Genomic DNA, 52,482 nt, shown 5'->3' on the forward strand with positions numbered 1-52,482 from the left:
CGTGACCGTACTTGCCGCTCGGCTTGGCGAAGCGCTGCTGGAGTGTGGTGCTCAGGTCACCACTGCCGAGTCCTGTACGGGCGGCGGTATTGCCGAAGCCATCACCCGTATCGCAGGCAGCTCGGCCTGGTTCGAAGCCGGCTTCGTCACTTACTCCAACACCCAGAAGACCCGCCAGCTGGGCGTGCCCGAAGCGCTTTTCAACAGCGTGGGCGCGGTCAGCCGTGAAGTGGTCGAGGCCATGGTGCGTGGCGCTCAGGCACATAGCGGTGCGCGTTATGCCACGGCTGTCAGCGGTGTGGCGGGGCCCGGTGGTGGCAGTGCGGAGAAACCGGTCGGCACGGTGTGGGTTGCCTGGGCCGATGGTGAGCGGGTGTTCGCCAGGCGTTTCCAGTTCCCCGGTTCCCGTGACGCCGTGCGCGCGCAAACCGTGGAAGCGGCCTTGCTGGGACTAATGCGACTACTGGCACAAGAAAATCCATCAGCGGGGTAGGCGAGTGACGAACCCTGTGGAATAATACTGGCTACTTATACAGTTATTGGCCGTCAGGCCCTTCTGATCACGTGAGGAATGTAATGGACGAGAACAAGAAGCGCGCTTTGTCGGCTGCACTGGGCCAGATCGAGAAGCAGTTTGGCAAGGGCGCAGTGATGCGTATGGGCGATCATGATCGTCAGGCGATTCCAGCCATTTCCACCGGCTCCCTGGGCCTTGACATCGCGCTGGGTATTGGCGGTTTGCCGAAAGGTCGAATCGTCGAAATTTACGGCCCTGAATCCTCGGGTAAAACCACGCTGACTCTTTCGGTGATTGCCGAAGCGCAACGCATGGGTGCTACCTGTGCGTTCGTCGATGCTGAGCATGCGCTGGATCCGGATTACGCTGGCAAGCTGGGCGTCAATGTCGATGACTTGCTTGTTTCGCAGCCAGACACCGGCGAGCAGGCGCTGGAAATCACCGACATGCTGGTGCGCTCCAACGCTGTTGACGTGATCATCGTCGACTCCGTGGCCGCACTGGTACCCAAGGCTGAAATCGAAGGTGAGATGGGCGACATGCACGTCGGCCTGCAGGCTCGTCTTATGTCTCAGGCGCTGCGCAAGATCACCGGCAACATCAAGAACGCCAACTGCTTGGTGATTTTCATCAACCAGATCCGCATGAAGATCGGCGTGATGTTCGGCAGCCCGGAAACCACTACCGGTGGTAACGCGCTGAAGTTCTATGCCTCGGTGCGCCTCGACATCCGCCGTACCGGCGCGGTGAAGGAAGGTGACGAGGTAGTCGGCAGCGAAACTCGCGTCAAAGTGGTGAAGAACAAAGTAGCACCGCCATTCCGTCAGGCCGAGTTCCAGATTCTCTACGGCAAGGGCATCTATCGCAATGGCGAGGTCATCGACCTGGGTGTGCAGCACGGTTTCGTCGAGAAAGCCGGTGCCTGGTACAGCTACCAGGGCAATAAGATCGGTCAGGGCAAAGCGAATGCCGCGAAGTACCTGGAAGATAATCCGGAAATAGGCCGTGCCATCGAAGGCCTGATCCGCGAGAAGCTGCTTGTCGTCAGCCCCTCGGTAAAAGCCAATTCGGGTGCTGAAGTCGTCGGCGCCGAAGTCGACCTCTGATTCCAGTTCGTGGCCGTGATTCTGGATAACGTGCAAGCGGTGCGCCATACCGCCATGGATCTACTGGCGCGCCGCGAACATGGGCGGATCGAGCTGTCGCGTAAACTGCGACAGCGCGGCGCCAGCGATGAGCATATCGAGGCTGCCCTCGATCGCTTGAGCGAAGAAGGGCTGCTCTGCGAAGCGCGTTATCTGGAAAGCTTCATCAGTTATCGAGCGCGCTCGGGCTTTGGCCCGCAGCGTATTCGTGACGACCTCTCCCAGCGCGGCCTTGCCCGTGCCGATATCGAACAGGCGTTGCGCGACAGTGGTATTGATTGGCGCGATGGCCTGCAGCAAACCTGGCAACGCAAGTTTGCCGGGCAGTTACCAGCAGATGCCCGTGAGCGGGCTAAACAGATGCGCTTTCTGGTTTACCGCGGCTACCCAATGGATCTGGTAGGGCAGCTGATGCGCGGTTCCCTCCAGGACGACTGACAACGCTCTCCATTGGCAGGCAGCGGTGCTCGGATTTCGCGTGGGAACCATCCAATTGCTCTTTTGAATACTCTAATTGGTGGGCTGAAGCCCACCCTACCTGTGCGCACCCGCTGCTGGGTGGGCCGGGCGGCGATCCGCTTCAGCCCACCAATTCATGCTCGCTGCCGCCACTCTCTGGCGATTGCAGCGGAAAATTCGTCGGAAAGATGACGAACAGAAGGCTCTGAGCCTCCTTGCGCTCAGGCCAGCCAATTCCGGGGCAGGTTGATCACATCGAGCAATTCACGCAGCCGCCCGGCGCTACGACCGCTGAACGCGAAGGTCAGTCTTGGCATATCGCGCAGTTTCGGCCCATCCATTTCCACGTTGCCACTGAGCTGCTGCTGGATATCGCCGTTTTTGCATAGATCGCTGAAGTGCAGGTTGAGGTGTTCGAGGGCTTGATCGGTCAGCGGGTGCTGCATGCGGATCACGAACTGATGTTTCAGCCAGCGACTGGAGTGGAAGTTGGCATAGAAACGGTCGATTGCCTCGGCTGCCTCATCGACGTCGTGAACCAGGTGCATCAGGTTCATGTCGCTAGCGAGGATGTAGCCGTTGCTGTCGAGGTTCTGCTGGATGTAGTCGAGCAATCCCTGCCAGAACGTGCCACCGGGCTCGTCGAGCAGAATCACCGGTACCAGGGGGCTTTTGCCTGTCTGGATCAGGGTGATGACTTCCAGTGCCTCGTCGAGGGTGCCGAAGCCGCCTGGGCAGAGCACCAGAGCGTCGGCTTCCTTGACAAAGAACAATTTGCGTAGAAAGAAGAAGTGAAACGACAGCAAGTTGTCGCTGCCTTGCATGGTCGCGTTTGCCGATTGTTCGAAGGGCAGGGTGATATTGAAGCCCAGGCTGTTGTCACGGCCGGCACCCTCGTGCGCCGCGGCCATGATGCCGCCGCCTGCGCCGGTGATGATCATCAGGTCGTGGCGGGCCAGGGTCGCGCCCAGGTCTCTCGCCAGCGCGTAAACCGGGTGGCCGGGCTGGGTGCGGGCAGAGCCGAACACGGTGACCTTGCGGCGATGCCGGAAGCGCTCCAGCACACTAAAGGCACGCTCCATCTCGCGCAGGGTCTGCGACATGATCTTGGCGTCCCAGCGGTTGCGGTCGGCTTGGGCCATGCGTGCCACAGTGGCGAGCATCTCCCGGTACAGCGCGAGGTTGGGGCTATCCGCTGGCGTTATTTGGGCGGCCAGCTCATCGAGGCTGTCCGCCAACGCGGTGCCGGTGGTTTGCAGGTGAAGGGAAAGATGGGCGTTCGCGTGATCATCCATTGCGCTTCTCCTTTTGCCTCAGCACCCTCTGGTCAACTGCGCCGGAGGGTTTCAAGCCGTCTCGTTGTGCGCTTGGCTTACAGCCGGCAATCGGCCTTGCCGAACCGTTCAGTTGTGACGGGGCGATTGCTCTGGATCTCACTGAACTCGTAGCGCAGTACCGCACCGCTGGCCAGCAGCTTGCGGAAGCCCGGGTTGCTACACACGCTATTGGCTAACTGCGCACGCACGGTATCGGGGTTGCCACGCATCTGCGAGGCATGTCCGGGGCGCACGCTCAGGTGATTGATCAACTCGTTGCCTTCGACCGTGTAGCCCCTGTCGAGAATGTCCTCGTTGATGGCGCGTGGTGTGCCGACGCTGCTTTCACGGGCCACTTTTTCCAGCGTTTGCGTCAGCTCATAGCCTTTTAGCGAAGCAGCATGCGCCGTCGGAACGAGAAGGCTGACGAGTAGGGCGGAAAGGGCGAAACGCTGCATGACTGACTCCTGAAGACGGTAAGCGGTAATAGACCCGGCTCGTCTCTTTATGTTCGCTTTAAGAAAGCGTATCGACGGGCAAGGGATGGATGTTACCAAGCCCGGCTGTTGCTTGGAGATTAGCAGGGGCAATGGGGCATTTTTAACAACGCAATTGATAGACTACGCGCCCTTCGTTACGCGACTCCAGACGGCCATGTCCTTTTCTGTCTTCGATCCGATTTTCTTTGCCCGTCCGGGTGCACGCTCATGAGCCACGCTGTTGCCGTACTGCGCGCCGCACGCCTGGCGCGTAGCGTCAAACCGTTCCTGGCTAGAGGGTCGCGAGCCGAGCGCTGCCCGGACTGCCGGCTGGCACGTACTCATTGCCTGTGTGCCTGGCGCCCGCAGGTATCGGCGAATGCCGGGGTGTGTCTGTTGATGCATGACGTCGAGGCGTTGAAGCCAAGCAACACCGGTTGGCTGATCGCCGATGTGGTCGCGGATACCTCGGCCTTCGGCTGGTCGCGTACCGAGGTCGATCCGCTGCTGCCTGCGCTGCTTGCGGAGTCCCAGTGGCAGCCTTACCTGGTATTTCCCGGTGAGTATGCCGAGGCTGAGCGTGTGGTAACTTCCGTGAAGGTAAGTGCGGGCAAGCGGCCGCTGTTCGTGTTGCTTGATGCGACCTGGACGCAGGCCCGTAAGATGTTCCGCAAGAGCCCGTATCTGGATCAGTTGCCCGTGCTTGGTTTGCAGCCTGAGGCACTGTCACGTTATCGGCTGCGACGTTCCACGCGCGATGATCACCTGTGCACCGCCGAAGTCGCAGCGCTGTGCCTGGAGCTGGCCGGCGATCATCGCGCCGCCGGTGCATTAAATGCTTACTTCGACGTGTTCAGTGAGCATTACCTGGCTTCCAATGCGCCTCGTGCCGTGAACCTGGAAAGTGAGCTGCACCAGCGCCTCAAGGCCTATCTATAACAACCGCGGGTTTTCGCCACAGCTGCGCGAGTAGCATGCCGCCGAACATCAGTGCGCAGCCGAAATAGCCGCGTGCTGACAAGGATTCACCCAGCAACAGGGCGCCGGCGATGGCTGCGAATACCGCTTCCAGGGAGAGGATGATCGCAGCGTGGGAGGCAATGGCGTGTTTTTGAGCGACCACCTGCAAGGTAAATCCCACCGCTACGCCGAATATGCCGCCATAGAGAATCGCTGGCAGTGCCTGGGCGATGTTCGCACTCGGCAGGTTCTCGAAGACCAAGGCCAGCGCCAGGCTGATGAGTGCACAGGTAACGAATTGCACCAAGGCCAGTAGCAGCGCATCGTGACGTGCAGCGAAGACCCCCACGAGCAGCACATGTACACCCCAGACGAAGGCGCCAGCCAGCTGCAGCCAGTCACCGGAGGCGACCTGGAAGCCTTCACCAACGCTCAATAGGAACATGCCGACTACCGCCAGTGAGGCGCCCAGCCAGATGCCCATTCCGGTCTTGTGGCCTAGTAGCAGGCCAAGCAATGGCACCACGATCACATACAAGCCGGTAATGAAGCCCGAGTTGGTGACGCTGGTGAACAGCAGGCCGACCTGTTGCAGGTTGATGCCCAGCGCCAGCACAGCACCCATCAGGCAGCCGCCGAGCAGTAGCGGGCGGCTCAACGGCGAGGCAGGTTTTGTGTTGCGTCGGCGTAGCAGCATGATGAGCGGCAACAGCACGATGATGGCCAGGGCAAAGCGTAGTCCGCTGTAGAGAAATGGACCTATGGCATCCATCCCCAGGCGCTGGGCGACAAATGACGAGCCCCAGATCATGGCAGTCAGCAACATTAGCAGGTCGGCGCGTAGCGCTTGGTTGGCCATCACCGGGCTCCTGGCAAGAAGGGCGCAGACTTTGCCGTAAAGCGCCGCGCTTGACCACCTTGTCCGCGCTGGGCATTCTGGCGGATGTCGTACGCCGCCGTTGGGCATGGAGTCCGCCGTACGTTCTGCCGATAAAAAGAACAGGATCTGCCATGGTCGCTTACGAAATCCTGATAGCTGATGATCACCCACTGTTTCGCAGCGCGCTGCAGCAGGCCCTGACAATGGGCCTCGGGGCTGGCGTGCGACTGGTTGAAGTGGCCAGTATCGCCGAGCTGGAAACTCGACTAACCGAGAAAACCGATTGGGATCTTGTGCTGCTCGATCTCAATATGCCCGGAGCCTATGGATTTTCCGGTCTGGTGCTGCTGCGTGGGCAATACCCGCAGATTCCCGTGGTGATGATTTCTGCCCAGGAAGAGGCCGCCGTCGTAGTGCGCGCTCGTGAGTTCGGTGCCAGTGGTTTTATCCCCAAGTCCAGCCCGCTGGAAGTGATCCAGCAGGCTGTGCGCCAGGTGCTCGACGGTGAGGTTTGGTGGCCGCAGCAGAGCGAGGAAGCCATTAGTCTGTCTGCCGAGGTAAAGGCCGCCAGTGCCGGCCTGGCCAGCCTGACACCGCAGCAGTTCCGCGTGTTGACCATGGTCTGCGAGGGCCTGCTGAACAAGCAGATCGCGTATGAACTGAGCGTTTCCGAGGCTACTGTGAAAGCCCACGTCACCGCTATTTTCCGTAAGCTCGGCGTGCGCACGCGCACCCAGGCGGCACTGCTGCTGCAGCAGCTGGAGTCTGTGCCGGCCGCCTGATGGTGGCCTTTGGCATCCGAATGTGCGGGATTTTTTTCGGCTCCTGGCGTACCCTGCCGGCCTTTCCTGTCGCGGTTCGCTGTCTATGTCGCCATTCAAAGGACAAACCGGGTTCAAGCGCGTCCTCAATGCTGCTGGTTATTCGCTGGATGGCCTGCGGGCCGCATTCGTCGGCGAAGCGGCGTTCCGCCAGTTGGTCTTGCTCAACGTTGTGCTGATCCCTATGGCGCTGCTGCTCGACGTCAGTCGTGGCGAGCGCGCCTTGATGGTTGCCGTCTGCCTGTTGGCGCTGATCGTCGAATTGCTCAACTCTGCTGTTGAGGCAGCCATCGACCGTATTTCCCTCGACCTGCACCCCTTGTCCAAAACTGCCAAGGACATGGGCAGCGCCGCCCAAATGGTCTCGCTGACGCTGATCGCTAGCGTGTGGGGCATTATCCTGCTCGGCTAACGCACTTCTGGCAGCACGATTTCGTCGCTGCGGCGGATACCTGCCGTCAGCGCCCGGCACATGTCGAGAAACTCGCGCATGGCAGCTGTCTGGTACTTCTGCCGATGCCAGATGAAATAGAACTGCCGGCGCAGATCCAGATCCGGTGTTTCCACGGCTACCAGGCTGCCGCGGCGGAATGCATCACGCAGCGCCAGGCGCGAAATACAGCTGATGCCCAGGCCTGATTCCACGGCGCGCTTGATCGCTTCGGTGTGTTCCAACTCCAGGCGAATGTTTAGGGCGTCGGAGTGGTGACGCATGGCTTGGTCAAATGTCAGGCGAGTGCCGGAACCCTGTTCGCGAAGAATCCAGGCCTCGCTGCTCAGTTCTCTGATACTGGCTTGACCTCGCTGCGCGAGAGGATGCTGAGGAGCACAGAAGACCACCAGCTCATCTTCCACCCAGCTCTGCACCTCAATGTCCGGGTGATTGCAGTCGCCTTCGATTAGACCCAGGTCAATTTCGTAATGCGCCACCTGCTGTACGATATTGGCCGTGTTCTGTACGTGGAGTTTCACCTGGCTTTCGGGGTGCACCTTCATGAAACCACCGATCAGCAGAGTGGCCAGGTAATTGCCGATGGTCAGGGTTGCGCCCACGGCCAGGGAGCCAAAGCCTGATTTGCCGTTGAGCAGATCCTCGATCTCTTTGGATTGATCCAGTAATGCGACTGCCTGTGGTAGGAGCTGGCGCCCAAGGGCGTTTAGGCTCAGGCGCTTGCCGGCACGGTCGAATAACTGGCAGCTTGATTGCCGCTCCAGCTCGGTGATCGATGTACTGGCGGCCGATTGGGATAGGGCGAGGAGGGTAGCGGCTCTGGATACGCTCTCCTGCTGGGCGACGGCGACAAACACTTGAAGTTGACGAAGAGTAAATCGCATATCTATATAACCGATAACCTATATCTTGATAATTCATTTAACAGATATTGTGGGCGGGATTAGAATGCCGCGCAATTGCGCTTAAGAATCAGCGCGTCTGAAGTTTTTAGGAGCCCGTACATGAGCAACATGAACCACGAACGCGTTCTCAGTGTTCACCACTGGAATGACACGCTGTTCAGCTTCAAGTGTACCCGCGATCCGGGCCTGCGCTTCGAGAATGGCCAGTTCGTGATGATTGGTCTGCAGCAAGAAAGCGGCCGCCCGCTCATGCGCGCCTACTCCATTGCCAGCCCGAACTGGGAAGAGCATCTGGAGTTCTTCAGCATCAAGGTGCCAGACGGCCCGCTGACCTCGCAATTGCAGCACCTCAAGGAAGGTGACGAAGTCATCATCAGCAAAAAGCCCACCGGCACCCTGGTTCTTGATGACCTCAACCCGGGCAAGCATCTGTATCTGCTCAGCACCGGTACCGGCCTGGCGCCCTTCATGAGCGTGATTCAGGATCCGGAAACCTACGAGCGTTTCGAGAAAGTGATTCTGGTTCACGGTGTGCGCTACGTTAACGAAGTGGCTTACCGTGAGTTCATCACCGATCACCTGCCGCAGAACGAATTCTTCGGTGATGCGCTGAAGGAAAAACTGATCTATTACCCGACGGTGACCCGCGAGGCGTTCGAGAATCAGGGTCGTCTGACTGACTTGATGCGCAGCGGCAAACTGTTCGCGGACATCGGCCTGCCGCCGATCAACCCGCAGGACGACCGCGCGATGATCTGTGGCAGCCCGAGCATGCTTGACGAGACCAGCGAAGTACTCGACAGCTTCGGTCTGAAGATCTCCGCGCGTATGCGTGAGCCAGGTGATTATCTGATCGAGCGCGCCTTCGTCGAGAAGTAAGCATCAGTGATGAAAAAACGGGAGCCTAGGCTCCCGTTTTTTATTCTCGCAACTAAATCCGCAAAAGGCGCGGCGGATTGGGAGCTTGCGAGCTAGAGCCATGCAAGGCGAAAACAAGCGAGAAAGCGGAGTGTACTTATGTACATGAGCATTTCGAGCTTGTTTTCAACGCAGCAGGGCCGACGCGCAGCTGCTCCCAGTTACTCTTCCATCTGCGACTGCAGGTAGTTCTGCAGACCAACGGCCTTGATAAGGCTGAGTTGGGTTTCGAGCCAGTCGATATGCTCTTCCTCGGATTCGAGGATGTCTTCGAGCAGTTCACGGCTGGCGTAGTCGCCAACACTTTCGCAGTAGGCGATGGCTGCTTTCAGATCGATGTGCGCCTTGTGCTCGATCTTCAGGTCGCATTCGAGCATTTCCTGGGTGTTCTCGCCAATCAGGATCTTGCCCAGGTCTTGCAGATTTGGCAGACCTTCCAGGAACAGGATGCGTTTGATGAGCTTGTCCGCGTGTTTCATCTCGTCGATGGACTCGTGGTACTCGTGCTTGCCCAGCTTGGTCAGGCCCCAGTCTTCATACATGCGGGCGTGCAGAAAGTACTGGTTGATCGCGACCAACTCGTTGCCGAGGATCTTGTTCAAATGCTGGATAACTGTCTTGTCGCCTTTCATGGGAGAGCCCGTCCTGCCTGGAAATAGATAACCGATGGCGAATTCTGGGCTTGCTAAATACTGCTGTCAAACGTAAGTTATTGAAATATAAGTGAAAATAAATATAAATGAGAGTGTTTAAGTTGTGCGTCTTGGCGCTAACTCATTGAATTTTGGGCATAAAAAAACCGGATGCTAGATCCGGTTCTTGGAAAGCGCTTAATTCAGGCGGCAATAAAATTTCCTGGGTAAGCCATGGCTACCTGGCTTTGTTGTACTTCGCCCAATGTTTCGCGCACAACCTGCTTGGCGAGGCAGGCACATTTGCCGCACTGACTGGCAACGCCCAACGTTTCACGGACTTCACGGTAGCTGCAGCAACCTTCGTAGATTGCTTCGCGGATCTGACCGTCGGTGACACCTTCGCAGAGGCAGACGTACATAGGCTTGGCCCGTCGTTTGGCTGAGACTGATGGCGAAGGATACTAATGTTAATGAGAATGCGTGTCAAAGATAAACCGACTATTGATTGGCACAGTCGTGTAACTTTCGATGAGTGGTTGCTCGCTATTCGCTTTCCTGGCCCCTGGCCCGCTAAACAACGATCAAAAAAACCGGCTTATAAGCCGGTTTTTTCTGGTTAGGGCAGGGCTCAATCGATCTGCGTGCACAATCCTTCTTCAAGGCCCAGCATGATGTTGAGGTTCTGCACCGCGGCACCTGATGCGCCTTTACCCAGGTTATCGAGCTTGGCTACCAGCAGGGCCTGTTTGCCGCTGCTCGCACCGTACACCTGCAGCTCGGCGCGATTGCTGCCGTTCAGGCCGTGGGGGGTGATGAACGGCGCCGAGTCGGCAGGGATCTCGTTGTAGGGCAGAACCTGCACGAACTGCTCACCCTGGTAGTAATCGCTCAGGGCTTTTTGCAGCTCGACGCCGTTGTTGCCTTGCAGCGGGATCATCACCAGCATGCCCTGGTCGTAGCTGCCGACCGCTGGCTGGAAGATCGGGCGTGCGTTCAGGCCGCTCCAGTGCTGGATCTCCGGAATGTGCTTGTGATCGAAGCCCAGGCCGTAGGCCGCGTAGACCGGCGCACCTTCCTGCTCATAGCGTTCGACCATCTTGGTGCCGCCACCGGTGTAGCCGGATACGGCGTTGATGCACAGCTCGCGATCCGAGCCCAGCAGGCCCGCCTCGATGAGCGGGCGCAGCAGCAGGATGGCGCCTGTGGCGTAGCAGCCCGGGTTGCTTACGGCGGCGGCCTTGGCGATGGCTTCGCGTTGGCCCTTGGCCAATTCGGCCATGCCGAAAACCCAGTCATTGGCGGTGCGGTGTGCAGAGCTGGCGTCGAGCACCCGGCAGCCGACTTCACGAGCTTGAGCCGCAGTTTCTTTAGCCGCATCGTCGGGCAGGCACAGCACGGTCACATCGACCGAACGCATCAACTCGAGCTTGGCCTCTACGTCACGACGTTTGTCGTGGTCGATGGTGACCACGTCGATCTGCGGGTGGTTGGCCAGCCGCTGGCGAATCTGCAGGCCCGTGGTGCCGGCCTGCCCATCAATGAAGATCTGATATTTTTTCATGGCACTCACTCGTCGAAGTCTTCCCAGCCGCCCATTTCTTTCCAGCGATTGACGATGCCGCAGAACAGCTCGGCGGTCTTCTCGGTGTCATAGCGGGCGGAGTGGGCTTCACGGCCGTCGAACTCGATGCCGGCGGCCTGGCACGCCTTGGCCAGCACGGTCTGCCCGTAGGCGAGGCCGGCGAGGCTGGCGGTGTCGAAGCTGGAGAAGGGGTGGAAGGGATTGCGCTTGAGGTCACAGCGAGCGACCGCGGCATTGAGGAAGCCCAGGTCGAAGCTGCTGTTGTGGCCGACCAGAATGGCGCGCTTGCAGCCATTGGCCTTCAGGGATTTGCGCAGACCGCGGAAGATCTCGGTCAGCGCATGCTCTTCGCTTACCGCCATGCGCAGCGGGTGGTCTAGCTTGATGCCGGTGAAATCCAGCGCCGCCTGCTCGATATTGGCGCCCTCGAACGGCTCGACCCGGAAGAAATGCGTGTGATCGGGATACAGGAAGCCGCCTTCATCCATGCCAATGGTGGTCGCAGCGATTTCCAGCAGGGCGTCGGTAGCACTATTGAAACCACCGGTTTCAACATCCACCACTACCGGCAGGTAACCACGAAAACGCGCAGCCATGGGGTGACGCGGGCCGCTGCTGCTCGGTTGCTCCTGATCGTCTTCGTACAATTCTTCGCTCATTGACCAGCCTCCAGCAGACGCCAGCGCAGCGATTCGCCCGCGCGCAAGGGGATTACCGTCTGCTCGCCGAACGGCAGGCTGGCCGGTGCGTTCCACGACTCACGCACCAGGGTGATGGTGTCGGTGTTGCGCGGTAGAGCGTAGAAGTCCGGGCCAAAATGGCTGGCGAATGCTTCCAGTTTGTCCAGTGCGCCACGCTGCTCGAAGGCCTCGGCATACAGCTCGATGGCCGCATAAGCGGTGTAGCAGCCGGCACAGCCGCAGGCGTTTTCCTTGGCGTGCTTCGCGTGGGGCGCGGAGTCGGTGCCCAGGAAGAACTTCGGACTGCCGCTGGTGGCTGCATCGAGCAGCGCTTCCTGGTGCGTGTTGCGCTTGAGGATCGGCAGGCAATAGAAGTGCGGACGAATGCCGCCGACCAGCATGTGGTTACGGTTGTACAGCAGATGCTGCGGGGTGATGGTGGCACCGACGTTGGCCGGCGCCTCCTTGACGAACTGGGCCGCATCACCGGTGGTGATGTGTTCGAACACCACTTTCAGCGTCGGGAAGCGCTCGACCAGACGGCGCATATGCTCGTCGATAAAAGCCTTCTCGCGGTCGAAAACATCGACCTCGGCGCGGGTGACTTCACCGTGCACCAGCAGCGGCATGCCGGTTTCCGCCAGGGCTTCCAGGGCGTCGGTGATGTTGTCCAGGCTGGTAACGCCCGAGTCGGAGTTGGTGGTCGCCCCGGCCGGGTACATCTTCGCCGCGTAGACGATGCCGCTGGCCTTGGCTGCACGGATGTCGTCACCCGTGGTGCGATCAGTGAGATACAGCACCATCAACGGCTGGAACTGGCTGCCGGCCGGCCGCGCATCGAGAATGCGCTGACGATAGCCGGCAGCCTCGGCGGCGTTGCGCACCGGCGGCACCAGGTTGGGCATGATGATCGCGCGGGCGAAGGTACGGGCGACATCGGCGACGGTGTGCGGCAGTACCGCTCCGTCGCGCAGATGAATGTGCCAGTCGTCGGGACGCAGCAGGGTGATGCGGTCGGTCATTGAGGCTTCCAGGCGGGGGCGAAACATGCCCGGAATCCTACCGGAAAAGCCCGGCGGGGGCACGCCGCAGATAGGCCATCGCACGGCTCAAGTTTTCTCCGCCGCCACCGATACCCACAGGGAACGTTATGTTTTCTTGTGGAGCTCGCTGTGCGCCAGCCTCTTTTCCTCATCGTCGGATTGCTCGCCGGCGCAGGCTTGAGTCTGCCTGTGGCCGCGATCAGCTTCCAGACTCGTCTGGAAAAGGTCGAATGGCAGGTGGCCGGCGACCAGTTCGAATGCCGGCTGACGCAACCGATCACTGATTTCGGTTCGGGCCAGTTCGTGCGCCGCGCGGGCGAACAGGCGACCTTCCGTCTGCAGCCCCGGGAGCGCTGGCTGGGCAGCGGCTCGGCAACGCTACTCGCAGCAGCGGCGCCATGGCAGCCGGGGCGTGGCGACATCAACCTCGGTGTGGTTAGCGTCGGCAGCGGCGAAGTGCCGTTCAACAGCAGCCAGGAGCAGGCTGGGCGTTTGCTGACTGGCTTGCTGGAAGGGCGCAGCCCGCTGGTGCGCCATCGCAGCCAGGTGGGTGGTGATCTCGAGGTGCGGATGCTGCCGGTACGCTTTCGCAAGGCCTACGACGATTACCTGAACTGCACGGCCAAGCTGTTACCGGTCAACTTCGATCAGGTGCGCAAGTCCACCGTCGGCTTCCCGGGCGGCGGGGCAGAGCTCGACCCTATGGCCAAGGCCAAGCTGGAAATCATCCTCGATTTCATGAAGGCCGACCCGACGGTCAATCGCATTGAGCTGGACGGTCACTCCGACAACAGCGGCAACCGCCTGACCAACCGCGACCTGTCGCGCCGCCGTGCGCTGGCGGTGATGGAGTACTTCAAGGCTCAGGGCATCCCCGAAGAGCGCATCGTCATGCGCTTTCACGGCGAGCGTTACCCGCTGGCGCCCAACACTACGGCCGCCAACCGGGAAAGGAACCGCAGGGTGTCCATAAGCCTTGATAAGGTGCCTGAAGCCCCCGCGCAGCCTGCCGAACAGGCCGCCCCACCGGTGCCTTCGACGCCAGCCGCCACCTCCTGATCCTGTCGCTTCAATGCCATGGCCTGTCGCACCCCTGTAAATCGCGGGCCATGGGCAGTAGAATCACGGGCTTTCCGAACAACCCGTGGAGTGGATGGCATGGCGGACGTCAAAAAGGTAGTTCTGGCCTATTCCGGTGGCCTGGACACCTCGGTGATCCTCAAGTGGCTGCAAGATACCTATAACTGTGAAGTGGTGACCTTCACCGCTGATCTCGGTCAGGGCGAAGAGGTCGAGCCGGCCCGCGCCAAGGCCAAGGCAATGGGCGTCAAGGAAATCTACATCGATGACCTGCGCGAAGAGTTCGTTCGCGACTTCGTCTTCCCGATGTTCCGCGCCAACACCGTTTACGAAGGCGAGTACCTGCTGGGTACTTCCATCGCGCGCCCGCTGATCGCCAAGCGTTTGATCGAGATCGCCAACGAGACCGGCGCTGACGCCATCTCCCATGGTGCTACCGGCAAGGGTAACGACCAGGTTCGCTTCGAACTGGGCGCCTACGCGCTCAAGCCCGGTGTGAAAGTGATCGCTCCTTGGCGCGAGTGGGATCTGCTTTCCCGCGAGAAGCTGATGGATTATGCCGAGAAGCATGCGATCCCGATCGAGCGTCACGGCAAGAAGAAGTCGCCGTACTCCATGGATGCCAACCTGCTGCACATCTCCTACGAAGGCGGCGTGCTGGAAGACACCTGGACCGAGCACGAAGAAGATATGTGGCGCTGGACCAAGTCGCCTGAAGCGGCTCCGGACAGCCCGACCTATATCGAGCTGACCTACAAGGCCGGCGACATCGTTGCCATCGACGGCAAAGAACTGAGCCCTGCCACCGTGCTGGCCGAGCTGAACCGCATCGGCGGCGAGAACGGCATCGGTCGTCTGGACATCGTCGAGAACCGCTACGTCGGCATGAAGTCCCGTGGCTGCTACGAGACCCCGGGCGGCACCATCATGCTGCGTGCCCACCGCGCCATCGAGTCGATCACCCTGGATCGCGAAGTCGCTCACCTGAAAGACGAGCTGATGCCGAAGTACGCCAGCCTGATCTACAACGGTTTCTGGTGGAGCCCGGAGCGTCTGATGCTGCAACAGATGATCGACGCTTCCCAGGCCAACGTGAATGGTGTGGTTCGCCTGAAACTGTACAAGGGCAACGTCATCGTCACCGGCCGTCAGTCCGACGACTCGCTGTTCGATGCCAACATTGCCACCTTCGAAGAAGACGGCGGCGCCTACAACCAGGCCGACGCGGCGGGTTTCATCAAGCTCAATGCCCTGCGCCTGCGCATCGCTGCTGGCAAGGATCGCAAGCTGCTGTAACGGCTAGCGTCTTCAGTCCACGCCGGGCCCTGCATTCGCCAGGGTTCCGGTGTGCGATTTCTCCGTAAGCATCACCCACGACGCATCAACCGGCTCCCTTGGCGATCTCGCTGCAGGGCGGTTTTAGTGTGGGCGTGATGATTGTCAGGAGTGCCGCCGACCGGCTAGGCAGGGCGGCGGAGCTGGCCGGGCGAGCGCCCAGCCGTGGGTGCGAGAGGGCTCAGGCTTTGCGGGTCAGCGACTGCTGTTCGAAACTGATGCCTGCCAGGCCGCTGTTCATAAGGGCGCGAATATTGGCGTGGTCACTGCCTTCGGGAGTGGCCAGCACGCTGCGGTAGTGTTCGCCGAAGCACTGCAGGGCTTCCTGATCGGTGAGGCCTTCGAGCTGGGCCAGGCTCAGGGTCTTGCATGAGCCTTCGTTCTGCCCGGTGGCATTGCTGACCTCACCGTTGCGGAAGGCGCTGGGCTGATAGTCATAGTGCTCAGCGATGAAGGCCAGGGTCTCGGCAAAGGCGAAGTGCTCGCCGCTCAGGCGGGCGCGGAAGTCGTTCAGGTGGCTCATGCTGTTCCTTTTGGGGGCTTGGCGTTGAAGGCAGCCTGCTGCTCGGCGCTGGCTTCGGTCTGGTACTTGGCCTTCCACTCGGCGTAGGGCATGCCATACACCTCTTCGCGGGCCTGATCCGGGGTGATCGCGATATCGAGATCGTCAGCCGCGGCCTTGTACCACTTGGACAGGCAGTTGCGGCAGAAGCCGGCTAGGTTCATCAGGTCGATGTTCTGTACGTCCGGCCGTTCGCGCAGGTGCTGCACCAGCCGGCGATAGGCGGCGGCTTCCAGTTCGAGGCGTTGTTGATCATTCATGGCGAGGCACTCACAAGGAGGGAATGGCGGCGATGATAAAAGCCGGCGGGCAGGTCGGCAACCGAACTGCCTGCGGATTCCAGTGGATCAGCGATGACCTGCGAGGGTAATCGACACCGACTCGGCGAAACGCAGGGCATGGGGCTTGTCGACTTCCACTTCAGCGTAGCGCACCGCCTCGTGGGCCATCACCAAGTCGAGGATTTCCTGGGTCAGGCGCTCCAGCAGGGCGAAGCTGTTGCCTTCGACGTGACGAATAATCGCCTTGGTGATGGTGCGGTAATTGAGGGCGTGATCGATGTCGTTGTCACGAACCGCATCGACGGCCGGGTAGAGAATAGTCAGGTTGATTAGCACGTCCTGCTTGTTGTTGATCTCTTCTTCCTTGATGCCGATGAAGGTGCGCAGGCGCAGATCTTTGACGCGGATGCGCGCCATGCCGGGTTCCAGTCTGGGCATGCTTACTTGCTCCGTCCGATCAGTTGCAGGAATTCATGGCGCGTATTGTAGGACTCGCGGAAGGCGCCAAGCATTACCGAGGTGCTCATTACCGAGTTCTGTTTCTCCACGCCGCGCATCATCATGCACATGTGCTGGGCCTCGATGACCACGGCCACGCCGGCGGCCTGAGTGACTTCTTCGATGGCGCTGGCGATCTGCCGGGTGAGGTTTTCCTGGATCTGCAGGCGGCGCGCGTACATGTCGACGATACGGGCGATCTTCGACAGCCCCAATACCTTGCCAGTCGGAATGTAGGCGACGTGGGCCTTGCCGATGAACGGCAGTAGGTGGTGTTCGCACAGCGAGTAGAGCTCGATGTCCTTGACGATCACCATCTCGTCGCTGTCAGAGCTGAACAGCGCGCCGTTGACGACTTCTTCCAGGCTCTTCTCATAGCCGTTGCAGAGGTACTGCATGGCCTTTGCGGCGCGTTTTGGGGTGTCCAGCAAACCTTCGCGCTCGGGGTTCTCGCCGATGCCAAGGAGAATTTCGCGGTAATGATTGGGCAGTAATGGGTTCATCTTCATTGTCCTCGCGGCGCCTCACTTGAGGTGGCGGCCGCCGTTCACGGTCAGGGTGGTGCCGGTGATGTAGGGGGTGTCCAACAGATAGCGCAGGCTCTGGTAGATCACATTGGGGCCAGGCTCGAAGCCTAGCGCCGATTTGTTCAGGGCCTTGGTTCGGTATTCGGCGTCGTCTTGCGGGTTGAACATCAGCAGCGCCGGGGCGATGCCATTGACCTTGATGTCAGGCGCGAAGCGCGCGGCGAAGGACAGCGTCAGGCTGTCCAGGCCCGCCTTGCTGGCGCAGTACGCTGGCCGGTTGCCGCTACCCTTACGCACCACGTCATCGCTGATGTGGATGATGTCCGCCTGTTCGCTGCGCTGGAGCAGCGCGGCGCAGTGCAGGTTGATCAGGTAGGGTGCCAGCATATGCACAGTGAACAGTTGCTGAAAGGCCGCGGCTTCTTCGCCGGGCGCTTCCGCGAACCAGGCCGAGGCGTTGTGCACGATCGCGCGCAACGCCTCGGTATGGCTCTGCAGGCGTTCGATGAAGGCGAGAATGCTCGCCTCGCTGGTGAAGTCGGCGTGCAGGGTCAGCACGCCGTGTTCACGCAGTTTTTCCAGTTCAGGCCTGTCACTGCGGTAGGTGACGATCAATGAATGGCCGTCATCGAGCAGGCGTTCGGCGCAATAGAGGCCGACACGCTTGCTGGCGCCGGTGATCAGGATCGGGGCGTTGCTGACGCTCATGGGAATTTGCCGGCAATGAACGGGAAAGGCGCCGCCATGAAAGTCGGTAGCCTTGGCCATGCAACGTTATAGTAGCCACAGAAGCTGTACAACCCTTCGTACAGTGTGGGAAAGCGAAGCGCCATGGCCTGCTGGGCCATGGCGCTCCCGGCTCAGCGGCCGGTGGGAGCGCTCACGCGGCGCAGCAGGCCGGCAGGGCGGCTACCTTGCAGCCAGGGGGCGAGCAGGCGGGTGACCAGAGGGATGAACAGGTAGGTCATCAGCGGCGTCAGCGCCAGGGTGCTGAGCAGCACGCGGGTCACTAGTGGAACGTCCGCCAGCAGGCTGCCGAACAACAGGTTGAAGCCAAGGGAAACCGGGAAGAAGGCCAGCCAGATGGCGATGGTCTGTTTCCAGCGTGGAGGTTGTCGCAGGCCGCTGCCGAACCAGGCGTCTATACCCAGGGCGCGCTGTTCATGGGGCTGGGCGAAGAGCCCTTTGCCTCGGCTCAGCCAGGCACGACGCGAGGCGGAATGCTCCCAGGCTGCCATGGTCTGCTCGTCGGTAAAGCGAAATACCATCTGGAATTCGTCGTCACCTGGCGGTGGAGCCAGGACGCCAGAGCCCAGATAGCCGGGGAAGTCGGTAGCCAGTTGCTCGCCTTCGCGTAGCCAGGCGATGAAATCCTGATAGCGCCCGTTGGCAACACGGCGCGCCACCATGAGGGTGACCGGTTCGGTAGACATCGTGTATCTCCTGCAGAGCACCTGGCCAGGGTAGGGTCAGGCGGATGGCGCGGCTCGGGGTGGTGAGTCGCGTCTTGAACGCAGCAAGGATTATTCCTGTTTTATGCAAATTATCCAGCAATGTTATTCACAACTGCCAAAAGGCGGCTTAGCGCCCCAATTTACAAGGGTTTCGAGGCTTTAGCGCAGAATCTGGGTGCTTGAGGAAAATGGCTGTCGATCCAACGATGCCCCGTTTCGGGCAGCCTGAATGGTCGATTAAGTGCCAGAACGGTGCCCGTTTTCTCTGTACAGGCTTTGTATAACTAAAATGAAAGGCACTCAGAGCTGGAGTAGACTGCTGAAATTCTGACCCTATGGCGGTTTTTTCTATGTCCGACCTGGTTGGCTCTTTGCCTTTCAACTCCAGCGCCCTCAAGGAAGAGGAACTGTTCCCAATCCGCGAAGTGGCGCGGCTGACGGGGGTGAATCCTGTGACGCTTCGTGCCTGGGAACGGCGCTATGGGCTGATCCAGCCAGTGCGTACCGACAGTGGTCACCGCTTGTACTCGCCCGTGGATGTCGAGATGGTGCGCAGCGTTTTGGCCTGGATCGAGCGCGGTGTACCGGTCAGCAAGGTCGCTCGGATTCTCGCTCGCCATGGTGGTAATGAAGCCAGCAGTGCACCCACCTACGAGTCGGCCACATCGGGTGAGTGGGCTCAGTGGCAAGGGCGCTTGCTGGAGGCCGTGCACGCCTACGACGAAACCGAGCTGGATCGTGTGTATGGGCAAGTGTTTTCCAGCTACCCACTCTCGGTAGCCTTCCAGGACATCATCATGCCGCTCTGGCAGCAGCTATTGGTGCGTTATGGGCGGCCTGGGTACGGTAGCGAATGGCTATTCTTCGACACATTCCTGCGCGGTCGCGTTTTGCAGCGGCTGCATAACCTGCGCAACCAGCCTGGCCGACGTCTATTGCTGGTCGCGCTGCCTGGCCGTTGCCGCGAGTTGGAGCTGTTGGTGACCGGCCTACTATTGAGTCCGGCCGATGCAGCCGTGCACGTGCTCGGCATTGGCCAGTCGCTCGAAGAGCTGCCGCAGGTGTGCAGCAGGATGCAGCCGTTGACGGTGGTGGTGTTTTCCAATCAGGCGCCTGCGGCCGATACCCCGCAAGTCTTGGAACGCCTGGCGCTCACCCTCGAATGCCCGGTCGCATTGGTGGGCGAGAGTGCTGATCTGCTCGAGGAAAGTTTCCATGGCTCGCCCATCGCTTGCCTGGGCAGCGAAGGCCGCATGATGCGCTTGCGGTTACGGCAATTTCTGGCCGGTCGCCTCGATACCTGAGGCGATAGTTCAGAGCGTATTGGTCTGGGGATACAGATTGCGATACTGCTGGTACAGGTAGTTTTGCAGACGCTCACCGTTGTCTTCGTCCAGCGTTAATTCATACCCCAGCAGGCCATCGCCAGTCACTCGCACCAAGCTACCTTGCAGCGTAATCGGTGCCTGTTCGTCAACGTCCAGGCCGAGACTGAAGCGATCCGGCGGTGAGGATCTTGCCGTTTGTTCGACCAGCAGCCCGCTCAGTGAAAGCTCATGAATCAGCAAGCTGCCCGCTAGCCCATTGCGCGCCAGCAAGGGACGGGGCGGATCGAGCGGCAAGCGCCATGCGCGGTCGAAGGAGCCCTCCTCGAAGATCTGCGGCACCCCCAGCTCCAGGTGGGCTGTGTTCTGTTCATCGGTGACCAGATGAGGTGTGAACGACAGGCGTTGATTGTCGATGTGGGCCTCGATAGTCAGTTGCTCCTTGGCGGCGCAACTGGCGAGCAGCTCGGCGGTTTGCCGCATAGCATCGACCTGCAGGCCCGGATCTGACTCGACCAGAGCAGGGCTGTTTTCCGTGAGTTGCTGTATGAATTCCATTTCGAGAGGGGTTAAGAGTGATGACTCTTGCATGACGGCATTCTGCGCAAGCTGGAAACATCCACTTGTGACAACTGACCGGCTGTTTCGTTACCGTTAGGTGCGTGGTTTCAATTCAGCTAACTCGGCTTGCAAGGCTTGTACCTGTGCTTCCAGCTTCTTCACCCGCTCTTGGTTGTGTACGTGTTCACTGACGTTCTTCTGGATGCCGATGAAGTAGGTCAGTTGATCGCCCTCGTTGAATACAGGGGTGATGGACAGCTCGTTCCAGAAAACACTGCCGTCCTTGCGATAATTACGAATCACCTGGCGACAAGGTTGCTGGGTTCGCACGGCCTCGCGTATCAGGCCCAGAGCTGGCTGGTCACGGTCACCGGCTTGGAGGAAGCGGCAGTCCTGGTAGAGGATGTCCTCGTTGCTGTAGCCGGTAAGTGCTTGGAATGCCGGGTTGGCGTAGATGAGGATGTTGTCCTCTCCCTCCTGCTCCGCGACCACGATGCCGTCATTCGAGGCCTCGACTACCAGTTGCAGCAGTTTGGCGTTGATCATTTCATGCGTCCCCCATCCATTTTCGCCAGTCTATCAGAGGCCCGTTCGGTTGCTGCTTCTGCACCTGGGGCCGTTGGAAACGCCCGGCTGCGCAATGCGGCATAATGCCGGGCGCAGCCCTCAACCTATGGAGTTTTCATGAAAGTCGCGATTCTGTCCGGTTCGGTTTACGGCACCGCCGAAGAGGTAGCCCGGCACGCCGAGGGCCTGTTGAAGCAGGCTGGTTTCGACGCCTGGCATAACCCGCGGGCGAGCCTGGAGGATGTCTTGGCGTTCGGCCCTGAGAGTTTTCTGGTGGTGACCTCGACCACCGGCATGGGCGAGTTGCCGGATAACCTGCAGCCGCTGTACTTCGCGATCCGCGACAGGTTGCCGGCGTGGAGTGGGCTGCCTGGTGGCGTGATCGCGCTGGGCGATTCGAGTTACGGCGACACCTACTGCGGCGGTGGCGAGCAGGTACGCGAACTGTATGGCGAGCTGGGTATCCGCGAGGTGTTACCCATGCTGCGTGTGGATGCCAGCGAAAGCGTCACCCCGGAACAGGATGCCGAGCCATGGCTCGCGGAGTTCACCGAGACGTTGCGCGGGTAAGCGACCGTTTATCCTGCTAGGCGAACATTATTGAACCGCAGCCGGTCGGGTGTAGGGAGCGTTCGCTTTCATTGATGAAAGTGGCGAGATCCCCACCAACCTGGATGAAAGGTGACAATAATGAACAAGACCAAAATGACTGCTTTCTTATTCAGTGGCCTGCTGGCCACTGCAATGCTTCCTGCCGTAGCGGATTCGACCGCTCCACCAACGGGGCCTGCCACCCCGTCGGCTCCTGCCGTGCCAGCAGATGACCCAGGCTTGGGCACCGATGACGGCACCACTCTGCCAGGGGGCACCACGACTCCAGGCACCACTGCACCAGGTACTGGAACCGGTACTGGGAATGGAACCGGAGCGGGTACTGACCCGATGCCCGGTGGTACCGGCACCAATGGTGGTGGAACAGGCGGCGCGGGTAGCGGCACCGGTGATGGTACCGGCGGCGGTGCTAGCAGCGGAGCAGGCGGTGCTGCTGGTGGTAGCAGCGGTCAGTAAGCCATGAGTCTGGCGCAGGTGTTCCCCGAGCATTGATCGTGGACGCCTGCCCGATCCGCACCTGGCGTGCTCTATCGATTGCTCTTGATGCCGTATTTGCGCAGCCGCGTGGCGATGGCGCTGTGCGAGGTATTCAGGCGTGCAGCCAGTTGTCGGGTCGAGGGATGACTGGCATAGAGTTTTTCCAGCAACTCTTTCTCGAACCCTGCAACTGCGGCCTCCAGGCTGCCAACTTCTCCCCCAGCTTGCTGAGCGACGGCGGTGCCGGCGATATCCAGATCGCCGACCTGCACCAGGTTACTGTCGCAGATAGCTGCAGCGCGGAAGATAACGTTCTGTAACTGCCGCACGTTGCCCGGCCAGCGATTGCCGAGTAGGGCAGGGTAGGTATCGGGCGTCAGGCGGCACTGGGTACGCTGAATCTGTGCACAAGCATGCTGCATGAAGTGCCGGGCCAGCAGCAGAATATCCTGACCGCGCTCGCGCAGTGGTGGCACCTGCAGGTTGAGCACGTTCAGGCGGTAGAACAGATCCTCGCGAAACTCCCCTTCGCTGACCATCCGCTCCAGGTTGCGGTGCGTGGCGCTGATGATGCGCACATCGACGCGCTCCTCACGATCTCCGCCTACCCGGCGAAAAGTACCGTCACTGAGGAAACGCAGCAGCTTGGCCTGCAGGTAGGGTGACATTTCGCCAATCTCATCGAGAAATACCGTGCCATGGTTGGCCAGCTCCAGCAGGCCCGGCTTGCCACCGCGTTGCGCGCCCGTGAAAGCGCCAGGGGCGTAGCCGAATAGCTCGCTCTCGGCGAGGCTTTCCGGCAACGCGGCGCAGTTCAGGGCTAGAAAAGAGGCGCTGTGGCGCGTGCTGAGGGCGTGGCAGGCGCGCGCCACCAATTCTTTGCCGGTGCCGGTTTCACCATGGATCAGCAAGGGCGCATCCAGCGTCGCGACACGTTGCGCACGGGCTTTGAGCGTGCGGATCGGTACCGAGTCGCCGAGCAACGAATCGAAGCCCTCGGCATGGTCATGATGCAGCGCTGCCAGGCGCGCGCCGATACGGCTGGGTTCGTAAAGGGTCAGCAGAGCGCCGGCCAGTTGTCCGGTCTCGGCGGTTTCGCTGATGGGCGTGGCATCGAGCAGCAGCGCCTGGCCGTTCAGTGTCACCTCGCGCAGAGGCAGGCGGAAATGCTGATCGAGCAGTGCCTGCTGCAGGTCTGTTTCGGTGAACAGCTCGCCGAGTGCCGCGCCTTCAGGCTCGCGGCCGCACAGGGCGATCAACGCCGGGTTGGCCAGCAGCACGCGGCCGTCAGCATCCACCGCCAGCACCGGATCCGTCATTGCCGCCAGCAGCGCATCGAGCTGCAAACGGCGGCGTTGTCCGGGCAGAATGTCCACCACCGTTACCGCCTGCACGCCACGCACCTTGAACAGTGCCTCGCGCAACTCGTCGAGCACCGCTGCACTGAGGGTCGGTGCGTCGATGTAGACGTTGGGCGGCACCATCTCCACGGCGTCGAGATTGAGGTTACGGCCACCCAGCAGGGCGAGCACTTCCTGAGTGATGCCGACGCGGTCGATGAAGGTGACGTGAATGCGCATGGTAGGCCGGGCAACGGGAGAACGGTGGCGCAGTATGCCCGGTCTGCTCTTCGGCGTTAACCGATGTGCATCGTTAACCTGATCGTAACGATACGACGCCGTGCTTGATTGATGGCTGCTCCCAGCACTCCTACTGTGATCCCACGACAGCGGAACTCGTGGAGTCTTTAATGACAACAACAATATCCCCACCGCCGCAGTGGTCGCGTCGTCGCGCTGAAAAGGCCCGACGTCTCGATCAGGTGCGCGCACTCGCCGATGGCGTGGTTTTGCCAAGCGACAAGATCGTCGCTGCGCTCGAGGCCTTGATCGCCCCCGGTGATCGTGTAGTGCTCGAAGGCAACAACCAGAAGCAGGCGGACTTTCTTTCCCGCTCGTTGGCCAAGGTTGACCCTGGCCGTTTGCATGATCTGCACATGATCATGCCGAGCGTCAGTCGCGCCGAGCACCTCGATCTGTTCGAGCGCGGCATCGCCCGCAAACTCGACTTCTCCTTCGCTGGCCCGCAAAGCCTGCGGATCAGCCAATTGCTCGAAGATGGCCTGCTCGAAGTGGGCGCCATCCATACCTACATCGAGCTTTACTCGCGGCTACTGGTCGATCTGATTCCCAACGTTGCTCTGCTGGCCGGCTTCCAGGCTGATCGGCACGGCAATATCTACACCGGGCCGAGCACCGAGGATACGCCGGCGCTGGTCGAGCCCACCGCCTTCAGCGATGGCATCGTCATATTCCAGGTCAACGAGATCGTCGACGAACTGCCACGGGTGGATATTCCTGCGTCGTGGGTCGACTTCGTGGTGGTGGCGGATAAACCCTTCTACATCGAACCGCTGTTCACCCGTGACCCCCGGCACATCAAGCCCGTGCACGTGCTGATGGCGATGATGGCGATCCGTGGCATCTACGAAAAACACAACGTGCAGTCGCTCAACCACGGCATCGGTTTCAACACCGCCGCCATTGAGCTGATTCTGCCGACCTACGGCGAGTCTCTGGGCCTGAAAGGCAAGATCTGCCGCAACTGGACCCTCAACCCGCACCCAACGCTGATCCCGGCGATCGAGACCGGCTGGGTCGAAAGCGTGCATTGTTTTGGCACCGAGCTGGGCATGGAGGGCTACATCGCCCAGCGCCCGGACGTGTTCTTTACCGGTCGCGATGGCTCGATGCGCTCCAACCGGATGATGTGCCAACTGGCCGGGCAGTACGCGGTCGACCTGTTTATCGGCGCGACCCTGCAGGTGGATGGTGATGGCCATTCCTCGACCGTTACCCGCGGTCGCCTGGCCGGTTTTGGCGGCGCACCGAACATGGGCCACGACCCGCGCGGTCGTCGCCACAGCACGCCCGCCTGGCTGGACATGCGCCCTGAACAGAGCGAGGCGCCGCTGCTCGAGCGCGGCAAGAAGCTGGTGGTGCAGATGGTCGAGACCTTTCAGGAGGGCGGCAAACCGACCTTCGTCGATCAGCTCGATGCGGTCGAGGTGGCAAAGAAGGCCGGCATGCCGCTCGCGCCGATCATGATTTACGGCGATGACGTCACCCACTTGCTCACCGAGGAAGGTATTGCCTACCTCTATAAGGCGCGCTCCCTGGAAGAGCGTCAGGCGATGATCGCTGCCGTGGCGGGTGTCACTGCCATTGGCTTGCGTCACAACCCGAAAGACACCGCACGGATGCGCCGCGAAGGGCTTATCGCGCTGCCGGAAGATCTCGGTATCCGCCGTGCTGACGCCAGCCGCGAACTGCTGGCGGCCAAGAGCATCGCCGAACTGGTCGATTGGTCCGGCGGGCTCTATAGCCCGCCCGCCAAATTCAGGAGTTGGTGATGAGCGCGATTCATTCAAAACAACCGCAACTGTCACTCAGTGAGTGTTTGGCGGATCTGGCCGTCGATGCGTTGATCGACGAGGCTGATTTGTCGCCCAAGCCGGGCCTTGTCGACAAGCGCGGCAGTGGTGCGCACATCGATCTGCATTTGGGTTTGATGCATGCCTCGGCGTTGTCGTTGTGGCCGTGCTTCAAGGCGATGGCCGATGCAGCGCTTGAGTACGGTACGGTAAGCCTGACGTTGCGCGAAGCCATCGGCCAGATTGGTCGTGACGGTGAAGTGGAGATGCTGCGCGTTACGGCGGGGGTGAACACCCATCGCGGCGCAATCTGGGCGCTAGGCCTGCTGACTGCCTCTGCTGCACTGGATAGCAGTGCCTCAGGCGCTGGTGATGTGACCACACGGGCCGCGCGTTTGGCCATGCTCAACGACCGCCACGCTCCAGCCAATGGCGACAGCCATGGTGCCAGGGTCTGTCGCTTGTATGGTGTGCCCGGCGCCCGTGAGGAAGCACAGCAGGGCTTCCCGGCGGTGATCCAGCAGGCGTTGCCGCAGTTGCGGCGCAGCCGTGAGAACGGAGCCGGTGAGCAGAATGCTCGGCTGGATGCCTTGCTGGCGATCATGACCACCCTGACTGATACCTGCGTGCTCTACCGTGCAGGCCTGGCCGGCCTAAGCAGCATGCAATGCGGCGCACGAGCGGTGCTCAAGGCCGGCGGCTGCGCCAGCCTGGAAGGTCGCCGGCGTCTGCGTGAACTTGATAACGATATGTTGAGGCTGCGTGCCTCGCCCGGCGGTGCAGCCGATTTGCTCGCCGCGTCTTTATTCCTCGACCGCCTGCAGCCCGTGCTGCACGCGCAGATTGGGAGTCTCTGACCATGGAAACCCTGTCCTTTGCCTTCCCCGCCGGCTCGCCAGCCCGCAACCGCGCGTTGGTCGGCTGTGTCGGTTCTGGTGATCTGGAAGTGCTGCTGGAGCCTGGTACAGCCGGCACCCTGGCTATTCAGGTCGTGACTTCGGTGAATGGCAGCGCAGCGCGCTGGCAACACCTGTTCGAACGCATGTTTAGCGAGCAGCAACTGCCAGCCCTGAATATCGAGATTCACGATTTCGGCGCTACGCCAGGCGTTGTACGTCTGCGTCTGGAGCAAGGGCTGGAGGAGCTTTCCCATGACTGATGCCACTATTCAACGGCTGCTGGAGCAGCACAGTTTTACCGAGCTTGGCGCCCGCCAGCGCGCCCGTGCGCTGTTCGACGAGGGCAGTTTCCGCGAGTTGGTAGACCCGTTCGCCCGAGTGATTTCGCCGTGGCTGCCCAAGCAAGGCATCGTGCCCCAGGCCGATGACGGCGTGGTCGTCGCCAAGGGGCTTATCGATGCTCAACCTGCGCTTATCGTTGCGATTGAAGGTGCCTTCCAGGGCGGCAGCCTTGGCGAGGTGGGCGGTGCGAAAATTGCCGGTGCCCTCGAGCTTGCGGCCGAAGACAACCGTAATGGCACGCCAACCCGCGCGGTGCTGTTGCTGGAAACCGGTGGCGTACGTTTGCAGGAGGCCAACCTCGGGTTAGCCGCCATCGCCGAAATCCAGGCCGCGATTGTCGACCTTCGCCAGTATCAGCCGGTGATTGGCGTGGTCGCCGGGCCGGTCGGCTGCTTCGGCGGCATGTCGATTGCCGCCGGACTGTGCAGCTATCTGCTGGTGACCCGCGAAGCGCGGCTTGGCCTCAACGGTCCGCAAGTCATCGAGCAGGAAGCCGGTATCGATGAGTACGACTCCCGTGATCGTCCCTTCATCTGGAGCCTGACCGGCGGTGAGCAGCGCCACGCCAGTGGCTTGGTCGACGGTTATGTCGGTGACGATGTCGAGGCGATTCGCGACCAGATCCGCGCGCTGTTCGTGCAGGGTAAGCCCGTGCAGGAACGCAGTCGCCGGCATGCCTGGTTCCTCGAGCGCCTACAGAGTGTCGACACCAGCGTTCAGGCTGACGCAGCTGCCGTGCGCAGTCTTTATCAGGGAGCACAACAATGAGCCAGTCTACTGAATCGCGTGGGCTGAACTGGTTTCAGGCCCTCGCTGGCGATGCGCCGTTAGTGAGTGGATTGCCCGCTTCATTGCGCGTAGCCGATGGCGAACTCGCCGGCCAGGCTGTGCGCTATCTGGCGGTGGTCAGCGATGAACAAAACCGCTTCCCTCGTGCCAGCGGTGGTGAAGTGGGCCTGCTCGAAGGCTGGGGCCTTGCCCAGGCGGTAGATGCCGTGATTGAGCAAGATCGAGACAGCCCTCATAGGCGCGCGTTGATCGCCATCGTCGACGTACCCAGTCAGGCCTATGGCCGGCGCGAGGAAGCGTTCGGCATTCATCAGGCTCTGGCCGGTGCGGTTGACGCCTACGCCCGCGCGCGGTTGGCCGGCCACGCTGTCGTCGGCCTGCTGGTTGGCAAGGCCATGTCCGGTGCCTTTCTCGCCCACGGATATCAGGCCAATCGGTTGATCGCCTTGCGTGATCCAGGGGTGATGGTGCACGCCATGGGTAAGGCGGCGGCTGCTCGTATCACCCAGCGCAGCGTCGAGGAACTGGAGAGCCTGGCAGCCAGCGTGCCGCCAATGGCTTACGACCTGGATAACTACGCATCCCTGGGCCTGCTCTGGGAAACCCTGGAGGTGCAGCAGGTGGTACAGCCTACCGAAAGCGATATCACGGTGGTGCGTGCAAGCCTTGGCCAAGCGCTGCAAGACATTGCACAGAACCCACGGGATCTGCGCTCGCGCCTAGGTGCCGATAACCGTGCAGCCTCCAGCCGAGTCCGTGAACTGTTGCGGGCGCAGTGGTAGGAGAGGGGGCGATGAAGCAGCCACTGCCACATGACCTGCTCTGGGGCCTGCGTCCTGAGCACCTGCCGCAGGACGCTCCCGAGTGGGCTCGCACAGCACTGCGGGGCCGTGTGCCGGTGGTCGTGCGACGTGCGCCGGCCGATCCCGGCTGGATCGCGGTTGGCGTGCGGGGTGCTCAGCGTGAGGAGCGCTTCGCTACTTGGATGCGCTTGGCAGATATCGCGCGTCAGGTGAGCCCCGAAGCGGTTGCGCGTACGGGGCGCTGGCGAGTCCATCGCCGTCCGCAGTGGCCTGCTGTGCAGGCACTGGCGAAGTTGGCGCCGTTATTGACCGAACAGGGCATGGCGTGGGGCGTGACCGGCAGCTTAGGGTTCGAGTTGGCCAGCGGCGTACCCGCCGCTCATCCGGACAGCGATCTCGATCTGTTGTTACGCGTGCCCTATGCCCTATCACGGGCGCGGGCTCAAACGTTGTGCAGCCACCTTGATAGCGTTTTCACGCGGGTCGATATGCAGCTGGAAACGCCCAGTGGCGCGGTGGCGCTACGTGAGTGGGCGGTTGCTAGCGGGCGAGTGTTGGTGAAAACCCGCGATGCCCCGGTGCTGTTGGACGATCCATGGTCTTTGCATGGAGCGCCGGCATGAGCACGCTTTGGGCCTTCCCTGGGCAGGGTGCACAGCGACCTGGCATGTTGCATGCGTTGCCGGATGCGCCAGTGGTGCGCGAATGTCTGGAGCAAGCCAATGACGCGCTGGGTTCTGTCGCCATCGAGCTGGATTCGGCGGAGCAACTGCAAGGGACGCGCGCAGTGCAACTGTGCTTGCTGATCACGGGTGTTGCTTGCGCGCGGCTGCTGGTTGCGCGGGGGCACCTGGCTGATTATGTCGCCGGGCTGTCCATCGGCGCCTATGCCGCCGCCGTCGCCGCCGATGCGCTGGATTTCAGCGACGCCGTGCGCCTGGTGGCGCTGCGCGGTGAGTTGATGCAACGTGCCTACCCGCAGGGTTTCGGCATGACCGCCATTCTCGGTCTGGATCAAGGCAGCCTGGAGCGCCTGCTCGAGGAGGCCGACGGGCCGGTTTATCTGGCCAATATCAATGCGGACAATCAGTTGGTCATCGCCGGCAGCGATGCTGCCATGGCGGCGGTCGCCCGGCAGGCGCGAAGCCTGGGCGCGAGTGCCGCCAAGCGCCTGGCGATGAGTGTGCCGTCGCACTGCGAGTTGCTTGCCGCGCCTGCCGCACAACTGCGTACCGCCTTCGCCGATGTTGCACTGCGGCCTCCGCGTATTACCTATCTCAGTAGCAGCTCCGCGCGCGTGATTGGCGACAGTGAGCGGCTGCGCGACGACCTGGCTGGCAATATGAGCCGTATCGTCAACTGGCAGGCGACCTTGCAGACCGCCTACGAGCGGGGCGTGCGCCTGCATCTGGAGTTGCCGCCTGGCAACGTGTTGAGTGGCTTGGCGCGGCGTGTGTTCGAGCCGGGGCAGGTGATCGCGTTCGAGGGTGCCCGTCTGGATACTCTGGACGCCCTGTTGCGTGAGGAGGTGAGCCGCAGCCGATAGCAACGCGGGTCGTTTACCGAAGGACAACAACAATAACTTCGACAAGTAAAACGAGGACAACAACAATGATTATCTACGGTGTCGCCTTCCTGGCGTTCTGTACCCTGGCGGGTATCTTTATCGGCGAGTTGCTTGGCAAGCTCATCGGCGTACCGGCTAACGTCGGTGGTGTCGGCATTGCCATGCTGCTACTTATCTTTCTCGGTAGCTACTTGAGTAAACGTGGACTGTTCGCTGGTAAATCGGAACAGGGTGTCGAATTCTGGAGTGCTATCTACATCCCCATCGTCGTGGCCATGGCGGCCCAGCAGAACGTCTATGGCGCCCTCAGTGGCGGCCCCATGGCGATTCTTGCCGGCACTGCGGCCGTGGTCATCGCCTTCCTGATGGTGCCGGTGCTCAGCCGGATTGGTCAGCCCGCCGCGGATGAACCGCCGGCGCCCAGTACTCCCCTGACCAAAACCCCACGGTGATTGCCATGTACGAATCCTTGATGAAAGTGATCACCAGCTACAGCCTGATCAGCGGTTTCGCCATCATCGGCATCACCATGTGGGTGTCTTACTGGTTCTCCGACAAAGTAACCAACGGGCGCCTGCATGGCTCAGCCATCGCCATCCTGTTGGGCCTGGTGTTGTCTTATTTCGGTGGCTTGTACACCGGTGGGCAGAAGGGGCTGGTGGATATCCCGCTGTTTACTGGTATCGGTCTGCTTGGCGGCGCCATGTTGCGTGACTTCGCCATCGTTGCCACGGCGTTCGGGGTCAATGTCGAAGAGTTGAAACGTGCTGGTTTCTCTGGCGTGCTGGCGTTGTTCGTCGGTATCGGCACGTCGTTCATTGCCGGCGTTGCCGTGGCCATGGCCTTTGGGTACACCGATGTGGTGAGCCTGACGACCATCGGTGCCGGCGCGGTGACCTATATCGTTGGCCCGGTGACTGGTGCGGCGATTGGCGCCAGCTCCGACGTGATGGCGCTGTCCATTGCCGCCGGCCTGATCAAGGCGATTCTGGTGATGGTTGCCACACCATTCGTGGCGCCTTATATCGGCCTGAACAATCCGCGCAGTGCGGTGATTTTCGGCGGCTTGATGGGGACGTCCAGTGGTGTGGCTGGTGGCCTGGCCGCCACCGACCCGAAGTTGGTGCCGTATGGTTGCTTGACGGCTGCGTTCTACACCGCTCTTGGCTGCCTGCTTGGGCCGTCGCTGCTGTACTTCATCATGCGTGGTCTGTTCGCCTAATATCGTCAGGGTGCTGGCCGAGGCTGTACATACGGCACTCGGCGAGGAGCGCGAGCAAGTTGGGGTCGCGCTCCTTGGCCTTGAGGAACACCACACCGATATGCTGCTGCAGGTGATACTTCGCCTGTAATGGGATCAGCCGCACGCGATTCTCATAGACCGCCGCCACGCGGCCCGGGAGCAGCGCATAGCCGACACCGGAGCTGACCATGCTCAGCAGGGTGAAAATATCTTTCACCTGCATCGCCACATTGGGCTCGAAACCGGCTTGGCGAAACACCTGCTCGCCATCACGAAACGTCGCATAGCCCTGGCTCAGGGTGATGAAGGTGGCGTCGCGTAACTCTGCCAGGTCGACATCGGACTGGTTGGCGAAGGGCGAGTCGTTTGGCACGGCAAGGAAGATATCGTCGGCGAACAATGCCAGTTGATCGCAGTCCTGATCGCTGACACTTTCGTCGAGGGCGACCAGAATGGCATCCAGCTCCATGTTCTTGAGCTTGTACATTAGATCGGCATTGGAGCCGAGGATAAGGTCGATGTTCAGCTCGCTACGGCGAATTTTCAGGCCCATGATCAACTGCGGCACGGTTTTCACCGTCAGCGAATACAGCGAGCCGAGCTTGAATCGCTCGGCCGAGAAGCCTGCGGCTTCCCGGGTCAGGCGCACGGTATCGACAACGTCCTGCACCAGCTTGCGCGCCTTTTCCTCCAGCACGTAGGCGCTTTCCAGGGGAATCAGGTTGCGCCCTTCATGCTTGAACAATGGGCAACGCAGGGCGCTTTCCAGCGAGTGAATGGCACGGTGCACGCTTACATTGCTGGTATCCAGCTCGCTGGCCGCTTTCGAAAGGTTGCCGCTGCGCATGAAAGCCAGAAAGATTTCCAGCTTCTTGAGCGTCAGTTCTTCATCTATCTGCATGGGCCAGATCCGATCCGTGGCGGTGGAGTGGCCCGATTGTGCCGCAGATTAGTCGCGGTTGTACGTATTCAACCGCAGGCGATGCGCTCGATCACTTCTGCTTCAGTGATGTCGATGTTCAGGCGCTGGGAGTCGTAGTCCAGGGTGACCATGTCGCCGGGCGAGAGTACCCGTGCAGTGCGGGCGCCAGACTGTTCGCGGGCCTGTTCGACGATTTCCGCGGTGGCGACCTGGCCGAGCAGGTTCTGAGCGGCTTCGGCAGTACATTTGCCGTTGTTGTTGGCGGGTTTCGAGGCCTGGGTGGGCGCTGTGTCGGTCGAACTGCAGCCGGCGAGCATGGCGAGCAGAGCGGCGCCGCCAATCAGGTGTTTGAAAGCCATTGCATGATCCTTGTATCTGAAGGGTTCGCTGTGAAGTACCAGAGTGTGCCGTTTATCCGACTGCTTTGTCGTGCCCGTGTTCCGAATTCAACGTATCCAGGCACTGTTGAGGTGCACCTCGTGGCGATGCAGCCCCGGTGATTGCTCTTGTGGCGCTGAGCGGGGCAGCAGGGCTTGTAGCATTTCTTTACAATGGCCGACTGTTTTCAGGATCAAGGCGATGCCGTGCAACCGGTCATTTCTATTCAGCAGTTGAACAAAACCTACGCGTCGGGGCACCCGGCGTTGAAATCCATCGATCTGGACATCCACAAGGGCGAGATCTTCGCGCTGCTGGGCCCCAACGGCGCAGGCAAAACCACGCTGATCAGCATCATCTGCGGCATCGTCAATCCCGGCAGCGGTTCGGTGACGGTGGGCGGTCACGACATCCTGCGCGACTATCGGGCGGCCCGCTCGAAGATCGGTCTGGTGCCCCAGGAGCTGTTCAACGAAGGTTTCGAGAGCGTCTGGGCGGCGGTGCGTTTCAGCCGTGGCCTGTTCGGCAAGGCGCCAGACAACGCGTATCTGGAGCAACTGCTGCGAGACCTGTCGCTGTGGGACAAGAAGGATGCGCGCATCTTCGAACTGTCCGGTGGCATGAAGCGCCGGGTGATGATCGCCAAGGCGCTGTCCCATGAGCCGGAGATTCTGTTTCTCGACGAGCCGACCGCCGGGGTCGATGTCGAGCTGCGCCGCAACATGTGGGAAATGGTGCGCAAGCTGCGCGAGCGCGGCGTGACCATCATTCTGACCACCCACTACATTGAAGAGGCCGAGGAAATGGCCGACCGCATCGGCGTGATCCGCAAGGGCGAGATCATTCTGGTGCAGGACAAGGACACCCTGATGCGCCAGCTCGGCAAGAAACAGCTGACCCTGCACCTGCAGCAGCCGCTGAGCGAACTGCCGCCCGCGCTGCAGCGTGATGACCTGCAATTGCGCGACGACGGCTACGAGCTGGTCTACAGCTTCGACGGCCAGCAGGAGGATACCGGCATCGCCGCATTGCTTCAGGCGCTCGCTCAGCACGGCATCGCCTTCAAGGATCTGCAGTCGAGCGAGAGTTCGCTGGAGGACATCTTCGTCAGTCTGGTGAGGGATCGGACATGAATTTCTACGCGATCCGCGCCATCTACCTATTCGAGCTGGCCCGTACCTGGCGCACCCTGTTGCAGAGCATCGCCACGCCGGTGATCACCACCTCGCTGTATTTCGTGGTGTTCGGCTCGGCCATCGGTTCGAGCATGACTCAGGTGCATGGCGTCAGTTACGGCGCCTTCATCATCCCCGGCCTGATCATGCTGGCGCTGCTGACCGAGAGCATCTCCAATGCCTCGTTTGGCATCTATATGCCCAAGTATTCGGGCACCATCTACGAAGTGCTGTCGGCGCCGATTTCCTACCTGGAAATTCTCCTCGGCTACGTCGGCGCAGCGGCCACCAAGTCCATCGTGCTCGGCCTGATCATCCTCGCCACGGCGCGGTTGTTCGTCGATTTCGAGATTCTTCATCCGTTCTGGATGCTGGCCTTCCTGGTGCTCACGGCGCTGACCTTCAGCCTGTTCGGCTTCATCATCGGCGTGTGGGCCGATGGCTGGGAGAAGCTGCAGATCGTCCCGGCGCTGATCGTCACGCCGCTGACTTTTCTCGGTGGCAGCTTCTACTCGATCAGCATGCTGCCACCGGTGTGGCAGACGGTGACTCTGTTCAACCCAGTGGTCTACCTGATCAGTGCGTTCCGCTGGAGCTTCTACGGCGTATCCGACGTCAACGTGCTGGTCAGTCTGGGGATGATTCTCGGCTTCCTGCTGGCGTGCATCCTTACGGTCGGGTGGATATTCAAAACCGGCTATCGCCTCAAGAGTTGATGTAGCGGGCTGGCTCACGTTCAGGCGGCGCGGGGTTGGGCAGCGCCGCGCTTTCATGCCATTATCCGGCGCAGAAGAATTCCGAGAATGGTCATGCTGGACGAGTTACTCCAACGCGTTCGAGGCTACAGCCCGCACTTCATGGAAGCCCAGGAGGGTTTTCCCGAGGCTGCGGTGCTGGTGCCCATCACCCGCAGCGAAGAGCCCGAAGTGGTGCTCACCCTGCGCGCCAGTGGTCTGTCCACTCACGGTGGCGAAGTCGCCTTTCCCGGTGGTCGTCGCGACCCGGAAGACCGCGACCTGATCGACACCGCCCTGCGTGAGGCCGAAGAAGAAATCGGCCTGCCGCCCGGCCTGGTGGAGATCGTCGGGCCGCTCAGTACGCTGGTTTCCAGGCATGGCATTCAGGTCACGCCCTATGTCGGCGTGGTGCCGGACTTCGTCGACTATCAGGCCAACGATGGCGAGATCGCCGCGGTGTTTTCCGTACCCCTGGCGTTCTTCCGTGATGACCCCCGTGAAGTCACCCACCGCATCGATTACCTCGGCCATAGCTGGTACGTGCCGAGTTACCGCTATGGCGAGTACAAGATCTGGGGGCTGACGGCGATCATGCTGGTGGAACTGGTCAACGTGGTCTTTGATGCCGGCATCGACATGCAGCGCCCACCCGAGTACTACATTCACCTCAAGTGAGCCTGGCTCCGAGACTTTCGCCATGAAATACCGCCTGGGCAATGCCCGTGTCGAACAGCACCCGCAAAGCTGGGTCGCACCCAGTGCCACCCTGATCGGCAAGGTACGCCTTGAGGCGGGTGCCAGCGTGTGGTTCGGTGCGGTGTTGCGTGGCGACAACGAATTCATCCATATCGGCGAGGACAGCAACGTGCAGGACGGCGCAGTGCTGCACACCGATATGGGCTCGCCGCTGACCTTGGGCAAGGGCGTCACCGTTGGCCATAACGCCATGCTGCATGGCTGTACGGTCGGTGATTACAGTCTGGTCGGCATCAATGCCGTGGTGCTCAATGGCGCGCGTATCGGCAAGCACTGCATCATCGGCGCCAACGCGCTGATCGCCGAGGGCAAGGATATTCCCGATGGCTCTCTGGTGGTGGGCTCGCCGGGCAAGGTGGTGCGTGAGCTCACCGAGCAGCAGAAGAAACTACTCGAAGCCAGTGCCGCTCACTATGTACAGAACGCCAAGCGTTATGCCACCGATCTCGCCGAGCAGGAAGACTGATGCAAACCGTCGAACGTCCCGTCGCCTCGCCCTGCGTGCATGTCTGTGCACTGGACGAGGAGGACATCTGCATCGGTTGCCAGCGCAACGTCGACGAGATCACCCGCTGGAGCCGCATGGACAACGCCGAGCGCCGTCAGGTGCTGCAGTTCTGCCATGAGCGTGCCAGAGACAAAGGCATCCTGCTTTAGCGGGATGCGCCGCCCGATTGCGACACATCCCGTGCCAGCAGTGACTGTGATCAGTCGTTACGCGCTCCGCCGAATGCCGCGCAGCCGCGCATCAGCTTGCCATTGAGGCGCAGCTCGGCGCTCAGATGCTGTACCGCGCCGCTCATGGTGTTGACGCAACGCTGCGGCGCGATCCACAGCTCGACGCGTTGGCCATTGGCTTCGCTGGTCAGGTTGGTGCGACCATCGGGCAGCTGCTCTTCCATATACGGTAGCGCCAGAGGCTCGTGATCCGGGCCGCTGAGCACCATGCCCTGATTGCTCACGGTTACGCTCCAGAACGGCTCCTGGCCGCTGGCGCGCACCAGCGTGCGCTTGAAGTTGGGGTCGTCACAGCCATGGCCTTCGCCTTGCAGCCGGTACACGCGGCTCAGTTCCATGCCGCCGTCGGCGCCGCTGACCGTGGTCGAGCCCATCAGCCCGCGCAGGTCGGCGAACAGAACCGAATGGCCGTCGCTGAGCAGCTCGCTGCTGTCCTGCGTGATGCTGGTATTACCCTCGGTGATCGCGAAGCGGCGTGGATCCTCGCATGGCTTGAACCACAGTTGATCGGCTTCACGAGTCAGTTCGCCTTGCAGGCGCGTCTGGGATTTTTCCGGATCCACGGGTTTGCCCGTATACACCGCGCAACTGGCGAACAGTGGCAGCAGGGTGAACACTAGGTGTTTAAGGCTGATAGACATGTGGCTCTCCGTTTGCGAGCGGCCACGTTACCGAGGCCGTAGGGCAATCTCAAGGGACGCTGACGATGATCCGTTGCAAACGCGTTTACGAACCAGAGGAGGAGGGTGACGGCTACCGGGTGCTGGTCGACCGCCTATGGCCACGAGGGTGCCGCAAGGATGCACTGCCACATGATCAATGGCTGCGTGACGTGGCGCCGTCAGCGCAGTTGCGCCGTAGCTTCGCGCATCAGGTCGAGGCGTACGAGAGGTTTCGCGATGCCTATCGCCGCGAGCTGGCCGCTCACCCTGAGTTCTGGCAGGGGCTGCTGGCCCGCGCCGCAGAGGGAAACCTGACCTTGCTGTACACCGCACGGGATACCGAGCATAACAACGCCAAGGTGCTGCAAGATTTTCTAGAGGATGAGCTGGAGCGGCGAGGGGACAGCAGCTCACCAGTCTGTTACGCCGGTGAGTTCTGACGTTATCGAGGCGCTACGCCCACTGGGCGCATGAAGCTGCGCTCGTAACTGATGACGCAGCGGTTCTGCTGGGCATAGGCGAAGGCCTCCAGGCACTCGGCATCCTGCATCGAGCGCTCACGGTACTCCTCGTAGGTGGCCAGGCTGGGGAAGCTGAACAGCGCCAGCGCCACGTTGTTGGCACCTTCCGATGGCAGGAAATAGCCGTGATGCTGGCCGCCGAATTTCTCCACCAGTGGTATCCACAGCTTGGCGTAGTGCTCGAATTCGGCGAGTTGGTAAGGGTCGATGATGTAGCGCAGGCAGCAGGTGATCATGGGCGTCTCCTTGACGGGGTGTACAGCAATCGGGCTTGTTGCGGGTTTGCGGGTGAGCACACTTGTGCCGCTCAGTGCTCGGCTTTGCTGGGCTTTTCGGTAAAGGCGTCCATTAACAGGAAGGTGCCAGGCTGGCGCCGGTAGCTGTCGATTTTCGGTACTAACGTCCTGAAATGTTCGGTCTTGCAGTGCGTGTCCAGCGCCGCTTTGTCTGGCCAGGTTTCGATGAAAACGAAGTGGCCCGAATCCTTTTGATCGATATGCAAATCGTAAGACAGGCACAGGGGCTCTTCGCGTGTTTTGCGAACCAGCTCGGCGTACAGCGGCAGTACGTCGTCGATGTGTTCAACCTTGATGAAATCTTGGGCGATGACCGTGAGCATGGCGATGGGCTCTTGTTGGCAAGTGAGATATACGGGGTGCAGGCGAAGCGCGTTGTGATGCGAAAGAGTATTCAACTGCTCAGGAGGCGTTCCAGCAGCCAGGCGGCAGCCGGGCCCAGCGGTCGTTCCCGCGACCAGACCACGTCCACCGAAACCTGCTTGGGCCAGCCGTTGATGGCCAGTTCTTGCAGGCGATCGCCGCCATGGCCGATCACCAACTGGCGAGGCAGGGCAGCCCAGCCAAAGCCCAGCGTGGCCATTTCCAGTAGCAGCAGGTAGTCCGGCGCCGACCAGCAGCGTCCGCCGCTGCCCGGCAGATCGTCCAGTTCTTCTTCCTGCTTCGCCACAGTGCTCAGGCGCAGTACGCGCCAGTGGGCCAGGTCATCCGCAGTGACTCGCGGTAGTTGGCCAAGCGGATGTCCCCTGGCCACGAACAGGCCGAAGTCGGCGCAGTCGGCCAGGCTGGCGTGGGCTAGTTCCGGTGGGTAGCTGGGCTGGGCGGCGAGCAGGCCCAGGTTGACGCGGCCCTGGCCGACCAGGTCGAGAACATCAGCGTGCTCGGCGAAAAAACATTCAAATTCCAGATCCGGGTAGCGCTGATCGAGCTCCACCAGACGAGCCTGATACTGGCTCGCCTGGTAGGCATCCGACAGCACCAGCGTCAGCTTGGGTTCCAGGCCTGCAGACAATTGGCCGGCTTGGCGCAGCAGGCGATCGGATGCTGCCAGCACATCCTGTACGCGGCTCAAGAGGCTGCAGCCAGCCTCGGTGAGCGTGAGCTGGCGCGCGCCGCGCTCGAATAGGCTGACGTTGAGGTCGATTTCCAGTCGCGCAATGGATTCGCTAACCGTCGATTGGCTTTTGCCCAGGCGCCTGGCCGCCGCGCTGAACGAGCCGGTGGCGGCCGCCTGGGCGAACGCCTGGAGAGATTCGGGAGAGAGGTTCATATCGGTTTTGCCGATGGCTGGCAACTTTGCTCTGGCTGTTTTTCCGATGAGGATAGCCCCATCGACGTTACCTTGCGAGTCATCAGAAATGAATCAGTCCAACCATATCGCCCGCCGCTCCTTCAAGGAGCGCGTGCTGCATGCAACCCTGTTCGAAGTGATCGCCGTGGTGGTGTGCGCACCGCTGCTGGCCTGGGCCATGGGCAAGTCCCTGGCGCACATGGGCGCCCTGACGCTGATGTTCTCGGCCATCGCCATGCTCTGGAACATGATCTTCAACGTGATGTTCGACGCCGCCCAGCGCCGCATGGGCTTCGAGCGCGGCCTGTGGGCACGAATCAGCCACGCCTTGCTGTTCGAGGCAGGCCTGATTCTGGTGCTGGTGCCGCTGGCGGCCTGGTGGCTGTCGATCAGCCTGGTGGCGGCATTCTTCCTGGATATCGGCCTGATTCTGTTCTTCCTGCCCTACACCCTGGGCTACAACCTGGCCTACGACAACCTGCGCGAGCGCTACTTTCAACGCCGCCAGGCCAACGAACTCGCCTGCCGCTAACCGCCAGCTTTCGCCACCGCCTGCCACGTTGCAGGCCGTCGGCCCAGCGTCGTGCAGCTTGTGATCGGCTGCCAGCAAGCCCTAAGCTTCGCGGTTTACGGTTCCCCGCAAGGCAAGGGCATGGCAACTCAGAGTATCGTCGTTCCGCGCATCTCCACCTTCCCCGGCCATGAACGCAAGGCGCAGCAGATTCTGCGCTGGCTGGCCAAGCGCGATATCGTCGCGGCACTGCCCACCACTTGTGGGCGCAGTGGCATGGCCTACGCCATCGCGCCAGGGGCGAGCCGGGTGGTGGAGTTTGCCGAGAGGCTGCCGTTCGACCAACCCATCAACGGCCTGGAAGTCATCTACCGGCGCTGCATCTATACGCCCATCGACGATTTTCTCGAGGAGGCCGGTTGCCCCGAGTGCCGTAAGGAGGTCGGTGAGGCGCTGTTCGAAAGTCTGGACGAGTGGACGCCAGGAGAAACCGACAATTTCACCTGCCCCGAATGCAGGCACGAAGACGACATCAACGGTTTTCTGTTCCTGCAGCCCTGCGGCTTTTCCAATCTGGGCTTTATCTTCAACGGCTGGGCCGAGGCGCGGTTCACACCGGCCTTTCTCGAAGAGTTCGCCGAACGTTTGGGATATCCCGTTGCTCTGGTAAGCGCCTAGGGATTGTTGCGCAAGCCGCGCCAAACCTGGTGACGATCAGTCTGTGGCGCGGCGCTGCGGTAGAAAGGGGAGCTCTTCCCTGAGCCTGAATAGATCAGGCTGCGTGAATTCTCATCGGTTCCCCGCCAGCTGAGAATCATTGATATTAATTGCCGAACGGTCGATATCCATTCTTTACATTGAGTGACAGGGGCTGACTCGCTATAATGGCGCGCTTCCAATTTTCCCGTCTGGGAGCCCCCGCCATGCTGCGTATCAGTCAAGAAGCTCTTACCTTCGACGACGTTCTACTTATCCCCGGTTTCTCCGATGTTCTGCCGAAGGACGTCAGCCTCAAGACTCGCCTTACCCGCGGCATCGAGTTGAATATTCCGCTGCTGTCCGCAGCCATGGATACCGTGACCGAAGCCCGCTTGGCCATCGCCATGGCGCAGGAAGGCGGCATCGGCATCATCCACAAGAACATGACCATCGAGCAGCAAGCTGCCGAAGTGCGCAAGGTCAAGAAGTTCGAAGCGGGTGTGGTCAAGGATCCGATTACCATCGAGGCCGACGCCACCGTGCGTGACCTGTTCGAACTGACCCGCCAGAACAACATCTCTGGCGTACCCGTTCTGAGCAATGGCGAGCTGGTCGGTATCGTCACCTCCCGCGATGTGCGTTTCGAGAACCGTCTGGACGCTACCGTCCGTGAAGTGATGACGCCAAAAGAGCGTCTCGTCACTGTCAAGGAAGGTGCTGCCAAGGACGTCGTTCGCGATCTGCTGCACAAGCACCGTATCGAGAAGGTCCTGATCGTCGACGATGCCTTCACCCTCAAGGGCATGATGACCGTCAAGGACATCGAAAAAGCCAAGGCCTACCCGCTGGCCAGCAAGGACGACCAGGGTCGTCTGCGCGTTGGCGCAGCCGTCGGCACTGGTGCCGACACCGGTGACCGCGTTGCCGCGCTCGCCAATGCCGGCGTTGACGTGATCATCGTCGACACCGCCCACGGCCACTCCAAGGGCGTGATCGAGCGCGTGCGCTGGGTCAAGCAGAACTTCCCGGACATCCAGGTGATCGGCGGCAACATCGCCACCGGCGCTGCGGCACTGGCCCTGGCCGAAGCGGGCGCTGATGCGGTCAAGGTCGGCATCGGCCCTGGCTCGATCTGTACCACCCGTATCGTCGCCGGTGTCGGCGTGCCGCAGATCTCCGCAGTGGCCAACGTTGCCGCCGCGCTGGAAGGTAGTGGCATTCCGTTGATCGCCGATGGCGGTATCCGTTTCTCCGGTGACCTGTCCAAGGCCATCGTTGCCGGTGCTTCCTGCGTGATGATCGGTTCCATGCTGGCCGGTACCGAAGAAGCTCCAGGCGAGATCGAGCTGTTCCAGGGCCGCTCCTACAAGGCCTACCGTGGCATGGGCTCGCTGGGCGCCATGTCCCAGGCTCAGGGTTCCTCGGATCGCTACTTCCAGGACTCCGCTGCCGGTGCCGAGAAGCTGGTGCCTGAAGGCATCGAAGGCCGCGTGGCCTACAAGGGCGCCATGGGCTCCATCGTTCATCAGCTGATGGGCGGCCTGCGTGCCTCCATGGGTTACACCGGTTGCGCGACCATCGAAGAAATGCGCACCAAGCCCGAGTTCGTCCGTATCACTGGTGCCGGCATGGCCGAATCTCACGTCCACGACGTGCAGATCACCAAAGAAGCGCCGAACTACCGGGTAGGTTGATGCTTCGGTAATACCTGTAAGCGGGGCTGTTATCGACAGCCCCGCGTTGTTTCTGCTTACCACTGACGAGAACTAGTCATGGCCCTCGACATTCACGCTCACCGCATCCTGATCCTCGATTTCGGTTCCCAGTACACCCAACTGATCGCCCGCCGTGTGCGCGAGATCGGCGTGTATTGCGAGCTGCACCCGTTCGACATGGACGATGACGCGATTCGCGAATTCGCACCGCGCGGCGTCATCCTCGCCGGTGGTCCGGAGTCGGTACACGAAGCCAACAGCCCGCGTTGCCCGCAAGCGGTATTCGACCTCGGCGTGCCGGTATTCGGCATCTGCTATGGCATGCAGACCATGGCCGAGCAGCTTGGCGGCCGAGTAGCCGGTTCCGACCTGCGCGAATTCGGTTACGCCCGTGTCGATGTGGTTGGCAAGAGCCGCATCCTCGACGGCATCGAAGACCATGTCGACGCCGACGGCGTATTCGGCCTGGACGTGTGGATGAGCCACGGCGACAAGGTCACCGAGATCCCGGCTGGCTTCCACGTGCTGGCCAGCACGCCGAGCTGCCCGATTGCCGGCATGTTCGATGATGCGCGCGGTTACTACGGCGTGCAGTTCCACCCGGAGGTGACCCACACCAAGCAGGGCGAGCGCATCCTGTCGCGTTTCATCATCGACATCTGCGGCTGTGAAGCCCTGTGGACGCCGTCGAAGATCGCCGAAGACGCCATCGCCCAGGTGCGCGCTCAGGTTGGTGATGCCAACGTGTTGCTCGGCCTGTCCGGCGGTGTGGACTCCTCTGTGGTCGCGGCGCTGCTGCACAAGGCCATCGGCGATCAGCTGACCTGCGTATTCGTCGACAACGGCTTGCTGCGCCTGCACGAAGGCGAGCAGGTGATGGCCATGTTCGCCGAGAACATGGGCGTCAAAGTGATCCGCGCCAACGCCGAAGCGCAGTTCCTCGATAACCTGGCTGGCGAAGCCGACCCGGAGAAGAAGCGCAAGATCATCGGCCGTACCTTCATTGACGTGTTCGATGCTCAGGCCAGCCAGCTCGACAACATTCAGTTCCTGGCGCAAGGCACCATCTACCCGGACGTGATCGAGTCCGCTGGCGCCAAGAGCGGCAAGGCCCACGTGATCAAGTCGCACCACAACGTCGGCGGCCTGCCCGAGGAAATGAACCTCAAGCTGGTCGAACCGCTGCGTGAGCTGTTCAAGGACGAAGTGCGTCGCCTCGGCCTCGAACTGGGCCTGCCGTACGACATGGTCTACCGCCACCCATTCCCAGGCCCGGGCCTGGGCGTGCGTATCCTCGGTGAAGTGAAGAAGGAGTACGCCGACCTGCTGCGTCGTGCCGACCACATCTTCATCGAAGAACTGCGCAAGGCCGACTGGTACCACAAGGTCAGCCAGGCGTTCGTGGTGTTCCAGCCGGTGAAATCGGTTGGCGTGGTCGGTGACGGCCGTCGTTACGCCTGGGTCGTGGCCCTGCGTGCGGTGGAAACCATCGACTTCATGACCGCCCGCTGGGCGCACCTGCCGTACGAACTGCTGGAAACCGTCAGCGGCCGCATCATCAACGAAATCGACGGCATCTCCCGCGTCACCTATGACGTGTCTAGCAAGCCGCCAGCGACGATTGAGTGGGAGTGATCCCGCGTCCGGTGTAAGCCGGTAGTAAGTGGTCAGGAAAACCAAAAGCCCGCGTAATTGCGGGCTTTTTGCGTCTGATATTCTCGTAGCCCTAGTAAGTCAAAAGGCAACCGCCAATCTCGTAGGGATCATCACCGTGGAAGATAGGAAGCACCTGACTAACGCCATGACGGACACTCTGATGATTGCGATGTATCAGGCCGAAACGAGCGTGGCCAAGTGCCCGGATCTCAACAGCTGCATTGGGCAGAGTGTCAGAGCAATGGAGGAAAATAAATCTGTCCCCTTTTTTCTGGGGTGCTCCCTACTCTGACCCCTGCTTTGGAGAGCCAGTGATCGCAGCACACCAGTAGTAGCGAACAGCAACCCTCGCTGGTCAGGTCAAGCGGGGACATATCCATCAAATTCCCAGTCCATCACTTCAGCCAAGTTACGGGTACTCCCATGGGGCACAGCCGCGCGCACAAGCTCGGCTGTGTGCACTGCCCACTACACTGGCTACGCTGCTGGTCGCCGGCCACCCGTGCTTGCCGCTAATAGGGCATTCCAGCAGAATGTACCGAAGCCACACGACGGCCAGCAGGTCGTTCCCACATGTGCAGACCGCCTCGAGAGAACGCCGACATGAAACTCCGCCCCCGCATCGCCGCATGCATGCTTGCACTGCTTCCTACGGCCTTGATGGCGCAGGTACCAACGGAACTGTTGGGTGGTGGCAATTCGGCGAATGACGGGAAAATGGCAAACACGCCGTTCTACAAAGGCAAGGAAGGCATTTGGGTGCTGTCGCACAAGGCGGTGAACGATGGCTACCAGTGCTCCGTAGGTTTCATCACCGAGACGGCCTCGCTGAAAATTGCAGGTCCGTGGGATGCCGACATGGCCAAAAAAGGCGACGGGATGCTGTGGTTCAACAGCAAGGACATTCCCCAGGTAAAAGCCCCTAAGACCGTAAGAGTCACATTCGGCAATGGGCTGGGCAATGCTGATGTCGGGGCCTACCAGATACCCGGCAGTGACGGCCAGGGAGGGGGGTTCATCCTGTCGCTCAAGTTTGACTCGGTTCTGAAGGATAAAAGCGACACTGCCCACTACACCATCGGCATGGATGGCAAGTCCATGGTCGATATAAAACCCATTGCCGTGCAGGCCGCCTATAGGCGTTTGAAGGAATGCATGGCGGTGCGGGTAAAGTAAGCCCCGGACGACCGCTCTCCGGGGCAGTACGTTACACCGCCTACCGTGCCGTCTATCGGCCGGGTGCGTTCATGATGTCGGCGCAGGCATGCATGCCGCGGGTATCCCCTGCAGAGTCAGCCGTCACCCGGACATCGACAACCTTGTATACGTTGTCCGACTCGTCCGGCATCAGGACATAGCGCACGTTGCAATACTGCCAACCGCCCGCCGTGCCCATTGGGGCGCCATTGAAAGCATTCACCCACTGCACCTGGTTGTCGTACGAGCTGCCGTAGGAAAGAAAGCGCATCCCACCGGCATCATTGATTGCCGGCGGCCCGTTCACCACGACCACATCGTGTTCTGTCTTCCCCACCCACACCTGGACCAGCGTTGACTCGGCCCGCGACAGCTTGCGCTTGCCGCGCAATTGCGCAGCCTTGGTGGTAAAGGAAAGTTCTCCGCCAAGCTTCTTGAGCGTTGCTTTGGTCTCATCTGCTTCACGGTCAACTCTCGACTTGAGCTCGGCCACGTTTCGTTTGAGTCCGGCGATTTCATCCGGCGTCATTTCCCGCGCGGCTACCGAGGGTGGACGTACCGAGTCCTTCCAGATGTGCTTCCAGGTGAAATCCGCCGCATCCTCACCAGTACCTATCGGAACCACGCCCAAAACATGGATGCCCAGCCCTTCCATATTTTTTGCAAGCAGTCCGTTATTGATGGAGCGGTCCGGGTTACCCGACGCCTGCAGTGCGCTCGAGAAAGCATCCGGCTGACAGGCAATGCGATAGGCCTGCAGCAAGGTGTAGCTCGAGGTCGTTTGCCAATCCGTGGGTTGTGTTGCATCGTACCTGTCCTTCTTCCGGGACCAGGTTCCACCTCCATTGGAACGGAACCTGATGGTGTCTACTTCCGGCAAGGATGCAAGTTTGATCTCGAAATCTTTCGGAACCCGCACATTGCTTCCGTTCAAGTCCGGCATGATCATGCGATTCATGTTGGGGCATTCGAATTGCGCCGCCATGACCGTCCAATGAGGCTTGTCCGCCGCCTCGTAGACCAGTTCCAGCTCCATCCCTTGGATCAGCGTTTTGGAGAATGCACTGCCACCCAGTCTGGCGATATCCTCCGCATTGGCATACACGATCACGCGGTTGGGCGATTCACCCTGCATGTCGATGATGTACTTGTTCGCCAGTACCGGGCTGGCCATCGCCAATATGGCCAGCCCGCAAAACATTTCTCGAATTTTCACTGAAGGATCCTTTGTTGCCATCCACAGCGCAGCACATGGCCGGCTATGACCTTGAGATGGTTCGATCTTAGAGCCGCTCGGTTCGGCTAACAAGCCGACGTATAACCGGGCCCAACGGGGTGCAGAGCGTGCGCTGCGACGGATGTTCGTTTTGGGTCGATAGCAGTCGCCGGTGACGAGGAGCAGCTACCGGCCAAGAGCAGATGTAGATGACAGGCCGCTATCGGCCGAGGCTGTGTAAAAACTTTTTTGAGCGCGACAGGTACTCAAAAACGGACTGGAAATCGCGCATCTGGGCGAAATCCACATCTGCTGACGCGCCGATAAATTTCAGATTTCACGTAGACATGCGTACTTCAATTTTGACGAAGCGTTTTTACACACTCTGGGCCAAAAGCGGACACAAGAGGCGGTAAGCTCTATACGGCAGGCAGCACCAGACCGTCACCTATCAGGCACCGTCAAGGCGATCTACTGGCAAGGTGCTGCTCCAAGGCCTGGAGTGCTCTCTGAGATGTTTCGTCACTCACCTTCGCTGCCAGCACCTGGACGAGTTCGCGTAGCTGAGCTGCGCTCACGCCTGTATTCATGCTCATACGCATGTGTGCCTGTAACTGCGACTCGGCACCGGGCAAGGTGGAGAGCATGCTTACTGTCGCGAGCTCACGGCTCTGCCAATCGAGGTTGTCTCGCTCAAAAATGTCCCCGAAAAGGTGTGCTCTCAGGTACTCGTTGGCAACTGGGGCAAAGTCGAACAGAGGCCCTTCAACTGGAGCGCCAGAAAGTGCCGTCTGGTTCGCAGTTCCTGCAGCCATCAGGGCGTCGCCCTTCAGCGCGGGCTTGCTCGGCTCGCGGCCCAGAGCATCCTTTTTGCCATTAACCTTGCGCTCATCCACAACCCTCTTCAGCTCGGCAAGTGCATTCAAGCTGCGCGGAAAGCCGGCATAGGCATACAACTGCACCAACACCTCACGGGCATCGCTAATGCTCAAGCCGGAATCCAGCCCGGCATTGAGAGACGCGCCGAGACGGGAGATGTCGCCCAAGGCCGCAAACGCCGCAACGGGAACGATGGCCTGCTGGCGCACACTGAGGGCTTCACTGACGTTAGCTGTGGTAGGCGAGCTCATACTTTTACTTTCCTGAGCGATAGCGATTTGAACCGATGCACTTGCCGTCAATGCGGTAGTCAGTGCCGCGACGAGTACGGCGAACTTAATCTTCACGGGGCTGGCCATACTGCTCATCGCTTACCTTCTCCATCCAGTTGACGTTTTGGCCATCCAATGTGGCGGTTACCGCGATGTGCGACATGGCTGTCGTCGGCGCAGCCCCATGCCAATGCTTGACGCCAGGGGGACACCAAACCACATCTCCAGGGCGAACGACCTGAATCGGCTTGCCCCACTCCTGGGTCAGGCCTACGCCAGAGGACACCACCAGTCTTTGTCCCGCTGGATGGGTATGCCAAGCCGACCTGGCAGCCGGCTCGAAAGTAACCAAAGCACCGGACGCACTGATGTGCTCGTCGGCTGGCCAAATGGGATCAATCCGAACCCGGCCGGTGAAAAACTGCTCAGATCCGGCGATGGACGCTTGCTCACCACCCCGGATGATTTGCTGCACACGTTGGGCATCGCTATCGGCACTGGCTGCCCCGACATAAAGAACGGCGGTACAAAGAATCACCTTGAGAGCCTGTTGGTTCATGCTTCTTCCTCTATTAGTTCAATGTGAGATTCGGCTAGGTACCATTACCAGTGGCCACTCCGCCCGGGACAGGAACACTGCCGCTACTTGGAGCCCGGTAGTCCTTCGACGATGTAAGTCCTCGTGTTTCCGGAGCGGTGTCGGATCGGGATAATGGCCTGGTAGGAGGGGGACTCATACCAAGCCTGAGCTTGCGCTAGGCTCGGAAAACGGATCGCAACCAGACGCCCCTGCGCGCCGAAACCTTCTTTCACATCTAACACTCCTCCGCGGATGACGAAACTGCCACCGAAGGGAGTGAACGTTTTCTCGACTTGCGCACTATAGGGCTTGATACCGTCAGGATCAGTCGCCTCGAACTCGGCGACATAGTAGGCGGGCGCAGATTCATCCTGGGTGGTGGGGGCTTTTGCGCTGACCTGTATCGAAGCAAGCGTCAAGCAGGCCAACGATGCGAGCGTTAAGGCACGTGCGCGAACCCCGCGAGAGGGAGATGCAGGTCTGCGGTGTTGGTGTTCATTCTGGAAGAACATGGCGAATCCTCTATGTTTCAGGTCATCTGGCGTCTACTTCGGCGCCGTTGAGTCGACGTGCAAACCGCCGCGGCTATGCAGCGCGATGTTCTCAACCTCGATATGCCCCTTGTCGACCAGCATGTCGCTAGTCAGGCGCAGGTATTCCATGAAGTGCGGCGTTTTTCGATGCGACGCATAGGCATCGGCACTGGCATAGATCTCGAAGAATATCCACTGCTCTGGGTGATCCTTGCGAATTACTGCGTACATCGCCAGCACGCCAGGCTCGACCTTCATCGACTCGCGCATCCCCGCGGTCACGATGCGACGGAACGCATCAACGTCCTCGCGCCTGACCGTAACTTCAACGATGCGTGTTTTTGGCGTCCGACCACGCTGCACCACTGATAACGATGCAGGCTTCTCCACAAGGAGCACTGGCTCGGTTGCGATTGATTGCTTGCTGCCGACGAATGACCAAGTCGTGTCGACGAAACCCTTGTAATGCATGGTTTCGACGTGATGCTTGTAGGCGGTCTCACCGCTGTAGACCTCAAACATATACACCACCCCAGGTCGATCCAGGCTTGAGACGGCATGCATCGCCAGCACGCCAGGCTCCTCGCGCAGAGAGTGCTGCATGTTGTGCCGTCCGGCCGCATCAAATGCCTGTGCTTGTGCAGCATCGATCCTAAGTTCAGACATATGCACCACAGGATGAGCGGTCGCGATCTGTGCCGCCAGCATCGTTGCCATGGTCAATAGTGCTCTCCTGAGATTCATGTTGGTTCACCTTCTTCAACAACGGAGCTTCGAGACAAACTACTGCGGTGTACCCATCGACAATGGTGCGGGAGATGTGCGCGCCGAATCGGAAATGATGGCGTGGCTTTTGGCCGGCACCTGCCAAGGAATGTCTTCACCGGCGGCGCTCATCTGTGCCGTCACGCCGGAAACTCGGACAACATCCTTGGCCACAGTCTTGCGCGTGTGACCGAATCCGCTGTCATAAACGATGCTCACAAGAGCTGCCGACATTGGCGATCATCCTTCTGCTCTATCGATGAAGGCCATTCTGGCGAGCCTCAGTCATGACAAAAACCCAGGTAAGGGTTGAAGGGTCTTCAACTGTGAGTTGATAATCAGTGTTGGATGTCGCTGGCTGAAGCGAGGATGTATGGACTCTTCTCAACGTGTTCGCGCGATCCTGTCATTCGTGCACGCGGTCGACGCTGGCAGTTTTTCGGCGGCAGGCCGGTTGCTGGGCGTAAGCTCGGCGGCGATCAGTAAGAACGTGGCCAACCTCGAGAAGGATCTATGCGTGCGCCTGATGAACCGCACCACTCGCACGCTACAGCTCACTGACGAAGGTACCGCCTTTCTCCGACAGGCACGCGTTGCCCTCGAAGCGCTCGACACTGCGGTGGAAACCGTCGCCTCCCAGCGTCTGGGGCCGAACGGACGGGTTCGCCTATCGACCAGCTCGGCGTTCGGTCGCGGCCATGTGTTGCCAGTGCTGCCCGGCCTACTAGCAAGACACCCAGGTCTGTCGGTCGACGTAGATTTCGACGACCGGGTCATTGATCTTGTCCGCGATGGTTATGACCTCGCGATCAGAGGCGGTAACCTTCCGGACTCGGCGCTGATATCACGACCAATCTGCCGCCTGAATGTTGCCATCGCTGCCTCACCTGACTATCTCGCGCGGCATGGAGTGCCTCGCTCGCCCGAGGAACTGAGAGAACACCGGCTGATCGCCCGGCGCTTTCTGGGGGGATGTGTTGCGCCCTGGTCTTTCCGCGCCGATGACAACAGTGTCGTCACCTTCGACCCTGCGGACTCGGCGGTGGCCACGCTCTCCGCACCGGAAGCAATCGTTCAGGCTGCGTGTGATGGCATCGGCATCGCTCAAGTAGCCGTGCACCTCGCATGGCGTAGCCTGCACGAGGGTCGCCTGAAGATTTTATTGCATCGCTACCATCATCCAGGTGGCTATGAGCTGGCGATCCAGTATCCCCACCGTGCGCTGATTGCCCCGCGCGTCCGCACCACACTGGACTACCTGCTGGAGGCACTGGCCGACGATCAGTTGCTACATATCCCGCTGGGCGCGCTGGAATCCTATGTAGCCTGAGGCCATCCCCCCCATCTACGGTTTATCTTGTCCATGGTGGCCATTAGCGCATCTGCCCATCAGTGCGTAGTTAAAGGGAACAGATTTATTTTCGCTACTCAAACCGTCCCTCCTGGCCAGTAACTGCCTGCCGTGTCTGGCTGCTATCGGCCAAAAGCGGCCCTTCGCTGTGGCTTGAAACTGGCGAAAAGAGGACGGTCTCACCGCCGTTGGGGGACCATCTTGAGGCTTGAGGATCTCTGGAAATGGGGAGCGATTCATTCAGATGATATGCCAGAGATAAGAACGTGAGAGATCGTGGTCACGATGAGGCAATGGCAGAGGCTTTTCAGGCTGGTTCGTCGATGCCATCGTATTGCTTGCCGAAGTCTGCGCTGAGGGAGCAGCTTTTGAGCTTGCCGTGCTGATGCGTCTCCTTTCTGCGGGCCGTCCTCTAAGTGCATGTATCTTGGCGACGCTAGCCCTCAGAAGTGATTTTTATCCTGCATGGTATTTTTCATGGTTTTGAAAAAATTAGTTCCTTGAAAGCCACTAAATACATGCTTTCATGGCGTCTGTTGATAAGAGAGTGGGAGTGATCCCGCGTCCGGCATTTCCCGGCACGATCTAGCAAAAAATGCCCTGAAGCCCGCGTAATTGCGGGCTTATTGCATTTTGAGCCTGGCATTTTCTGGCAGAGTTTGTGTAGCTCTCAGGGCATGAACGCGAGCTGCGCCTTGCCCTATCGGCGGATCAAATCGCTTGCACCTTGGTTAGTTGCTCGCCTTCAAGCCAGGTGTTGATGTCGCTGGCGTGCATGGGTTTTGAGAACAGGTAGCCCTGGGCCCAGGCGCAGCCGAGGTTTTTCAGGGCGCCGAGTTCTGCGGCGGTTTCCACGCCTTCGACGATGCATTCCAGCTGCATGTCCTGGCACAGGGCAATCAGCGACTTGACGATCTTGAAGCTGGCCGGGTCGAGGTGGATGTTGGTGACGAAGGTGCGATCCACCTTCAGTTTGGTCAGCGACAGCGCGTGGATCTGGCTCAGGCTGGAATAGCCGGTGCCGAAGTCGTCGAGGGAAATGCCGCAGCCCAGCTCGCGAAACCGGCTGATCGCTCGCTGGGTCTGCGGCAGATCCTGGATGGCTGCGGTTTCGGTGATTTCCAGATCGAGGCAGGTCGGGTCGAAACGGCTGCTCTTGATCAGCTCGACGATCTGCTGGGCGGCGTCCTCTGAACCACAGTCATGGGCGGACAGGTTGAATGACAGGCGCATACCCGCAGGCCAGCTCGCGGCCACGTCCATCGCCTCTCTCAGCAATGGCAGCGTGAGGCGATTGATCATGCCGACGCGCTCGGCAATCGGGATGAATTCACTGGGCGGCACGTTACCCAACTCCGGGCTCTCCCAGCGTGCCAGTGCCTCGAACGCCACGGTTTGCGAACGGTGAATATCCACGATGGGCTGGAACACCACGTGAAATTCACTATCCAGATCGGCCCTGCGCAGGGCCTGTTCGGTCTGTCCTTCGCGATTGAGCTGCTGGCGATGGGCTGCGCTGAATAGGCAGACCGTGCCGGGGCGATGGCGCTTGCTCTGGTACAGGGCATAGTCGGCGTATTCATATACCTGCGTGGGGCTGGATGCCTGATCCGGGAAGGTCGCGATACCCAGTGAAGCACTGATCTGAATAGGGATGTCCACGAGCAGAAATGGCTCGCGCATGCTGGCGCAGATTTTCTCGCCAAACGCCCGCAACTGGTCGTCGCTCATGGCCTGAGTAATGATCAGAGCGAACTCGTCGCCGCCCAGCCGGGCCAGGTGCACATCGTCGTCGAGCAGCCCGCTCAGGCGTTGGCCAACCTGATAGAGCAGCTTGTCACCAATGCTGTGGCCATACAGATCGTTGACCGGCTTGAAGCCATCCAGGTCGATCAGCCCCACGGCCAGGCGAATCTCCTCCTCGCGGGCGCGGGACAGCTGCGTATCGAGGCGGGAAAAGAACTGCCGCCGATTGGCCAGCCCGGTCAGGCTGTCCTGATTGGCCAGGTGAAGGTTTTCCTCGCTGAGTTTTGCCGTATGCGCCTGCATGTTCACCAACCGGGTGAAGTCGGTGTATTGCGCCTTGAGAATGACCAGCATGGCAATGGACACCAGCAGCACGTCAATTGCAGTGGCAATAAAGGTAATGATATTGGTGGACGCGAAGAACACCACGAACGCCGTGTTGACCACTGCCGCGGTGACCAGGGCGGCTGGCAGCAGGTGCATCATGCAAAAAATGCAGCCGATTACGGTGATCGCCATATAGAACGCGACATGCGCCTGGGTGTAGCTATCGCCATAGGGAAACAGCGCCAGCGACCAGGCGGTGAACGCCACGGCGACAAAAGGCGCGAGCATATTGGTGCGCTTCAGCGCCGTCAGCATTTGCGCCGGGCTGCGCGTCTGCCCTCGCGTGCGTATCCATTCCACCGCACGAATCACGCCGAACAACGTCATGATCAACGGGCAATACACCACCAGCC

64 protein-coding genes (2 of these 64 running past the window's edge) are annotated in these 52,482 nt (G+C 60.5%); 33 read left to right on the top strand and 31 right to left on the bottom strand.

Going from position 1 to position 52,482, the window contains the following annotated elements; genetic code table 11:
* The 3 genes from ACZ3GY_RS04390 to recX form a co-directional block, all read left to right on the top strand.
* On the top strand, positions 1–493 hold the 3' portion of the coding sequence (locus tag ACZ3GY_RS04390) for a CinA family protein (RefSeq protein ID WP_465909065.1). The gene continues 20 nt to the left of window position 1, outside the view; only the last 493 of its 513 coding nucleotides appear in the window; its start codon lies off the left edge, out of view; its stop codon occupies positions 491–493.
* Between the two features lie 83 nt (positions 494–576).
* Positions 577–1,623, top strand: coding sequence for a recombinase RecA (gene recA, locus ACZ3GY_RS04395; RefSeq protein WP_463564081.1), 1,047 nt, complete (start codon positions 577–579; stop codon positions 1,621–1,623).
* A gap of 9 nt (positions 1,624–1,632) precedes the next feature.
* The gene (gene recX / locus ACZ3GY_RS04400; RefSeq protein WP_465909066.1) at positions 1,633–2,100 is read left to right on the top strand and encodes a recombination regulator RecX; all 468 of its coding nucleotides are present in this window, start codon (positions 1,633–1,635) and stop codon (positions 2,098–2,100) included.
* A 242-nt stretch (positions 2,101–2,342) separates the two neighbouring features.
* Here the strand turns inward: recX and ACZ3GY_RS04405 are convergent, their stop codons facing one another.
* On the bottom strand, positions 2,343–3,416 hold the full coding sequence (locus tag ACZ3GY_RS04405) for an LOG family protein (protein WP_465909067.1): 1,074 nt from the start codon (positions 3,414–3,416) through the stop codon (positions 2,343–2,345).
* A gap of 77 nt (positions 3,417–3,493) precedes the next feature.
* Positions 3,494–3,895 (bottom strand): quorum-sensing-regulated virulence factor family protein, encoded by a 402-nt coding sequence (locus tag ACZ3GY_RS04410; protein WP_225839392.1) that lies wholly within the window; start codon positions 3,893–3,895, stop codon positions 3,494–3,496.
* A 249-nt stretch (positions 3,896–4,144) separates the two neighbouring features.
* On the opposite strand from ACZ3GY_RS04410, the gene ACZ3GY_RS04415 reads away from it, so the two are divergent.
* Positions 4,145–4,855, top strand: a complete 711-nt coding sequence (locus ACZ3GY_RS04415; protein ID WP_465909068.1) for a tRNA-uridine aminocarboxypropyltransferase — start codon at positions 4,145–4,147, stop codon at positions 4,853–4,855.
* Here the strand turns inward: ACZ3GY_RS04415 and ACZ3GY_RS04420 are convergent.
* Positions 4,839–5,735, bottom strand: coding sequence for a DMT family transporter (locus ACZ3GY_RS04420; RefSeq protein WP_225839395.1), 897 nt, complete (start codon positions 5,733–5,735; stop codon positions 4,839–4,841). The genes ACZ3GY_RS04415 and ACZ3GY_RS04420 overlap by 17 nt on opposite strands.
* Before the next feature lie 152 nt (positions 5,736–5,887).
* Between ACZ3GY_RS04420 and erdR the strand changes: the two genes are divergently transcribed.
* Positions 5,888–6,538, top strand: coding sequence for a response regulator transcription factor ErdR (erdR, locus tag ACZ3GY_RS04425; protein WP_465909069.1), 651 nt, complete (start codon positions 5,888–5,890; stop codon positions 6,536–6,538).
* 79 nt (positions 6,539–6,617) lie between these two features.
* The gene (locus tag ACZ3GY_RS04430; RefSeq protein WP_465909232.1) at positions 6,618–6,989 is read left to right on the top strand and encodes a diacylglycerol kinase; all 372 of its coding nucleotides are present in this window, start codon (positions 6,618–6,620) and stop codon (positions 6,987–6,989) included.
* On the opposite strand, the gene ACZ3GY_RS04435 is transcribed toward ACZ3GY_RS04430, so the two are convergent.
* Positions 6,986–7,912, bottom strand: coding sequence for a LysR family transcriptional regulator (locus tag ACZ3GY_RS04435; protein ID WP_465909070.1), 927 nt, complete (start codon positions 7,910–7,912; stop codon positions 6,986–6,988). The genes ACZ3GY_RS04430 and ACZ3GY_RS04435 overlap by 4 nt on opposite strands.
* Before the next feature lie 120 nt (positions 7,913–8,032).
* Between ACZ3GY_RS04435 and fpr the strand changes: the two genes are divergently transcribed.
* A complete protein-coding gene (fpr, locus tag ACZ3GY_RS04440; RefSeq protein ID WP_463564088.1) occupies positions 8,033–8,812 on the top strand; it encodes a ferredoxin-NADP reductase in 780 nt (259 codons plus the stop codon).
* Positions 8,813–9,012: 200 nt separating this feature from the next.
* Here the strand turns inward: fpr and bfr are convergent, their stop codons facing one another.
* The 5 genes from bfr to pyrC form a co-directional block, all read right to left on the bottom strand.
* The gene (bfr, locus tag ACZ3GY_RS04445; RefSeq protein WP_225839401.1) at positions 9,013–9,483 is read right to left on the bottom strand and encodes a bacterioferritin; all 471 of its coding nucleotides are present in this window, start codon (positions 9,481–9,483) and stop codon (positions 9,013–9,015) included.
* 203 nt (positions 9,484–9,686) lie between these two features.
* Positions 9,687–9,905: a bacterioferritin-associated ferredoxin gene (locus tag ACZ3GY_RS04450; protein ID WP_463564089.1), complete on the bottom strand. Its 219-nt coding sequence runs from the start codon at positions 9,903–9,905 to the stop codon at positions 9,687–9,689.
* Positions 9,906–10,114: 209 nt separating this feature from the next.
* Positions 10,115–11,047 carry an N-acetyl-gamma-glutamyl-phosphate reductase gene (gene argC, locus ACZ3GY_RS04455; protein ID WP_465909072.1) on the bottom strand — a complete coding sequence of 311 codons (933 nt, stop codon included), beginning with the start codon at positions 11,045–11,047 and terminating at the stop codon, positions 10,115–10,117.
* Between the two features lie 5 nt (positions 11,048–11,052).
* Positions 11,053–11,727, bottom strand: a complete 675-nt coding sequence (rnt, locus tag ACZ3GY_RS04460) for a ribonuclease T (RefSeq protein WP_465909073.1) — start codon at positions 11,725–11,727, stop codon at positions 11,053–11,055.
* A complete protein-coding gene (gene pyrC / locus ACZ3GY_RS04465) occupies positions 11,724–12,770 on the bottom strand; it encodes a dihydroorotase (protein ID WP_465909233.1) in 1,047 nt (348 codons plus the stop codon). The genes rnt and pyrC overlap by 4 nt, the downstream gene beginning before the upstream one ends.
* Positions 12,771–12,920: 150 nt before the next feature.
* Between pyrC and ACZ3GY_RS04470 the strand changes: the two genes are divergently transcribed.
* Positions 12,921–13,850, top strand: coding sequence for a flagellar protein MotY (locus tag ACZ3GY_RS04470; protein WP_463564092.1), 930 nt, complete (start codon positions 12,921–12,923; stop codon positions 13,848–13,850).
* 99 nt (positions 13,851–13,949) lie between these two features.
* The gene (locus tag ACZ3GY_RS04475) at positions 13,950–15,167 is read left to right on the top strand and encodes an argininosuccinate synthase (protein ID WP_465909074.1); all 1,218 of its coding nucleotides are present in this window, start codon (positions 13,950–13,952) and stop codon (positions 15,165–15,167) included.
* 220 nt (positions 15,168–15,387) lie between these two features.
* Here ACZ3GY_RS04475 and ACZ3GY_RS04480 read toward each other — a convergent pair whose 3' ends face one another.
* From ACZ3GY_RS04480 to ACZ3GY_RS04505, 6 genes are all read right to left on the bottom strand, one after another.
* Positions 15,388–15,729: a HopJ type III effector protein gene (locus tag ACZ3GY_RS04480; RefSeq protein WP_465909075.1), complete on the bottom strand. Its 342-nt coding sequence runs from the start codon at positions 15,727–15,729 to the stop codon at positions 15,388–15,390.
* Entirely contained in the window at positions 15,726–16,028 is a 303-nt protein-coding gene (locus ACZ3GY_RS04485) for a DUF1244 domain-containing protein (protein WP_225839413.1), read from the bottom strand. Before ACZ3GY_RS04485 ends, ACZ3GY_RS04480 begins: the two co-directional genes overlap by 4 nt.
* 87 nt (positions 16,029–16,115) lie before the next feature.
* Positions 16,116–16,487, bottom strand: a complete 372-nt coding sequence (folX, locus tag ACZ3GY_RS04490; protein ID WP_463564094.1) for a dihydroneopterin triphosphate 2'-epimerase — start codon at positions 16,485–16,487, stop codon at positions 16,116–16,118.
* 2 nt (positions 16,488–16,489) lie between these two features.
* Entirely contained in the window at positions 16,490–17,050 is a 561-nt protein-coding gene (gene folE / locus ACZ3GY_RS04495) for a GTP cyclohydrolase I FolE (protein ID WP_463564095.1), read from the bottom strand.
* 21 nt (positions 17,051–17,071) lie between these two features.
* On the bottom strand, positions 17,072–17,782 hold the full coding sequence (gene folM, locus ACZ3GY_RS04500; protein WP_465909076.1) for a dihydromonapterin reductase: 711 nt from the start codon (positions 17,780–17,782) through the stop codon (positions 17,072–17,074).
* Positions 17,783–17,934: 152 nt separating this feature from the next.
* The gene (locus tag ACZ3GY_RS04505; RefSeq protein ID WP_463564097.1) at positions 17,935–18,507 is read right to left on the bottom strand and encodes an antibiotic biosynthesis monooxygenase; all 573 of its coding nucleotides are present in this window, start codon (positions 18,505–18,507) and stop codon (positions 17,935–17,937) included.
* Between the two features lie 371 nt (positions 18,508–18,878).
* On the opposite strand from ACZ3GY_RS04505, the gene ACZ3GY_RS04510 reads away from it, so the two are divergent.
* Positions 18,879–19,832, top strand: a complete 954-nt coding sequence (locus tag ACZ3GY_RS04510) for a MerR family transcriptional regulator (RefSeq protein ID WP_465909077.1) — start codon at positions 18,879–18,881, stop codon at positions 19,830–19,832.
* 9 nt (positions 19,833–19,841) lie between these two features.
* Here the strand turns inward: ACZ3GY_RS04510 and ACZ3GY_RS04515 are convergent, their stop codons facing one another.
* Positions 19,842–20,336: a PilZ domain-containing protein gene (locus tag ACZ3GY_RS04515; RefSeq protein ID WP_465909078.1), complete on the bottom strand. Its 495-nt coding sequence runs from the start codon at positions 20,334–20,336 to the stop codon at positions 19,842–19,844.
* Between the two features lie 171 nt (positions 20,337–20,507).
* Positions 20,508–20,960: a PAS domain-containing protein gene (locus ACZ3GY_RS04520; protein ID WP_465909080.1), complete on the bottom strand. Its 453-nt coding sequence runs from the start codon at positions 20,958–20,960 to the stop codon at positions 20,508–20,510.
* A 138-nt stretch (positions 20,961–21,098) separates the two neighbouring features.
* Between ACZ3GY_RS04520 and ACZ3GY_RS04525 the strand changes: the two genes are divergently transcribed.
* Positions 21,099–21,551, top strand: coding sequence for a flavodoxin (locus ACZ3GY_RS04525; RefSeq protein WP_465909081.1), 453 nt, complete (start codon positions 21,099–21,101; stop codon positions 21,549–21,551).
* 250 nt (positions 21,552–21,801) lie between these two features.
* Positions 21,802–22,056, top strand: a complete 255-nt coding sequence (locus ACZ3GY_RS04530; RefSeq protein WP_465909082.1) for a hypothetical protein — start codon at positions 21,802–21,804, stop codon at positions 22,054–22,056.
* Between the two features lie 64 nt (positions 22,057–22,120).
* On the opposite strand, the gene gcsR is transcribed toward ACZ3GY_RS04530, so the two are convergent.
* A complete protein-coding gene (gcsR, locus tag ACZ3GY_RS04535) occupies positions 22,121–23,650 on the bottom strand; it encodes a transcriptional regulator GcsR (RefSeq protein ID WP_463564103.1) in 1,530 nt (509 codons plus the stop codon).
* A 170-nt stretch (positions 23,651–23,820) separates the two neighbouring features.
* Here gcsR and mdcA point away from each other — a divergent pair, with 170 nt between their 5' ends.
* The 9 genes from mdcA to madM all read left to right on the top strand — a co-directional run bounded on the left by mdcA (position 23,821) and on the right by madM (position 31,125).
* Positions 23,821–25,482, top strand: a complete 1,662-nt coding sequence (mdcA, locus tag ACZ3GY_RS04540) for a malonate decarboxylase subunit alpha (RefSeq protein WP_465909083.1) — start codon at positions 23,821–23,823, stop codon at positions 25,480–25,482.
* Entirely contained in the window at positions 25,482–26,360 is an 879-nt protein-coding gene (locus ACZ3GY_RS04545) for a triphosphoribosyl-dephospho-CoA synthase (protein WP_463564105.1), read from the top strand. The genes mdcA and ACZ3GY_RS04545 overlap by 1 nt, the downstream gene beginning before the upstream one ends.
* Positions 26,361–26,362: 2 nt before the next feature.
* On the top strand, positions 26,363–26,662 hold the full coding sequence (locus ACZ3GY_RS04550; protein WP_463564106.1) for a malonate decarboxylase subunit delta: 300 nt from the start codon (positions 26,363–26,365) through the stop codon (positions 26,660–26,662).
* Positions 26,655–27,512 carry a biotin-independent malonate decarboxylase subunit beta gene (locus ACZ3GY_RS04555; protein ID WP_463564107.1) on the top strand — a complete coding sequence of 286 codons (858 nt, stop codon included), beginning with the start codon at positions 26,655–26,657 and terminating at the stop codon, positions 27,510–27,512. The genes ACZ3GY_RS04550 and ACZ3GY_RS04555 overlap by 8 nt, the downstream gene beginning before the upstream one ends.
* Positions 27,509–28,315 carry a biotin-independent malonate decarboxylase subunit gamma gene (mdcE, locus tag ACZ3GY_RS04560; RefSeq protein ID WP_465909084.1) on the top strand — a complete coding sequence of 269 codons (807 nt, stop codon included), beginning with the start codon at positions 27,509–27,511 and terminating at the stop codon, positions 28,313–28,315. The genes ACZ3GY_RS04555 and mdcE overlap by 4 nt, the downstream gene beginning before the upstream one ends.
* An 11-nt stretch (positions 28,316–28,326) precedes the next feature.
* Positions 28,327–28,959 (top strand): malonate decarboxylase holo-ACP synthase, encoded by a 633-nt coding sequence (locus ACZ3GY_RS04565; protein WP_465909085.1) that lies wholly within the window; start codon positions 28,327–28,329, stop codon positions 28,957–28,959.
* Complete coding sequence (gene mdcH, locus ACZ3GY_RS04570) at positions 28,956–29,882, top strand: malonate decarboxylase subunit epsilon (protein WP_465909086.1); 927 nt, start codon at positions 28,956–28,958, stop codon at positions 29,880–29,882. The genes ACZ3GY_RS04565 and mdcH overlap by 4 nt, the downstream gene beginning before the upstream one ends.
* Before the next feature lie 65 nt (positions 29,883–29,947).
* Positions 29,948–30,355 (top strand): malonate transporter subunit MadL, encoded by a 408-nt coding sequence (gene madL / locus ACZ3GY_RS04575; RefSeq protein ID WP_463564111.1) that lies wholly within the window; start codon positions 29,948–29,950, stop codon positions 30,353–30,355.
* A gap of 5 nt (positions 30,356–30,360) precedes the next feature.
* Complete coding sequence (gene madM, locus ACZ3GY_RS04580; RefSeq protein ID WP_463564112.1) at positions 30,361–31,125, top strand: malonate transporter subunit MadM; 765 nt, start codon at positions 30,361–30,363, stop codon at positions 31,123–31,125.
* On the opposite strand, the gene ACZ3GY_RS04585 is transcribed toward madM, so the two are convergent.
* Complete coding sequence (locus tag ACZ3GY_RS04585) at positions 31,103–32,047, bottom strand: LysR family transcriptional regulator (RefSeq protein ID WP_465909088.1); 945 nt, start codon at positions 32,045–32,047, stop codon at positions 31,103–31,105. The genes madM and ACZ3GY_RS04585 overlap by 23 nt on opposite strands.
* A 68-nt stretch (positions 32,048–32,115) precedes the next feature.
* Positions 32,116–32,427, bottom strand: coding sequence for an I78 family peptidase inhibitor (locus ACZ3GY_RS04590; protein ID WP_465909089.1), 312 nt, complete (start codon positions 32,425–32,427; stop codon positions 32,116–32,118).
* A gap of 225 nt (positions 32,428–32,652) precedes the next feature.
* Here ACZ3GY_RS04590 and ACZ3GY_RS04595 point away from each other — a divergent pair, with 225 nt between their 5' ends.
* The 5 genes from ACZ3GY_RS04595 to ACZ3GY_RS04615 all read left to right on the top strand — a co-directional run bounded on the left by ACZ3GY_RS04595 (position 32,653) and on the right by ACZ3GY_RS04615 (position 35,771).
* Complete coding sequence (locus ACZ3GY_RS04595; protein WP_465909234.1) at positions 32,653–33,579, top strand: ABC transporter ATP-binding protein; 927 nt, start codon at positions 32,653–32,655, stop codon at positions 33,577–33,579.
* A complete protein-coding gene (locus tag ACZ3GY_RS04600; protein WP_042552012.1) occupies positions 33,576–34,337 on the top strand; it encodes an ABC transporter permease in 762 nt (253 codons plus the stop codon). Before ACZ3GY_RS04595 ends, ACZ3GY_RS04600 begins: the two co-directional genes overlap by 4 nt.
* A 93-nt stretch (positions 34,338–34,430) precedes the next feature.
* A complete protein-coding gene (locus ACZ3GY_RS04605) occupies positions 34,431–35,033 on the top strand; it encodes a CoA pyrophosphatase (RefSeq protein ID WP_465909090.1) in 603 nt (200 codons plus the stop codon).
* A 22-nt stretch (positions 35,034–35,055) separates the two neighbouring features.
* Positions 35,056–35,580: a gamma carbonic anhydrase family protein gene (locus ACZ3GY_RS04610; RefSeq protein ID WP_465909091.1), complete on the top strand. Its 525-nt coding sequence runs from the start codon at positions 35,056–35,058 to the stop codon at positions 35,578–35,580.
* The gene (locus ACZ3GY_RS04615) at positions 35,580–35,771 is read left to right on the top strand and encodes a DUF1289 domain-containing protein (RefSeq protein WP_463564116.1); all 192 of its coding nucleotides are present in this window, start codon (positions 35,580–35,582) and stop codon (positions 35,769–35,771) included. The genes ACZ3GY_RS04610 and ACZ3GY_RS04615 overlap by 1 nt, the downstream gene beginning before the upstream one ends.
* 50 nt (positions 35,772–35,821) lie before the next feature.
* On the opposite strand, the gene ACZ3GY_RS04620 is transcribed toward ACZ3GY_RS04615, so the two are convergent.
* On the bottom strand, positions 35,822–36,493 hold the full coding sequence (locus ACZ3GY_RS04620) for a COG3650 family protein (RefSeq protein WP_463564117.1): 672 nt from the start codon (positions 36,491–36,493) through the stop codon (positions 35,822–35,824).
* A gap of 65 nt (positions 36,494–36,558) precedes the next feature.
* On the opposite strand from ACZ3GY_RS04620, the gene ACZ3GY_RS04625 reads away from it, so the two are divergent.
* Complete coding sequence (locus ACZ3GY_RS04625; protein WP_465909093.1) at positions 36,559–36,954, top strand: DUF488 domain-containing protein; 396 nt, start codon at positions 36,559–36,561, stop codon at positions 36,952–36,954.
* A 2-nt stretch (positions 36,955–36,956) separates the two neighbouring features.
* Here ACZ3GY_RS04625 and ACZ3GY_RS04630 read toward each other — a convergent pair whose 3' ends face one another.
* The 3 genes from ACZ3GY_RS04630 to ACZ3GY_RS04640 form a co-directional block, all read right to left on the bottom strand.
* Complete coding sequence (locus tag ACZ3GY_RS04630) at positions 36,957–37,271, bottom strand: NIPSNAP family protein (RefSeq protein WP_465909094.1); 315 nt, start codon at positions 37,269–37,271, stop codon at positions 36,957–36,959.
* Positions 37,272–37,342: 71 nt separating this feature from the next.
* Complete coding sequence (locus ACZ3GY_RS04635) at positions 37,343–37,654, bottom strand: putative quinol monooxygenase (protein ID WP_465909095.1); 312 nt, start codon at positions 37,652–37,654, stop codon at positions 37,343–37,345.
* Positions 37,655–37,725: 71 nt separating this feature from the next.
* Positions 37,726–38,601, bottom strand: coding sequence for a LysR family transcriptional regulator (locus ACZ3GY_RS04640; RefSeq protein ID WP_465909096.1), 876 nt, complete (start codon positions 38,599–38,601; stop codon positions 37,726–37,728).
* Positions 38,602–38,689: 88 nt separating this feature from the next.
* On the opposite strand from ACZ3GY_RS04640, the gene ACZ3GY_RS04645 reads away from it, so the two are divergent.
* The 5 genes from ACZ3GY_RS04645 (at position 38,690) to ACZ3GY_RS04665 (ending at position 44,379) form a co-directional block, all read left to right on the top strand.
* Positions 38,690–39,154, top strand: coding sequence for a multidrug/biocide efflux PACE transporter (locus tag ACZ3GY_RS04645; RefSeq protein ID WP_465909098.1), 465 nt, complete (start codon positions 38,690–38,692; stop codon positions 39,152–39,154).
* A gap of 120 nt (positions 39,155–39,274) precedes the next feature.
* Entirely contained in the window at positions 39,275–39,811 is a 537-nt protein-coding gene (locus ACZ3GY_RS04650; RefSeq protein ID WP_465909099.1) for a sugar ABC transporter ATPase, read from the top strand.
* A gap of 245 nt (positions 39,812–40,056) precedes the next feature.
* Positions 40,057–41,526: an IMP dehydrogenase gene (guaB, locus tag ACZ3GY_RS04655; protein ID WP_225839496.1), complete on the top strand. Its 1,470-nt coding sequence runs from the start codon at positions 40,057–40,059 to the stop codon at positions 41,524–41,526.
* Positions 41,527–41,604: 78 nt separating this feature from the next.
* Positions 41,605–43,182 (top strand): glutamine-hydrolyzing GMP synthase, encoded by a 1,578-nt coding sequence (guaA, locus tag ACZ3GY_RS04660; protein ID WP_225839499.1) that lies wholly within the window; start codon positions 41,605–41,607, stop codon positions 43,180–43,182.
* Between the two features lie 624 nt (positions 43,183–43,806).
* On the top strand, positions 43,807–44,379 hold the full coding sequence (locus tag ACZ3GY_RS04665; RefSeq protein WP_463564124.1) for a hypothetical protein: 573 nt from the start codon (positions 43,807–43,809) through the stop codon (positions 44,377–44,379).
* Between the two features lie 52 nt (positions 44,380–44,431).
* Here ACZ3GY_RS04665 and ACZ3GY_RS04670 read toward each other — a convergent pair whose 3' ends face one another.
* From ACZ3GY_RS04670 to ACZ3GY_RS04695, 6 genes are all read right to left on the bottom strand, one after another.
* Positions 44,432–45,616 (bottom strand): hypothetical protein, encoded by a 1,185-nt coding sequence (locus ACZ3GY_RS04670; protein ID WP_465909100.1) that lies wholly within the window; start codon positions 45,614–45,616, stop codon positions 44,432–44,434.
* 461 nt (positions 45,617–46,077) lie between these two features.
* Positions 46,078–46,863, bottom strand: coding sequence for a carboxymuconolactone decarboxylase family protein (locus tag ACZ3GY_RS04675; RefSeq protein WP_465909101.1), 786 nt, complete (start codon positions 46,861–46,863; stop codon positions 46,078–46,080).
* On the bottom strand, positions 46,832–47,326 hold the full coding sequence (locus tag ACZ3GY_RS04680; RefSeq protein WP_465909102.1) for a (R)-mandelonitrile lyase: 495 nt from the start codon (positions 47,324–47,326) through the stop codon (positions 46,832–46,834). The genes ACZ3GY_RS04675 and ACZ3GY_RS04680 overlap by 32 nt, the downstream gene beginning before the upstream one ends.
* 83 nt (positions 47,327–47,409) lie before the next feature.
* A complete protein-coding gene (locus ACZ3GY_RS04685) occupies positions 47,410–47,859 on the bottom strand; it encodes a DUF1330 domain-containing protein (protein WP_465909103.1) in 450 nt (149 codons plus the stop codon).
* A gap of 33 nt (positions 47,860–47,892) precedes the next feature.
* A complete protein-coding gene (locus ACZ3GY_RS04690; RefSeq protein WP_465909235.1) occupies positions 47,893–48,597 on the bottom strand; it encodes a putative quinol monooxygenase in 705 nt (234 codons plus the stop codon).
* 66 nt (positions 48,598–48,663) lie between these two features.
* The gene (locus ACZ3GY_RS04695) at positions 48,664–48,879 is read right to left on the bottom strand and encodes a hypothetical protein (protein WP_465909105.1); all 216 of its coding nucleotides are present in this window, start codon (positions 48,877–48,879) and stop codon (positions 48,664–48,666) included.
* Positions 48,880–49,018: 139 nt separating this feature from the next.
* Between ACZ3GY_RS04695 and ACZ3GY_RS04700 the strand changes: the two genes are divergently transcribed.
* Positions 49,019–49,975: a LysR family transcriptional regulator gene (locus ACZ3GY_RS04700; RefSeq protein WP_465909106.1), complete on the top strand. Its 957-nt coding sequence runs from the start codon at positions 49,019–49,021 to the stop codon at positions 49,973–49,975.
* A 732-nt stretch (positions 49,976–50,707) separates the two neighbouring features.
* Here ACZ3GY_RS04700 and ACZ3GY_RS04705 read toward each other — a convergent pair.
* Positions 50,708–52,482, bottom strand: the 3' portion of a protein-coding gene (locus ACZ3GY_RS04705) for a putative bifunctional diguanylate cyclase/phosphodiesterase (protein ID WP_465909107.1). Its footprint extends 172 nt past the window's final position; only the last 1,775 of its 1,947 coding nucleotides appear in the window; its start codon lies beyond the right edge, outside the window; the stop codon is at positions 50,708–50,710.

Source organism: Pseudomonas sp. PME37.24/006 (assembly GCF_055556635.1).

What these genes read in the sequence shown, in the direction of transcription:
- recA (WP_463564081.1), top strand. Translation starts at nt 577, where the DNA reads ATGGACGAGAACAAGAAGCGCGCTTTGTCGGCTGCACTGGGCCAGATC.
- ACZ3GY_RS04405 (WP_465909067.1), bottom strand. Translation starts at nt 3,416, where the DNA reads ATGGATGATCACGCGAACGCCCATCTTTCCCTTCACCTGCAAACCACC.
- ACZ3GY_RS04410 (WP_225839392.1), bottom strand. Translation starts at nt 3,895, where the DNA reads ATGCAGCGTTTCGCCCTTTCCGCCCTACTCGTCAGCCTTCTCGTTCCG.
- ACZ3GY_RS04415 (WP_465909068.1), top strand. Translation starts at nt 4,145, where the DNA reads ATGAGCCACGCTGTTGCCGTACTGCGCGCCGCACGCCTGGCGCGTAGC.
- ACZ3GY_RS04420 (WP_225839395.1), bottom strand. Translation starts at nt 5,735, where the DNA reads ATGGCCAACCAAGCGCTACGCGCCGACCTGCTAATGTTGCTGACTGCC.
- erdR (WP_465909069.1), top strand. Translation starts at nt 5,888, where the DNA reads ATGGTCGCTTACGAAATCCTGATAGCTGATGATCACCCACTGTTTCGC.
- ACZ3GY_RS04435 (WP_465909070.1), bottom strand. Translation starts at nt 7,912, where the DNA reads ATGCGATTTACTCTTCGTCAACTTCAAGTGTTTGTCGCCGTCGCCCAG.
- fpr (WP_463564088.1), top strand. Translation starts at nt 8,033, where the DNA reads ATGAGCAACATGAACCACGAACGCGTTCTCAGTGTTCACCACTGGAAT.
- bfr (WP_225839401.1), bottom strand. Translation starts at nt 9,483, where the DNA reads ATGAAAGGCGACAAGACAGTTATCCAGCATTTGAACAAGATCCTCGGC.
- ACZ3GY_RS04450 (WP_463564089.1), bottom strand. Translation starts at nt 9,905, where the DNA reads ATGTACGTCTGCCTCTGCGAAGGTGTCACCGACGGTCAGATCCGCGAA.
- argC (WP_465909072.1), bottom strand. Translation starts at nt 11,047, where the DNA reads ATGAAAAAATATCAGATCTTCATTGATGGGCAGGCCGGCACCACGGGC.
- rnt (WP_465909073.1), bottom strand. Translation starts at nt 11,727, where the DNA reads ATGAGCGAAGAATTGTACGAAGACGATCAGGAGCAACCGAGCAGCAGC.
- pyrC (WP_465909233.1), bottom strand. Translation starts at nt 12,770, where the DNA reads ATGACCGACCGCATCACCCTGCTGCGTCCCGACGACTGGCACATTCAT.
- ACZ3GY_RS04475 (WP_465909074.1), top strand. Translation starts at nt 13,950, where the DNA reads ATGGCGGACGTCAAAAAGGTAGTTCTGGCCTATTCCGGTGGCCTGGAC.
- ACZ3GY_RS04480 (WP_465909075.1), bottom strand. Translation starts at nt 15,729, where the DNA reads ATGAGCCACCTGAACGACTTCCGCGCCCGCCTGAGCGGCGAGCACTTC.
- ACZ3GY_RS04485 (WP_225839413.1), bottom strand. Translation starts at nt 16,028, where the DNA reads ATGAATGATCAACAACGCCTCGAACTGGAAGCCGCCGCCTATCGCCGG.
- folX (WP_463564094.1), bottom strand. Translation starts at nt 16,487, where the DNA reads ATGCCCAGACTGGAACCCGGCATGGCGCGCATCCGCGTCAAAGATCTG.
- folE (WP_463564095.1), bottom strand. Translation starts at nt 17,050, where the DNA reads ATGAACCCATTACTGCCCAATCATTACCGCGAAATTCTCCTTGGCATC.
- folM (WP_465909076.1), bottom strand. Translation starts at nt 17,782, where the DNA reads ATGAGCGTCAGCAACGCCCCGATCCTGATCACCGGCGCCAGCAAGCGT.
- ACZ3GY_RS04505 (WP_463564097.1), bottom strand. Translation starts at nt 18,507, where the DNA reads ATGTCTACCGAACCGGTCACCCTCATGGTGGCGCGCCGTGTTGCCAAC.
- ACZ3GY_RS04510 (WP_465909077.1), top strand. Translation starts at nt 18,879, where the DNA reads ATGTCCGACCTGGTTGGCTCTTTGCCTTTCAACTCCAGCGCCCTCAAG.
- ACZ3GY_RS04515 (WP_465909078.1), bottom strand. Translation starts at nt 20,336, where the DNA reads ATGCGGCAAACCGCCGAGCTGCTCGCCAGTTGCGCCGCCAAGGAGCAA.
- ACZ3GY_RS04520 (WP_465909080.1), bottom strand. Translation starts at nt 20,960, where the DNA reads ATGATCAACGCCAAACTGCTGCAACTGGTAGTCGAGGCCTCGAATGAC.
- ACZ3GY_RS04525 (WP_465909081.1), top strand. Translation starts at nt 21,099, where the DNA reads ATGAAAGTCGCGATTCTGTCCGGTTCGGTTTACGGCACCGCCGAAGAG.
- ACZ3GY_RS04530 (WP_465909082.1), top strand. Translation starts at nt 21,802, where the DNA reads ATGACCCAGGCTTGGGCACCGATGACGGCACCACTCTGCCAGGGGGCA.
- gcsR (WP_463564103.1), bottom strand. Translation starts at nt 23,650, where the DNA reads ATGCGCATTCACGTCACCTTCATCGACCGCGTCGGCATCACTCAGGAA.
- mdcA (WP_465909083.1), top strand. Translation starts at nt 23,821, where the DNA reads ATGACAACAACAATATCCCCACCGCCGCAGTGGTCGCGTCGTCGCGCT.
- ACZ3GY_RS04545 (WP_463564105.1), top strand. Translation starts at nt 25,482, where the DNA reads ATGAGCGCGATTCATTCAAAACAACCGCAACTGTCACTCAGTGAGTGT.
- ACZ3GY_RS04550 (WP_463564106.1), top strand. Translation starts at nt 26,363, where the DNA reads ATGGAAACCCTGTCCTTTGCCTTCCCCGCCGGCTCGCCAGCCCGCAAC.
- ACZ3GY_RS04555 (WP_463564107.1), top strand. Translation starts at nt 26,655, where the DNA reads ATGACTGATGCCACTATTCAACGGCTGCTGGAGCAGCACAGTTTTACC.
- mdcE (WP_465909084.1), top strand. Translation starts at nt 27,509, where the DNA reads ATGAGCCAGTCTACTGAATCGCGTGGGCTGAACTGGTTTCAGGCCCTC.
- ACZ3GY_RS04565 (WP_465909085.1), top strand. Translation starts at nt 28,327, where the DNA reads ATGAAGCAGCCACTGCCACATGACCTGCTCTGGGGCCTGCGTCCTGAG.
- mdcH (WP_465909086.1), top strand. Translation starts at nt 28,956, where the DNA reads ATGAGCACGCTTTGGGCCTTCCCTGGGCAGGGTGCACAGCGACCTGGC.
- madL (WP_463564111.1), top strand. Translation starts at nt 29,948, where the DNA reads ATGATTATCTACGGTGTCGCCTTCCTGGCGTTCTGTACCCTGGCGGGT.
- madM (WP_463564112.1), top strand. Translation starts at nt 30,361, where the DNA reads ATGTACGAATCCTTGATGAAAGTGATCACCAGCTACAGCCTGATCAGC.
- ACZ3GY_RS04585 (WP_465909088.1), bottom strand. Translation starts at nt 32,047, where the DNA reads ATGCAGATAGATGAAGAACTGACGCTCAAGAAGCTGGAAATCTTTCTG.
- ACZ3GY_RS04590 (WP_465909089.1), bottom strand. Translation starts at nt 32,427, where the DNA reads ATGGCTTTCAAACACCTGATTGGCGGCGCCGCTCTGCTCGCCATGCTC.
- ACZ3GY_RS04600 (WP_042552012.1), top strand. Translation starts at nt 33,576, where the DNA reads ATGAATTTCTACGCGATCCGCGCCATCTACCTATTCGAGCTGGCCCGT.
- ACZ3GY_RS04605 (WP_465909090.1), top strand. Translation starts at nt 34,431, where the DNA reads ATGCTGGACGAGTTACTCCAACGCGTTCGAGGCTACAGCCCGCACTTC.
- ACZ3GY_RS04610 (WP_465909091.1), top strand. Translation starts at nt 35,056, where the DNA reads ATGAAATACCGCCTGGGCAATGCCCGTGTCGAACAGCACCCGCAAAGC.
- ACZ3GY_RS04615 (WP_463564116.1), top strand. Translation starts at nt 35,580, where the DNA reads ATGCAAACCGTCGAACGTCCCGTCGCCTCGCCCTGCGTGCATGTCTGT.
- ACZ3GY_RS04620 (WP_463564117.1), bottom strand. Translation starts at nt 36,493, where the DNA reads ATGTCTATCAGCCTTAAACACCTAGTGTTCACCCTGCTGCCACTGTTC.
- ACZ3GY_RS04625 (WP_465909093.1), top strand. Translation starts at nt 36,559, where the DNA reads ATGATCCGTTGCAAACGCGTTTACGAACCAGAGGAGGAGGGTGACGGC.
- ACZ3GY_RS04630 (WP_465909094.1), bottom strand. Translation starts at nt 37,271, where the DNA reads ATGATCACCTGCTGCCTGCGCTACATCATCGACCCTTACCAACTCGCC.
- ACZ3GY_RS04635 (WP_465909095.1), bottom strand. Translation starts at nt 37,654, where the DNA reads ATGCTCACGGTCATCGCCCAAGATTTCATCAAGGTTGAACACATCGAC.
- ACZ3GY_RS04640 (WP_465909096.1), bottom strand. Translation starts at nt 38,601, where the DNA reads ATGAACCTCTCTCCCGAATCTCTCCAGGCGTTCGCCCAGGCGGCCGCC.
- ACZ3GY_RS04645 (WP_465909098.1), top strand. Translation starts at nt 38,690, where the DNA reads ATGAATCAGTCCAACCATATCGCCCGCCGCTCCTTCAAGGAGCGCGTG.
- ACZ3GY_RS04650 (WP_465909099.1), top strand. Translation starts at nt 39,275, where the DNA reads ATGGCAACTCAGAGTATCGTCGTTCCGCGCATCTCCACCTTCCCCGGC.
- guaB (WP_225839496.1), top strand. Translation starts at nt 40,057, where the DNA reads ATGCTGCGTATCAGTCAAGAAGCTCTTACCTTCGACGACGTTCTACTT.
- guaA (WP_225839499.1), top strand. Translation starts at nt 41,605, where the DNA reads ATGGCCCTCGACATTCACGCTCACCGCATCCTGATCCTCGATTTCGGT.
- ACZ3GY_RS04665 (WP_463564124.1), top strand. Translation starts at nt 43,807, where the DNA reads ATGAAACTCCGCCCCCGCATCGCCGCATGCATGCTTGCACTGCTTCCT.
- ACZ3GY_RS04675 (WP_465909101.1), bottom strand. Translation starts at nt 46,863, where the DNA reads ATGAGCAGTATGGCCAGCCCCGTGAAGATTAAGTTCGCCGTACTCGTC.
- ACZ3GY_RS04680 (WP_465909102.1), bottom strand. Translation starts at nt 47,326, where the DNA reads ATGAACCAACAGGCTCTCAAGGTGATTCTTTGTACCGCCGTTCTTTAT.
- ACZ3GY_RS04685 (WP_465909103.1), bottom strand. Translation starts at nt 47,859, where the DNA reads ATGTTCTTCCAGAATGAACACCAACACCGCAGACCTGCATCTCCCTCT.
- ACZ3GY_RS04690 (WP_465909235.1), bottom strand. Translation starts at nt 48,597, where the DNA reads ATGGCAACGATGCTGGCGGCACAGATCGCGACCGCTCATCCTGTGGTG.
- ACZ3GY_RS04695 (WP_465909105.1), bottom strand. Translation starts at nt 48,879, where the DNA reads ATGTCGGCAGCTCTTGTGAGCATCGTTTATGACAGCGGATTCGGTCAC.
- ACZ3GY_RS04700 (WP_465909106.1), top strand. Translation starts at nt 49,019, where the DNA reads ATGGACTCTTCTCAACGTGTTCGCGCGATCCTGTCATTCGTGCACGCG.